The organism is Streptomyces sp. NPDC047515 (genome assembly GCF_040643055.1).
Taxonomy (GTDB): Bacteria; Actinomycetota; Actinomycetes; order Streptomycetales; family Streptomycetaceae; genus Streptomyces.
Genome location: NZ_JBEYTM010000031.1, coordinates 1 through 56,819 on the forward strand (window position 1 = coordinate 1; position 56,819 = coordinate 56,819).

Annotated in this window: 47 protein-coding genes and 1 pseudogene (1 of these 48 running past the window's edge); 22 read left to right on the plus strand and 26 right to left on the minus strand. The window is 70.7% G+C overall.

All coding sequences use genetic code 11. The annotated features are described in order from the left end of the window. Positions 1–189: 189 nt before the first annotated feature. From ABZ826_RS24020 to ABZ826_RS24035, 4 genes are all read right to left on the minus strand, one after another. Positions 190–690, minus strand: coding sequence for a nucleoside deaminase (locus tag ABZ826_RS24020; protein WP_361451818.1), 501 nt, complete (start codon positions 688–690; stop codon positions 190–192). Between the two features lie 121 nt (positions 691–811). Then, the gene (gene cynS, locus ABZ826_RS24025; RefSeq protein WP_361451821.1) at positions 812–1,282 is read right to left on the minus strand and encodes a cyanase; all 471 of its coding nucleotides are present in this window, start codon (positions 1,280–1,282) and stop codon (positions 812–814) included. 65 nt (positions 1,283–1,347) lie between these two features. Beyond that, entirely contained in the window at positions 1,348–1,947 is a 600-nt protein-coding gene (locus ABZ826_RS24030; protein ID WP_361451824.1) for a carbonic anhydrase, read from the minus strand. Between the two features lie 327 nt (positions 1,948–2,274). Next, positions 2,275–2,988, minus strand: coding sequence for a GntR family transcriptional regulator (locus ABZ826_RS24035; protein WP_361451827.1), 714 nt, complete (start codon positions 2,986–2,988; stop codon positions 2,275–2,277). 206 nt (positions 2,989–3,194) lie between these two features. On the opposite strand from ABZ826_RS24035, the gene ABZ826_RS24040 reads away from it, so the two are divergent. The 3 genes from ABZ826_RS24040 (at position 3,195) to cynR (ending at position 7,138) form a co-directional block, all read left to right on the plus strand. Continuing rightward, on the plus strand, positions 3,195–4,472 hold the full coding sequence (locus tag ABZ826_RS24040) for an amidohydrolase family protein (protein ID WP_361451830.1): 1,278 nt from the start codon (positions 3,195–3,197) through the stop codon (positions 4,470–4,472). Then, positions 4,469–5,974 (plus strand): APC family permease, encoded by a 1,506-nt coding sequence (locus ABZ826_RS24045; protein ID WP_361451833.1) that lies wholly within the window; start codon positions 4,469–4,471, stop codon positions 5,972–5,974. The genes ABZ826_RS24040 and ABZ826_RS24045 overlap by 4 nt, the downstream gene beginning before the upstream one ends. A 255-nt stretch (positions 5,975–6,229) precedes the next feature. Next, positions 6,230–7,138: a transcriptional regulator CynR gene (cynR, locus tag ABZ826_RS24050; RefSeq protein WP_361451836.1), complete on the plus strand. Its 909-nt coding sequence runs from the start codon at positions 6,230–6,232 to the stop codon at positions 7,136–7,138. A gap of 151 nt (positions 7,139–7,289) precedes the next feature. Here the strand turns inward: cynR and ABZ826_RS24055 are convergent, their stop codons facing one another. Beyond that, positions 7,290–7,895 carry a TetR/AcrR family transcriptional regulator gene (locus ABZ826_RS24055; protein ID WP_361451839.1) on the minus strand — a complete coding sequence of 202 codons (606 nt, stop codon included), beginning with the start codon at positions 7,893–7,895 and terminating at the stop codon, positions 7,290–7,292. A 167-nt stretch (positions 7,896–8,062) separates the two neighbouring features. Between ABZ826_RS24055 and ABZ826_RS24060 the strand changes: the two genes are divergently transcribed. Continuing rightward, positions 8,063–9,481 carry a cytosine permease gene (locus ABZ826_RS24060; RefSeq protein ID WP_361451842.1) on the plus strand — a complete coding sequence of 473 codons (1,419 nt, stop codon included), beginning with the start codon at positions 8,063–8,065 and terminating at the stop codon, positions 9,479–9,481. An 80-nt stretch (positions 9,482–9,561) separates the two neighbouring features. After that, on the plus strand, positions 9,562–11,205 hold the full coding sequence (locus ABZ826_RS24065; protein ID WP_361451845.1) for an amidohydrolase: 1,644 nt from the start codon (positions 9,562–9,564) through the stop codon (positions 11,203–11,205). 220 nt (positions 11,206–11,425) lie between these two features. On the opposite strand, the gene ABZ826_RS24070 is transcribed toward ABZ826_RS24065, so the two are convergent. The 6 genes and pseudogenes from ABZ826_RS24070 to ABZ826_RS24095 form a co-directional block, all read right to left on the minus strand. Then, the gene (locus ABZ826_RS24070) at positions 11,426–12,307 is read right to left on the minus strand and encodes a serine hydrolase (protein ID WP_361451848.1); all 882 of its coding nucleotides are present in this window, start codon (positions 12,305–12,307) and stop codon (positions 11,426–11,428) included. A 508-nt stretch (positions 12,308–12,815) separates the two neighbouring features. After that, positions 12,816–13,643, minus strand: coding sequence for an MOSC N-terminal beta barrel domain-containing protein (locus tag ABZ826_RS24075; protein WP_361451851.1), 828 nt, complete (start codon positions 13,641–13,643; stop codon positions 12,816–12,818). A gap of 165 nt (positions 13,644–13,808) precedes the next feature. Next, positions 13,809–13,978: pseudogene (locus ABZ826_RS24080) on the minus strand (cupin); the annotation flags it as partial. Positions 13,979–14,034: 56 nt separating this feature from the next. Continuing rightward, positions 14,035–15,624, minus strand: coding sequence for a N,N-dimethylformamidase beta subunit family domain-containing protein (locus ABZ826_RS24085; protein ID WP_361451854.1), 1,590 nt, complete (start codon positions 15,622–15,624; stop codon positions 14,035–14,037). A gap of 214 nt (positions 15,625–15,838) precedes the next feature. Beyond that, the gene (locus ABZ826_RS24090) at positions 15,839–16,276 is read right to left on the minus strand and encodes a hypothetical protein (RefSeq protein ID WP_361451857.1); all 438 of its coding nucleotides are present in this window, start codon (positions 16,274–16,276) and stop codon (positions 15,839–15,841) included. Positions 16,277–16,433: 157 nt separating this feature from the next. Next, positions 16,434–16,589, minus strand: coding sequence for a hypothetical protein (locus ABZ826_RS24095; RefSeq protein WP_361451860.1), 156 nt, complete (start codon positions 16,587–16,589; stop codon positions 16,434–16,436). A 307-nt stretch (positions 16,590–16,896) separates the two neighbouring features. Here ABZ826_RS24095 and ABZ826_RS24100 point away from each other — a divergent pair, with 307 nt between their 5' ends. Beyond that, positions 16,897–18,045 carry a PP2C family protein-serine/threonine phosphatase gene (locus tag ABZ826_RS24100; RefSeq protein ID WP_361451863.1) on the plus strand — a complete coding sequence of 383 codons (1,149 nt, stop codon included), beginning with the start codon at positions 16,897–16,899 and terminating at the stop codon, positions 18,043–18,045. Between the two features lie 121 nt (positions 18,046–18,166). On the opposite strand, the gene ABZ826_RS24105 is transcribed toward ABZ826_RS24100, so the two are convergent. Then, entirely contained in the window at positions 18,167–18,343 is a 177-nt protein-coding gene (locus ABZ826_RS24105) for a CsbD family protein (protein WP_361451866.1), read from the minus strand. A 211-nt stretch (positions 18,344–18,554) separates the two neighbouring features. Here ABZ826_RS24105 and ABZ826_RS24110 point away from each other — a divergent pair, with 211 nt between their 5' ends. After that, positions 18,555–20,072, plus strand: a complete 1,518-nt coding sequence (locus tag ABZ826_RS24110) for a glutamate synthase subunit beta (protein ID WP_361451869.1) — start codon at positions 18,555–18,557, stop codon at positions 20,070–20,072. Between the two features lie 97 nt (positions 20,073–20,169). Here the strand turns inward: ABZ826_RS24110 and ABZ826_RS24115 are convergent, their stop codons facing one another. Together ABZ826_RS24115 and ABZ826_RS24120 are read right to left on the minus strand one after the other, a co-directional pair. Further along, positions 20,170–20,430 (minus strand): hypothetical protein, encoded by a 261-nt coding sequence (locus tag ABZ826_RS24115; RefSeq protein WP_361451872.1) that lies wholly within the window; start codon positions 20,428–20,430, stop codon positions 20,170–20,172. A gap of 35 nt (positions 20,431–20,465) precedes the next feature. Further along, positions 20,466–20,990 carry a hypothetical protein gene (locus tag ABZ826_RS24120; RefSeq protein WP_361451875.1) on the minus strand — a complete coding sequence of 175 codons (525 nt, stop codon included), beginning with the start codon at positions 20,988–20,990 and terminating at the stop codon, positions 20,466–20,468. A 107-nt stretch (positions 20,991–21,097) separates the two neighbouring features. Here ABZ826_RS24120 and ABZ826_RS24125 point away from each other — a divergent pair, with 107 nt between their 5' ends. Then, positions 21,098–21,352: a hypothetical protein gene (locus ABZ826_RS24125; RefSeq protein ID WP_361451878.1), complete on the plus strand. Its 255-nt coding sequence runs from the start codon at positions 21,098–21,100 to the stop codon at positions 21,350–21,352. 149 nt (positions 21,353–21,501) lie between these two features. Here the strand turns inward: ABZ826_RS24125 and ABZ826_RS24130 are convergent, their stop codons facing one another. Both ABZ826_RS24130 and ABZ826_RS24135 read right to left on the minus strand, forming a co-directional pair. Next, complete coding sequence (locus tag ABZ826_RS24130; protein ID WP_361451881.1) at positions 21,502–21,741, minus strand: hypothetical protein; 240 nt, start codon at positions 21,739–21,741, stop codon at positions 21,502–21,504. Positions 21,742–21,875: 134 nt separating this feature from the next. After that, a complete protein-coding gene (locus ABZ826_RS24135; protein WP_361451884.1) occupies positions 21,876–24,107 on the minus strand; it encodes an alpha-N-acetylglucosaminidase in 2,232 nt (743 codons plus the stop codon). Positions 24,108–24,297: 190 nt separating this feature from the next. Here ABZ826_RS24135 and ABZ826_RS24140 point away from each other — a divergent pair, with 190 nt between their 5' ends. From ABZ826_RS24140 to ABZ826_RS24150, 3 genes are all read left to right on the plus strand, one after another. Beyond that, on the plus strand, positions 24,298–25,551 hold the full coding sequence (locus ABZ826_RS24140; protein WP_361451887.1) for an ROK family transcriptional regulator: 1,254 nt from the start codon (positions 24,298–24,300) through the stop codon (positions 25,549–25,551). A gap of 221 nt (positions 25,552–25,772) precedes the next feature. Continuing rightward, entirely contained in the window at positions 25,773–26,561 is a 789-nt protein-coding gene (locus ABZ826_RS24145; RefSeq protein WP_361451890.1) for an oxidoreductase, read from the plus strand. Between the two features lie 269 nt (positions 26,562–26,830). Further along, the gene (locus ABZ826_RS24150; RefSeq protein WP_361451893.1) at positions 26,831–27,784 is read left to right on the plus strand and encodes a hypothetical protein; all 954 of its coding nucleotides are present in this window, start codon (positions 26,831–26,833) and stop codon (positions 27,782–27,784) included. Positions 27,785–27,799: 15 nt separating this feature from the next. Here ABZ826_RS24150 and ABZ826_RS24155 read toward each other — a convergent pair whose 3' ends face one another. The 3 genes from ABZ826_RS24155 to ABZ826_RS24165 form a co-directional block, all read right to left on the minus strand. Next, on the minus strand, positions 27,800–28,333 hold the full coding sequence (locus tag ABZ826_RS24155; protein WP_361451896.1) for an Lrp/AsnC family transcriptional regulator: 534 nt from the start codon (positions 28,331–28,333) through the stop codon (positions 27,800–27,802). A gap of 80 nt (positions 28,334–28,413) precedes the next feature. Further along, positions 28,414–29,829, minus strand: coding sequence for an FAD-dependent oxidoreductase (locus ABZ826_RS24160; RefSeq protein ID WP_361451899.1), 1,416 nt, complete (start codon positions 29,827–29,829; stop codon positions 28,414–28,416). 100 nt (positions 29,830–29,929) lie between these two features. Next, on the minus strand, positions 29,930–31,378 hold the full coding sequence (locus tag ABZ826_RS24165) for an aldehyde dehydrogenase family protein (protein WP_361451902.1): 1,449 nt from the start codon (positions 31,376–31,378) through the stop codon (positions 29,930–29,932). A gap of 299 nt (positions 31,379–31,677) precedes the next feature. Here ABZ826_RS24165 and ABZ826_RS24170 point away from each other — a divergent pair, with 299 nt between their 5' ends. The 3 genes from ABZ826_RS24170 to ABZ826_RS24180 all read left to right on the plus strand — a co-directional run bounded on the left by ABZ826_RS24170 (position 31,678) and on the right by ABZ826_RS24180 (position 35,204). Further along, positions 31,678–33,075, plus strand: coding sequence for an APC family permease (locus ABZ826_RS24170; RefSeq protein WP_361451905.1), 1,398 nt, complete (start codon positions 31,678–31,680; stop codon positions 33,073–33,075). A 305-nt stretch (positions 33,076–33,380) separates the two neighbouring features. After that, positions 33,381–33,866: a nucleotide disphospho-sugar-binding domain-containing protein gene (locus ABZ826_RS24175; RefSeq protein ID WP_361451908.1), complete on the plus strand. Its 486-nt coding sequence runs from the start codon at positions 33,381–33,383 to the stop codon at positions 33,864–33,866. 132 nt (positions 33,867–33,998) lie between these two features. Next, positions 33,999–35,204, plus strand: a complete 1,206-nt coding sequence (locus ABZ826_RS24180; protein WP_361451911.1) for an aromatic acid exporter family protein — start codon at positions 33,999–34,001, stop codon at positions 35,202–35,204. Between the two features lie 16 nt (positions 35,205–35,220). Here ABZ826_RS24180 and ABZ826_RS24185 read toward each other — a convergent pair whose 3' ends face one another. Then, positions 35,221–36,354 carry a PP2C family protein-serine/threonine phosphatase gene (locus ABZ826_RS24185; protein ID WP_361451914.1) on the minus strand — a complete coding sequence of 378 codons (1,134 nt, stop codon included), beginning with the start codon at positions 36,352–36,354 and terminating at the stop codon, positions 35,221–35,223. Between the two features lie 207 nt (positions 36,355–36,561). Here ABZ826_RS24185 and ABZ826_RS24190 point away from each other — a divergent pair, with 207 nt between their 5' ends. Then, positions 36,562–37,575, plus strand: a complete 1,014-nt coding sequence (locus ABZ826_RS24190; protein ID WP_361451917.1) for an alpha/beta hydrolase — start codon at positions 36,562–36,564, stop codon at positions 37,573–37,575. Positions 37,576–37,892: 317 nt separating this feature from the next. On the opposite strand, the gene ABZ826_RS24195 is transcribed toward ABZ826_RS24190, so the two are convergent. Beyond that, a complete protein-coding gene (locus ABZ826_RS24195) occupies positions 37,893–39,746 on the minus strand; it encodes a hypothetical protein (protein ID WP_361451920.1) in 1,854 nt (617 codons plus the stop codon). A gap of 186 nt (positions 39,747–39,932) precedes the next feature. Between ABZ826_RS24195 and ABZ826_RS24200 the strand changes: the two genes are divergently transcribed. From ABZ826_RS24200 to ABZ826_RS24230, 7 genes are all read left to right on the plus strand, one after another. After that, positions 39,933–41,315, plus strand: coding sequence for an extracellular solute-binding protein (locus ABZ826_RS24200; protein ID WP_361451923.1), 1,383 nt, complete (start codon positions 39,933–39,935; stop codon positions 41,313–41,315). Between the two features lie 57 nt (positions 41,316–41,372). Next, positions 41,373–42,404, plus strand: a complete 1,032-nt coding sequence (locus ABZ826_RS24205) for a sugar ABC transporter permease (protein ID WP_361451926.1) — start codon at positions 41,373–41,375, stop codon at positions 42,402–42,404. Next, a complete protein-coding gene (locus tag ABZ826_RS24210) occupies positions 42,404–43,330 on the plus strand; it encodes a carbohydrate ABC transporter permease (protein WP_361451929.1) in 927 nt (308 codons plus the stop codon). Before ABZ826_RS24205 ends, ABZ826_RS24210 begins: the two co-directional genes overlap by 1 nt. A gap of 171 nt (positions 43,331–43,501) precedes the next feature. Beyond that, positions 43,502–46,300, plus strand: coding sequence for a hypothetical protein (locus ABZ826_RS24215; RefSeq protein WP_361451932.1), 2,799 nt, complete (start codon positions 43,502–43,504; stop codon positions 46,298–46,300). Positions 46,301–46,396: 96 nt separating this feature from the next. After that, positions 46,397–47,371, plus strand: a complete 975-nt coding sequence (locus ABZ826_RS24220; RefSeq protein ID WP_361451935.1) for an acetylxylan esterase — start codon at positions 46,397–46,399, stop codon at positions 47,369–47,371. A gap of 114 nt (positions 47,372–47,485) precedes the next feature. Beyond that, positions 47,486–48,196: a hypothetical protein gene (locus ABZ826_RS24225; protein ID WP_361451938.1), complete on the plus strand. Its 711-nt coding sequence runs from the start codon at positions 47,486–47,488 to the stop codon at positions 48,194–48,196. Continuing rightward, positions 48,193–48,834 (plus strand): hypothetical protein, encoded by a 642-nt coding sequence (locus tag ABZ826_RS24230; protein WP_361451941.1) that lies wholly within the window; start codon positions 48,193–48,195, stop codon positions 48,832–48,834. Before ABZ826_RS24225 ends, ABZ826_RS24230 begins: the two co-directional genes overlap by 4 nt. A gap of 12 nt (positions 48,835–48,846) precedes the next feature. On the opposite strand, the gene ABZ826_RS24235 is transcribed toward ABZ826_RS24230, so the two are convergent. The 5 genes from ABZ826_RS24235 to ABZ826_RS24255 all read right to left on the minus strand — a co-directional run. Beyond that, positions 48,847–50,568: a protein kinase gene (locus ABZ826_RS24235; RefSeq protein WP_361451944.1), complete on the minus strand. Its 1,722-nt coding sequence runs from the start codon at positions 50,566–50,568 to the stop codon at positions 48,847–48,849. Between the two features lie 53 nt (positions 50,569–50,621). Further along, entirely contained in the window at positions 50,622–53,633 is a 3,012-nt protein-coding gene (locus ABZ826_RS24240) for a glycoside hydrolase family 38 C-terminal domain-containing protein (protein WP_361451947.1), read from the minus strand. Positions 53,634–53,677: 44 nt separating this feature from the next. Then, positions 53,678–54,415 (minus strand): polysaccharide deacetylase family protein, encoded by a 738-nt coding sequence (locus ABZ826_RS24245; RefSeq protein WP_361451950.1) that lies wholly within the window; start codon positions 54,413–54,415, stop codon positions 53,678–53,680. Next, positions 54,412–55,515, minus strand: a complete 1,104-nt coding sequence (locus tag ABZ826_RS24250) for a Gfo/Idh/MocA family oxidoreductase (protein WP_361451953.1) — start codon at positions 55,513–55,515, stop codon at positions 54,412–54,414. Before ABZ826_RS24250 ends, ABZ826_RS24245 begins: the two co-directional genes overlap by 4 nt. 101 nt (positions 55,516–55,616) lie before the next feature. Then, positions 55,617–56,819, minus strand: partial view of an FAD-dependent oxidoreductase gene (locus ABZ826_RS24255; RefSeq protein ID WP_361451956.1) — the 3' portion only. The gene runs 432 nt beyond the window's last position; the window shows 1,203 of its 1,635 coding nt (coding positions 433–1,635); the start codon falls outside the window, past its right edge — the gene reads right to left on this strand; its stop codon occupies positions 55,617–55,619.

Genomic DNA, 56,819 nt, shown 5'->3' on the forward strand with positions numbered 1-56,819 from the left:
TGCGTGCGATTCCAAGGCGCCGGGATGTCCTCGGATGGGGTCTCCCCTGCTCGAACGAAGCTGAGAGCTCGGGGATGGAGCTACCAGGGCATTTCAGCAACGCGGGAGGGGGTCCCCCCTGGCCCTTGAGGCCTTGGGGGAGTGCGTGCCAGGGCGTGGCCGCCCGATCAGAGGCCACCCGACAGGCTCTCAGCCGGCGGTCGGCGCGCCGGAGACGCGACGCTCGCCGCCGTTCCGCTCCTGCCACAACCGGTAGACGGCCACGGCGGCGTCCTGCGGATCGTGGCGCATCGGCAGCCGGCGCTCGGTGTAGTCCTTGGCGAACTCGTCGTAGAAGGTGGCGAGTTCGAAGTACTTGCGGTCGTCCACGTAGTGCGGCTCGTAGGCGTCCCGCGTGGCGAGGAAGACGACCTCGTCGGGGGAGCAGTAGTACAGCGACCCCAGACACATCGGGCAGGGATGGGCGAGCACGTAGATGGTGGTGCCGGTCAGGTGCTCGGTGCTGAGCTTCCTGCAGGCCTCACGGATGGCGAGGATCTCCGCGTGGGCGGTGGGATCAGAGGTCTGCGCGACCCTGTTGGGGCTTTCGGCGAGGATCTCGCCGTCCTTGACGATGACGGTGGCGAAGGGGCGCCCGCCCTCTTCGACGTTCTGGCGGGCGATGTCGATGGTGCGCTGGACGAAGTCCATACAGGTCCTCCGGGGGAATTCTGCGCCTGGCGGGCAGGCGGTTTCACAGGGGAAGGGAGAGGGCGGGCCGGAGACGGCCGTGGCGTGTGCGCCGGCCCGCCGTGGCCGTGCTGAAAACTCGTCAGAAGGGCTTGGTCGGCAGGTACTTGCCGTCGAGTGTGATGACGGCACGCTCGCCGCCCTCGGGGTCTGCGATCTTCTTCACGTCCAGCTTGAAGTTGATCGCGCTGATGATGCCGTCCCCGAACTGCTCGTGGACGAGGGCCTTGAGAGTGGTGCCGTAGACCTGGAGCATCTCGTAGAAGCGGTAGATGGTCGGGTCGGTCGGAATGCCGCCGGGGATCGATCCGCGGGTCGGGATGGTCTGCAGCAGCATCACCGCGTCGGCATCCAGGTCCAGCAGCTTCGCGACGGCCTTGGCGGCTTTCTCCGGAAGGGCGTGCTGGCCGAGGACGGCGGCGGTGACGAAGGCGACCGACAGGCCCGCGGCGTCGGCGATCTGCTGCCAGGTGAGGTCCTTGCGGGTCTTGGCCTCGACCGCGGTGGCGGCGAGGAGCTGGCGGGCGGTGGGGTCGAACTGGGCGTGTGTCATGAGGGGGATTCCTTTCTGCGGCACCGGCCCCGAGGTGTGGCCGGCAAGTTCAAAGGGGTGGCGGGTCAGGCCGGGGTCAGGGCGGCGTCGACCGTCTCCGTGGCGCCGCTCGCGATGTCGAACACCCAGCCGCGCAGGGTGAGCTCCCGGGCGGCCAGCGCACGGGCCACCGAGGGATGGGTGGCCAGGTTCTGCAGCTGCGCGGCCACGTTGGCCCGCACCAGAGCGTCCACCGCGGACGTGGCCGGTACGGCGGGACCGGCAGCGGCACGGGCGCGTGCGGCGTCCGCGTGTCGCAGCCAGCCCGCGATCACCGGCGCGGCGCTGAGGTCGTGGTCCTCGGCCAGCGCGGTCATGGCTCCGCACGCGGAGTGGCCGCACACGACGATGTCGCTCACGCCGAGCACGGTGACCGCGTACTCGATGCTCGCCGCGACCCCGTCCGGGACCGAAGCATGGGCCGGGACCAGATTGCCCGCGGTACGGATGACGAACAGCTCGCCCGGTTCGCTCTGCGTGATCAGCTCGGGGATCACGCGGGCGTCGGAACAGCCGATGAACAGCGTCCCCGGCCGGTGGGTCGTGGCCAGGCGGGCGAACAGACCCGCCTTGGCGGGAAAGACGTCGCGGCGGAAACGGGCGGGGCCGTCTGTGAGGTCGTGCATGATCACTCCCTTCGGTGGTTGCCGGCCCGACGGGCTGACGTACTTCACCATGCATGACCTTTACCTATAGTGTCCAAGACTCGTTATCCATCACATCTATTGATCACGTCTATGGCCTGTTGCGTGAAGCGTCCGTCAACGGCTCGGACGCTGATCGCCCCTCGGGCCGCGCCGCGCCGCGCCGCGCTGTGGTGTGCCGGGGTGCCGGGGTGCCGGGGTGGAGCGTCCGGAGGGCCGGCCGCCGGACACGGATGAGGGGTGCGGCGGGGCGCGGTACGGGCGGTCAGGGGTACGTGCGGGCCTTCACCTACGCGGTGGGAGTCGCGGTCAGGACTGCGCCGAACCGTCCTGGTCCCCGGCGGCGCCGGAGGACAGGTAGTGCATCGCGGAGGCGCGCGTGCCCGCCACGTGTGCGCGGGCCAGTTCTTCGGCCCGCGGCGCGTCGTGGTCGCGTATCGCTGTGTAGAGCCGCTCGTGCTCGCCGCACATCGGGTTACCGTCGTCGAGAGCGGAAGTGAGGCGGAACAGGCGCCGCAGGCGTGCGTCGAGGGGGCTCATCAGGTCCTGCAGCAGAGGGTTGCCGGACGCCTCGACGATCCGCCGGTGGAAGTCGGCGTTGTGGGCGACCGCCTCGCGCAGCCGGCCCGCTTCGGAGGCCTTGCGGCTGCGGGCCAGCAGCTGCTCCATGTCGCGCAGCTGGGCATCGGTGGCGCGGCGGGCAGCCAGGCCCGCGGCCAGGCCCTCCAGCTTTTCGCGTACGTCGAAGAGGTGCTCGGCGTCGTCCGTCCCGAAATCGGCGACCACCGAGCCGCGCCGGGGCTGAACGGTGAGGAACCCCTCCGACTCCAGCCGCTGCATCGCCTCCCGCAGCGGGATCCGGGACACGCCGAGTTCCTCGGCGAGTTCCCGCTCCACCAGCCGGTGCCCGGCCGGGTACTCGCCCTCGATGATCCGCTCGCGCAGCTCGGTGTAGACCCGGTCCCGCAGGGACTGATGGGTGTCGCCGATCGAGGTGCGGCGGTCGGGGCGACGGGTGGTCATGGGTGCGGCTCCATGCGCGGCTGGGCGGACCGGGGGCAAGCCCGGATGTCTCTGATCATCGCAGACCGGGAAAACCGATTCCCGACAACCATTGCTTGGTATTCGGTATACCAGCTAACTTGTCGATACCCGCCGCCCACCAGCATCTTCCCGGCCGCAGCCGGTGGTGAGGCATGGCGTGAGACGTACGAACAGTTGGAGGAACCGTGTCGCAGCATGCCGACACCCCGTCGTCGACCCTGCCCGCGCCGAGCGTCCTCGTGGACGCCGCCCTGGCCGATGGCCGCCGGGTCGACGTCTTCCTGAGCGACGGCCGCATCGCGGCCGTCGAGGACCACCGGGCGGCACCGCCCGGGGACTCCCGCACGGGAGGTGACACCGGGGCCGTCCGTCTCGACGGGGCCCTGTTGCTGCCCGCCCTGGTCGACGGGCATGCCCACCTGGACAAGACACTGTTCGGTGCGCCCTGGCAGCCGCACCGGACCACCGCCGGCCTGCGCGAGCAGATCGCCAATGAACGGGCCCTGCGCAAGGAGATCGGCGTCCCCGTGGCCGAACGTGCCACGGCCCTGGCCGAGCGCATGGTGGCGCTCGGCACCGGCCATGTCCGCTCGCACGTCGACATCGACCCGGACGTGCGACTGGAGAGCCTGCACGAACTCCTGGGCGTGCGCGAGCGGTTCCGCGACCGGCTCGGCATTCAACTGGTGGCCTTCCCGCAGAGCGGAGTGGTGACCGAACCGGGCGTCGCGGACCTGCTCGATGCCGCGCTCGCCGAGGGAGCCGACCTGATCGGCGGGCTCGACCCGGCGGGATTCGACGGCGACGTGAAGGGCCAGCTCGACATCGTCTTCCGGCTGGCCGAGCGCCATGGTGCGGGCATCGACATCCACCTGCACGACGGTGGCGAGACCGGTACCTTCCAGCTGCGCGCCATCGCCGAGCGCACCGCCGCGCTCGGGCTGGCAGGCACCGTCGCCGTGAGTCACGCCTACGCGCTCGGCGACGTCGACGACGCCGAACTCGACCGCACCGCCGACGCGTTGGCCGCAGCCGGGGTCGCGATCATGACCAACGGGCCGCGCCACTCCATGCCTCCCGTGCTGCGCCTGCGCGAACGCGGCGTGCGCGTCTTCGCCGGCTCCGACAACATCCGTGACTCCTGGTGGCCCTACGGCACCGCCGACATGCTCGAACGCGCCACCGTCATCGGCCTGCAGGGTGGCCTGATGAGCGATGACGAACTGCGGTACGCCGCTTCGCTGGTCACCGACGAAGCCGCCGCCGCACTGGGCCTGAACGGCTACGGCCTGGCGCCGGGGTGCCGTGCCGACCTGGTCGCGGTAGCGGCGGGCGAAGTGCCCGAGGTCGTCGCGGCCCACCCGCAGCGCCTGCTGGTGCTCCACGGCGGCAGCATCGTCGGCCCCGCACCGCACGCCGCCGCCCCGTCCGGTGGCGCCCCCGACCCGCGAGGAGAGCGATGAGAGTCCCACCGCGCCCGACGGCCGCCGTGAGCACGCCCGACACGGATGCACCCGCCCCCGCCGGTCCGGACGGGGTCACCGGCACGCGCCTCGCCGCCGGCCGGATCGGCACCTTCGACCTGGTCTTCTTCGTGGTCGCGGCCGCCGCCCCGCTCACCGTTCTGGCGGGCGTGGCTCCCTTCGCCATCGGGATCGGCGGCCCAGGGGCCCCGCTCGCCTACCTGATCTCCGGAGCGCTCCTGGTGCTCTTCGCCGCCGGATTCACCGCGATGAGTCTGTACGTACGCAACGCCGGCGCCTTCTACGCGTACGTGGCCCGTGGGCTGGGCCGCACGCTCGGTGTCGGCATCGCCTACGTGGCCGTCGTCTCCTACAACCTCATCACCCCCGGAGTCGCCGCCGCCTTCGGCTACTTCGCCGCCGGAGCGATCCACGACGCCACGGGAACCGACGTTCCCTGGTGGCCGCTCTCCGCCGTCTGCGTCCTCACGGTCGGAGTGCTGGGCTGGCTCAGGGTCACACTCAGCGCCAAGGTCCTCGGTATCGCCCTGGTGCTTGAGGTGCTCTCGCTGCTCGTCATGGACGGCGGCATCCTGGGCGAGCGCGGAACCGCCGCTCTCGACCTGGGCTCCTTCAATCCCACCACGCTCGTCGGCGGCGGAATCGCGGGCATGTTCGTGCTGGTCATCGGAGCCTTCACGGGATTCGAAGCGACCGCGATCTACGCCGAGGAGGCCCGCGACCCACGCCGCACCGTACCGCGGGCCACCTTCATCGCCATCGGCTTCCTCGCACTCTTCTACGCGGCGGGTGTCTGGCTGCTCATGGGCGCCTTCGGTACGGACGAGGCCGTGACGATGGCCCGCGCCGCGGCCGGCCCCGATCTCACGTTCCGGGCAGGGGAGACGTTCGTGGGAGCGTGGCTGTCCGACACCATGCACGCGCTCATCGTCGTCAGCGCCTTCGCCGCCGCGCTCGCCTTCCACAACGCCGCCGCCCGCTACCTCTACGCGCTCGGCCGTGAAGGACTCCTGCCCCGACACCTCGGCAGGGTCTCCGCGCGGCAGGGGTCGCCGAGCGGAGCGGTGATCGCCCAGACCGTCTTCAATCTGCTGGTCGTCCTGGCAGGCGCCGCACTGGCCGCCGACCCCTACACCGTGGTCTTCCTGTGGACCAACAGCACCGCGGTCCTGGGCATCATGCTCATGCAGGCCATGGCCGCGCTCGCTGTCTGGGCCTTCTTCCGCCGGGACCGGCGCGGCATGTCCGCGGCCCGGGTGGCCTGGGCGCCGCTCGTATCGTTCGCCGGACTCGCCGTGCTGACGGTCCTGGCCGTCTTCCACTTCGATCTGCTGACCGGTGAGACGGGAATGACGAACGTCGCGCTTCTGGCGCCGCTGCCCCTGGCCCTGGTGTCCGGCCTCTGCGTCGCGCTGCGCATCCGCCGGAACGATCCTCACCGGTACGCGTCACTGACCACCACCGACGTGGAGAAGGACTGACACGCGGGACGGGGCGGCCGGGGCGGCGTTCCCACGCCGCCCCGGCGCCCGGCGACAGGGTGCTCGCGGTGGGATCGCGTGACATGCCGGGCCATCGCCTGCGCCACTCCCGCCGGGAGCCTCCCGATTAGTCGCACGGGCAAGCGGGCAGGGGGCGGCCGTAGAGGGCAGTCGGGTCGTCCCGGCAACGGCGGCGTCCATAGGTCGCGTAGTGCGATTTCGGGAGTATCGATCGACCCGAACTATAATCCGGACATGGGTCCCGAACTGCGCCACCTCCGCTACCTGATCGCGGTGGCCGAACACGGCAACTTCACGCGCGCCGCGGAAGACCTGCGTATCTCACAGCCGACGCTGTCGCAGCAGATCAAGCAGCTGGAGCGCGTCGTCGGCGTCCAGCTGCTCGACCGCAGCGGCCGCAGCGTCCGCCTGACCGACGCGGGCGAGGTCTATACGCGACACGCGCGGCGCGCACTGCGGGAGCTGGCCGCGGCCGACCGCGCGGTACTCGATGTCGCCGACCTGTCCCGCGGTCATCTGCGCCTCGCGACGACGCCGACGTTCACCGCCTATCTCATCGGTCCTCTCGCGCAGGGGCTGCACACCCGCTACCCCGGTATCACGCTGGAAGTACGGGAGATGACCCAGGACCGCATCGAGGCGAGCCTGCTGGCCGACGAACTGGACCTCGGCATCGCCTTCGCTGGATCCCATCCGCCCGGGATCGTCGCGACCGCGCTCTTCACCGAGACGCTCAGCCTGGTCGTCACCGCGCAGCGCACCGGATCGCGCGGCGAGCGGCCGTTGCCGGTGCGCGAACTCGCCGACCAGCAACTCGCCTTGCTCAGCAGCGACTTCGCCACCCGTGGCCATATCGACAGCTACTTCGCCGATCATCACGTCAGCCCGCCGATCGCCGTGGAGGCCAACAGCATCCAGGCCCTCACGGAGATCGTGCGGCGCACCGGGCTGCTGGCCACCGTTCTTCCTGACGCCATCACCGACGATCACTTCCACCTCACCCCCATTCCGGTCGACCCTCCTCTGCCCACCCGCGTCGCCACCCTGCTGCGACGGGAGAGCGGCTATGAGAGCGCCGCCGCCCGCGCGTTCACCCGGCTGGCGCACGACCTGGTGCGGGAGCGTGGCTACGCGCCGGCCTGAGGACTCGCGCCATGTCGGCGCCTCATGACGTCGCGCTCGCACTCGCGGCGGGTGGCGAGCCGGCGTTATCCAGCCGCTGAACACTGACGCCTCGCCTTGCGCAGCGCCGCACGGCGTGCGGCTCGGACTCCCCGTGCGGTTCCAGCCCGGCTCACCCCCGCTCCACCAGCCGCGCGGTCACGGACATGGCCATGCGCAGCGCACTGTCGCGGTCCGCCCCGCCCTGGCCGAGGACCACGCGGGTGCTCAACCCGTCGAGCAGGGCCAGAAGTTCCAAAGCGCGGGTCTTCGTATCCAGGTCCGCGACGAAGCGGCCCTTCCGTACGCCCTTGGCGAGGAGTGATTCGAGGTCGTCCTGCCAGCCGCGGTCGATCTCGGCCTGGGCCTGACGCAGCGGCTCGTTCGACGCCGTGCGCGCCCACAGCTCGATCCACAGCGTCCAACGCGGGTCGCGCGGTCCACGGGGAAGATACAGCTCCAGGAAGAGTTCGAGCTTGCGCTCGATGCCGACCCGCCTGGTCAGCAACGCCCGGCGTTCATCGGTGAGCGCGTTCTCGCTCCACCGCAGCGCCTCCAGGAGCAGCAGGTCCTTGCTGCCGAAGTAGTAGAGGATGTGGCCGCCGCTGGTGCCGAGCCGCCTGGCGAGCGCCGACATGGTGAGCCTGGCCAGGCCGTCCTCGGCGATGGCGGCCATCGCCTCCTCCAGCATCCGCTCCCGGGCCAGGTGCCCGTCACGCCGTCGCGCCGTCGTTGTCACGCCGCGCCTCCTCCTCCGTGTGCCCGGTGACGACCTTAGTGGCCGATCTTCGCAGAGGTCTTGACGAGGTGGCTGGAACGCATCTTGAATGCCGTTCTAACTTCTAGAACGACATTCAAAGTGAGACGCCCGGCTGCCGGGCCACGCATGGACGAGGGGCGGGGCGTATGACGCAACAGGACACGACCACGAGGGCGCCGGGTGGGACAGCGGGCGCCGCCGATCAGGTCTTCCAGGTCGAGACCCACGGCATCGACCCGATTCCCGACGAGGAGCGTCACGGCAGCGCGAAGGACCTGTTCTGGCTCTGGTTCGGGTCCAACCTCACCTTCACCTATGTCATCAACGGTGCTCTGGCCGTCGCTTTCGGCCTGTCCTTCTGGCAGGCGACCGCTGTCGTGGTCATCGGTGGCCTGTCGTTCTTCGCCATCAGCGCGGCCGGGCTGAGCGGCGTCCGCACCGGCACCGCCACCCTGGTCATCTCCCGCGCCCCCTTCGGCGTGCGCGGCAACTGGCCTGCCGGAATGCTCAATTGGGTGGTCAGCATCGGCTACACGATCCTCAACACCGTCGTCGGCACGCTCGCCCTCGAAGCGTTCTTCGCGGACACAGGAGTGGGATCCGGCCGCACCGGGCGGGCCCTCGCGCTGCTGATCACACTCGCGTTGACCTTCGTCGTCGCGCTGTGGGGCCATGCCACCGTCCAGTTCGCAGAGCGCTGGATCGCGTACGTTCTCGCCGTCGGCTTCGCCGCGCTACTGGTGTTCCTGCTGCCGGGCGCCGATACGGCCGCAGCGGCCGTCTCTCCCGGGGCGTCCGGGTGGAGCCTGGCATTCGTCGTGATGCTGGCCGGGCCGTTCAGCTACGTTCCGATGCCCGCCGACTACACGCGCTACCTCCCGAGGACGACCTCGATGCGGTCGCTCACCTGGTACGGCGCCCTCGGTGGTTTCGTGTCGTCGGCCGCCCTGGGCATCGCCGGGGTGGCCGCCGCCACACAGACGGACATGACCGACGCCGTGGCCGGCACGGAACGGCTGCTGCCCGGATGGTTCCGGACGCTCTTCCTCGCCCTCGTCCTCGGCGGCTCGGTCACCAACTCGATCGTCACCCTGTACTCGTCGAGCCTGAACCTTCAGGTGCTCGGCGTCCCCTGGAGCCGTTCCAAGGCCATCATCATCAGTGCGGGCGTCACCGCCGCGGGCTCTCTCTGCGCTCTGTTCCTCACCGACTTCACCAGCTCGCTGTTGTCCTTCCTCTCGCTGTTGATCATCGTGTTCGCGCCCTGGGGCGGGGTGTTCCTCACGGACATGCTGATGCGCCGCTGCCACTACGACGGACCCGCTCTGCACGCCGGACCGGACGGTGCCTACTGGTACCGGTCCGGCTTCCACCCCGCCGGTGCGGCCGCGCTCCTGGCCGGCATGGTCTTCGCCGCGCTCACCTGCGACTCCGAGCTCTGGACCGGCCCGCTGGTGGCGCCGCTGGGCGGCGCCGATCTGACCCTGCTCGGCTCACTCGTCTCCGGGCTCGTGTACTGGGTGCTCGCCCGACGGACCGTGGCGCCGCACACCGACCTTTCCTGAACGGCCGCTGCGCGACGCCCGCATCGGGCCCGCGCGGCACGGCCCCACCGAAACACCCGCACCAGTAGGAGTCACCTCACATGGCCATGGCCGCCCACCTCGTCCTGCGCAACGCCCGTATCCACACCGTCGACCCGGCGCTTCCCGAGGCGCAGGCGATGGCGGTGGTCGACGGCCGCATCGCCTGGCTCGGTCCCGACGAGGACGCACCGGGATGGACGGGGCCGGACACCCGGGTGATCGACGCCGGCGGGAAACTGGTCCTGCCCGGGTTCATCGACGCCCACAACCACGTCCGGCTCGGCTCGGACGACGCCTGCGTCCAGCTTTCCGGAGCCCGTACGCTCGACGAGGTCCACGCCCGCATCCGGGCCTGGCGTACGGCCCACCCCGGCGCCGAGTGGATCGAGGCGGAAGCCTTCGACTACTCGGCCATCCCGGACGGCCGGATGCCGACCGCCGCCGATCTCGACCCCGTCACGGGTGACGTCCCCGCCTTCGTGCTGAGCTACGACGTGCACACCGCCTGGGTCAACACCGCGGCCCTGCGCCGTCTCGGCATCGACCGCGACCACACCCGTCTGCCCTTCGGCGAAGCCGCCACCGACCCGGCCACGGGGGAGCCCACCGGCTTCATCACGGACTTCGCCGTCAAGGGCCTCTCCCGCGACGGCCACCGTGCCCTGCGGACGCTCGGTCTGCCGTGGGCCTCGGCTGACCGTCAGTACGGACGCCTCAGCAAGTCCCTGGACGACGCCATCGGCTTCGGCATCACCACTGTGGTCGAACCCCAGAACTCGCTGGACGACCTGGCCCTCTTCACACGCGCACGTGCCGAGGGCCGGCTCAGGTCCCGGATCGTCGCGGCCCTCTTCCACCCGCGCGGAACCTCGGACTCCGACCTCGACGACTTCGCCGCCGCCGCCCACCGGTACGCCGACGACCGGATACGGGTCGGACCGCTCAAGCTCTACATCGACGACGTCGTCGAGCCGCGTACCGCGGCCCTCCTCGAACCGTATGCGGGCTGCCGGCACCACAGCGGCGACACCTTCTACCCGCCCGAGGAGTTCGCGAGCCTGCTGACGAAGCTCGACGCCCGTGGCTTCCAGTGCTTCGTCCACGCCACCGGCGACAGGGGGATCCGTACCGTCCTCGACGCCGTCGAGCACGCCCGCGCGGTCAACGGATCGAGGGACGCCCGCCATCAGATCGTCCACGTCGAGTGCCTCGACCCCGACGACACGCCGCGCTTCGCCGAACTGGGCGTGGTCGCGTGCATGCAGCCCCGCCACAGCGCCCCGGAGGTCGCGGGACCCGGCAAGGACTGGGCGCAGAACATCGGTGCCGACCGCTGGCACAAGGCATGGCCCCTGCGCAGCCTGCACATTGCGGGGGCCGTGCTCGCGCTCTCCAGCGACTGGAACGTGGCCGAGATGGACCCGATGATCGGCATCTACACGGCCGTCACACGGCGGCCCCTCGGCGGCGGGGAGCCCTGGATGCCGGGGGAGACGATCAGCGTGGAGGCCGCGGTCCACGGTTACACGATGGGCTCGGCATACGCCAACTTCCTTGAGGGCGACCGCGGTTCGCTGACGGTCGGCAAGGCCGCCGATTTCGTGGTGCTCTCCCGCGACATCCTGCGCGCGGCGCCGGAGGACATCCCCGGCACAGTGGCGGAGACCGTCGTCGTCGCGGGCCTCGTGGAGCACAGCGGCTGACCACCGGCCACGCCGGAACAGTGCCCGGCGGGACTCCGCGGCGCCAGGAGCGGCGCCGCGCAACGCCGGGATCGAGAGCCGGACCGGACCGGCGTCCGCGGCAAAAAGCAGCGGTCCGTCGGAGGCGATCGCCGCGGCTCTGTCCCGTCCGGGGCATGACCTGTCCGCATCGCGCGGACCGGTCATGCCCCGGACGGTTCTCCGCTCAACGGTTCTCCGCTCAGCGGCTCGCCGTCGCAGCGGCTGCCGCCAGGTCGCGATGGACGAGGCGGGCCGCCCCCTCGACCGTGGCGACGCCGTAGTCCATGGTGCGGTTGCCGGTCGAGAGGATGACCATGCCGTAGTCGTGACCGCCGCCGGTGAAGGCGCCCACGCTGTTCACCCGCCATCCGCCGGTGTCGCGCGGAAGCCAGCCGTTCTTGACGTGCACGGTCGCCGTGGCGGGCGATCCGGCAGGCACCCCCCATCTCTGACCTGCGACGACGTGATTCATCAGCCCGAGCGCGTAGCTGCGCGAGGAGGGCGCGAGCACTGCGTTCTCCGTCGTCGTCAGCAGCTGCATCAGCCGGAGCTGGTCGCCCGCGGTGATCTGGGTGAGGCCCCAGCTCCGCCCCGTACCGGGAACGGTGTGGTCCATGTGGGCCAGCGCGAGGAACTTCGTGAAGCCGGCGGAACCGATCTGCTCCCAGAGGGCGGAGGTCGCGTCGTTGTCCGACGTGGTGATCATGGCGGTGGTCAGTTCCACCTCACGCGAAGTCAGCTTCCGCTGTTCCTCCTCGGCCTGCCGCAGCAGTGCGCCGAGCACCGATACCTTGACCACGCTGGCGGAGTCGAAATGTGTGTCGGCCTTGAGTCCGCAGGTGGTTGCGCTGGCCCGGTCGTACAGGGCCAGCGACGATGTGCCCTGCCGCCCGTCCAGGGCACCGGCGATGTCGTGGGACAGCTGGGCGGCCAGGCCGGGCTTCTTCGAGGTGCAGACGACCTTCGAACCACCCGCCGAGGCGCTGACGGTGTCGGCCGAGGCCGGGGTTGCCATGGTGCACACGGTGAGCAGCGAGGTCGCGGCGAGGGCAGTGGCCAGACCGCGCCGCGAGCCGGTCATTACGCGTGATCCATACATGAGGGCTGTGTCCTGTCTCGCCGTGTGTCTTGGGTCGTGTCGCCGGACCCGCGGTCGGCTGCGAGCCGGGCCACTGAGGTGTCTGGTCACCATCGCTCAGTGACATGGGCTGCAGCGGGTCGCCCGCTCAGGCAACTGTTCGGGCCGCGGAGAACCATCGATGAGCGGGAGACGGGGCTCGGTCAAACCGGGTCGAATCCCAATTCGTAGGACACGGTGACCATACGGGGCCCGGAGATGAGAGCCCGTGATTTTCAGGGCGAAATGCCCGATATGTAGGTTTTGTCGAAGTGTGATGTTCGCCAAGTCTGTCCTGGCGCGTATTGCGTGATCCGTTGCTGCGCGTGTCCACTCCTGAGCGGGAGCAAGCTCCGGGGTGCGGGGACGACTCGTGCGGGCGGCCGAAGAGGGGCGGGTGGCTCGTGTGCCGTGTCAATGAGCCGGGGCGGCGCCTGCTCATCTCCCTGCGTCCGTAGGTGAGACGTTCCGCCTACAGCTCCGGCTCGCCCCATGAGCCGACGATCGCTCGGTCGCCCACGGACAGTTTTCCGGGCCGAAGCACGGCGAACTTCGTACCGAAGGCGACTCCTCCTTCGGCCGCCCGCCGGTAACCGGCGAGCGTGCGGAGCGGCTCGGGGCCCGCCTTTGCGCCAACGGTCTGGTCGACGACCGTGACGACGCAGCGGATGGCCGGTTTGGCGTAGCCCAACTCCGCGTCGCCCATGGTGATGTGGCGTGCCCGATCCTCGACGTGGGGCTCGTCCCAGCCTTCGATGACGATGTTCGGGCGAAAACGGTCCATGGGCGGCGGCGCGCTGCCTCGTTCGGCCATCCGTTCGTTGAGCAGGTCCAGAGAGGACCGGGAGAGGAGGTGTATGGCACAGCTGTCGGCGTAGCCGGAGGTGCCGGGCGTCCGGCCATCGGTTACCCGGTCGTGCTCCGGCGGCACACGCACCAGCCGGGCCGGCGCACCGAGGAACTCCGACAGCCATCCGGCGGCCTCGTCGCCCTGGTCGATGCCCTTGTGCGGGGTCCCGAACAACTCCACGTCCCGGCGCGCGCCGGAGATGTCGACATCGATGATCAGCCGGCCCAGGCCGGGGCCGCGCAAGGTGAGGCGCCCGCCGTCAGCGCTGATCTCCGGGCGGATCAGAGCCAGTTGAGGATGGCGGCGTTGACTGCGGAACACGCCGTCTGCGCCGGTGACCATGAAACTCCGGTCGTGGGCAAGCCCCGCGGGCGTCAGCGTCGCATCGTCCACCGAGATGCCGGCGCACCCCTTGATGGGGTAGTACGACAGTGCGGCGATCCTGGCCACGCTTCCCCCTCCGTCGTTTTCGGGGCTGCTGACGGCCCTCTGGCCCGACAGCATGCCGCGATCACGAGCCTACTCGTCCCACGGTCCGCGCCGCCGGGCGGATCCGACGGTCCGGCCCGGCCTCGAGTCGGACCGCAGCTCCTCCAAATGCGTTTCCGTCTCCTTGAGTTGGTACAGCTCGGGCAGGGAGACCTTGATCGGGTCTTGCGTGGTCCGTGCGATCACGACGACCACGGGCTCGTTCGGATCGGGGTTCCCTCGCGATGCGGGACGAACGGGGGGACAAGCAGGAAGTCGCCGGGATCCGCGGTGACCCGTACCTCTTGCGTGCCGTGGTGGAACACCGCACCCGTGGCCGCGGGAGTTCACCGAGCGGGCGGCACGAATGCCATCAGCGTGATGCGGACGCGTACACGTCTCGCACATTGTCCCTGGGCTTCGGCCTGGTCCGGCCGCACGGGCCCGCGGCGAAGGCGTGCAGCAGATTCTCCGTGGCACGGGTGACGAGAGCCCCCGTACGGGCATCCATGCCGTGGTTGCGCCCGTTCTCCTGGGTCCCCGCCATCAGGGCCTCGACCCATCTCATCGTTCCCGAGGCGAAGACCCCCGCTCCGCTCGGGACGGTGTAGTAGGCGGAGTCGGCGTGGCTGTGCGTGCCGTTGCAGACGAGAGGGGAATGGGCGATCACTTCGAGCGGCGCCGGGGTGGGCATGTCCGGTACGACCCGGTCGTACTCCACCCCGACCAGGTGGTCGAAGGAGTCGCCCCGCTTCACGCCGGTTCTCTCGAAGATCCAGTGGTCGCTGCCGTGGACGACATACGGGGCGTCCACGGGGTAGCCCTCGTAGAGGACACCGGTCAGGGAGGACTCGGGGGAGGCTCCGGGAGGCCGACGGAAGTCGTTGGTCGGCATGTCCGGGTGGCGGGCGAGGTACGGATCATCGCGGTAGTCGGTCTTGTAGCAGACGACGGTGCGGTCGGCTCCGGAGGCGTCCGGCTCCAGCCTGATCCGGCGGAAACAGGCGTTGGCGCCGAGGAAGGCCACATTGGTGCCCGCGTCACGGGCCCGGGTGACATGGGCCCGCTGCTGCGGCGTCCAGTACTCGTCGTGCCCCAGCGAGAGAGCCGCGGCGGCGCCCTGGAGAATGCCGGGGTCGCGGTGCACGTCCGTTCCCGTGGTGTAGGCGAGCGGGATGCCCAGCCTCTCCGCCAGGACCACCACCGCCCGTTCGTAGACCATGAACTTCTCCGCGCCGTTGCCGTCATAGGGGCGGTCGAAACCGACAGCGAGCGACCGCGTGCCGTAGGCACCGTTCTCGCCCTGGTAAAGGCTGTAGCCGCCCCACACGTTGTACGCCTGCCATGTCGCCACGGCGTGCATCAGCACGGTTCTGCCCGCCGCGCTCGCGGAGCGGACGATCAGTGGCACATAGCGCTGGTGGCCGTTGTCCGCGTCCAGCCGAAGCAGGTACGCACCCTCCGGCCAGCCGTCGGCGCGGACCCGGAGCGAACGCCGCCAGTCCGCCTGTACGGTGCGGGTGGCCGGGAGGATGCGGGGGCGGGCCTGGACGGACCCGGTGGCGCGGTGCGAGCGCCAGACCAGCCGTGCCTGGGCCCCGTCGTACCAGCCGACGCGGTAGGCCGAGACCCGGAATGCGGGGGCGGTGGTGGAGACGTACAGGCCGAACTCCTCACCCGGCAACACGCTCACCTTGTCCGTATAGCCCTCGACGGCTCCGGGCGGCCCCACCGAACGGACACGCCAGTCCGAATTGCCCGCCCGGGTCCTCTCCGCGTTCTCGGCGGCGCGGGTCGCGCCGGGCGGGGCGGACCCGGTGCCGGTCCCCCCGCTCGCGGAGGAGTGGCAGCCGGCCACCGCCATGCCGCCCGCCATCGCTCCGCCCGCCGCCGCGGCAGCGAGGAAGTGCCTGCGGTCCAGGCGGCCGGGGAGCCCGGAGCTCTGCGCCTCGCCATGCTTCATATCGCCCGCCAACCCGTTCCGCAGTGCCGTCACGGGCCATCGTCACCCGCCATCCGCCCGGCGACGAGCCGGGACGAGCCGAATCGGGGACGGGGCGCGCCGTCCGGGCCCCTCCGGCGTTCTCGCCGCCCAGTCGGCCGGACCCCGCGGACGTCCTGCCCCACCCTGCGGGCCTGCGGCGTCCGCACCTCCCGTGATGTGCGCGGGTCCCCGGTCAGTGCCGGGGACCGTTCCTGTCGCCTCGACGGATCCAGTGCGCCCGCCGCTGGTAGCGGGCGACCGGCGGGGTGACCGGGGGAGCGGGCGGTGGCGCGGACGCGTCGAGGGGCGCGGCCGCACCGGCCGGGGCGGGGGTGTCGCCGGGCGGGCGGAGCCCCTCCGCCGAATACCGCGTCGTCGCGATGCTCTCCACGAGTTGTGCTTCGGTGAAGTTCTCCGAGCCGGGCACATGGGGTACGAAGCCGATGAGCACACCGTCGCTGACGATCTCCGCGTCGAGCCCCGAGGCCCCGTCGACGTCCCACAGAGCCTCGATTCCCTCGTCGAGGACGACGCGGATCCCGAACTCGTAGACACCCGCCTCCACGAGGTGGGCCATCACATTACGGGCACGGAGCGCCGACACCAGACGGTCGGCACGTTCCGAATCCATACCGGGGGCACCTCCTTCACACTCGGAGAGAGGCAGCGCCCCTTCCTGGGGCGCTGCCTCCCTCACCCGGTTCAGCAGCGGGAGAGCGAAACAGGGGGCGTGCGGACCCTTGCCGGTCGGCCCCCGCAGGCCCGCTGTCGAACGGGCGCCACCTCTGTCAGCCCTCGACGTCCTCCGCCAGGCGCTCGCCCTCCGCCTGTGACGGCTGGGTACGCATCGTGGCGGGATGCCGCTCCTCGGACGGATCCACGTCCTCTTCGAGCCTCTCGCCCTCGGCCTGGGACGGAGTCGGGTACATGTCGTTCTCGCTCATGACCGCCTCCACGGTGGGATCGTTTGCCCACAAACCGAGCCTAACGCCTCGTTCGGTGGGAGGCTCGGGCTGTGCGCACCGTTCATTCCGTGAGCGCGCGGACGCATCTGGTGACACCCTCCCGGTGCGCGGTCCCGGTGCCGGGATGCCGGCAGCCCGCAAGACCGGGTCGGCCCTGTTGCCCGTCCGGGCCACGTCGGCGGGAACGCCCGCGCACGGCACGGTGCCCCGCCGAAAAGGGGCTCAGCGGCCCCGACCGCAGTCGGCCGACTCGTGCGCCGCCCAGGGGCGGTGCACTGTGGAAGACGTGGGCCTCAGTGAACGGTTTACCGATCTGCGAGAACCATGGCGGCCCAGCCATGCGCTGCTGACGATTCCCGTCGTGCTCATCGTCGTGATCACCGTGGTGGACATCCTCGCGCCGCAGGACATCCATCTGGGACCGCTGCTGGTCATCGCTCCGGCGATCACCGCCTCGTTCGCCGGCGCGCTCCCGACCGGAATCATCGGCCTCCTGGCCGTGGCGGCCCAGGCGTACATCGGCCAGCACTCCGGCACGCTGTCCTCCCGGAACGTACAGGTGCAGATCGTCGCCATCGCCCTGCTTTCGACGCTGACCGTGTTCTTCGCCCTGGTACGCGAGCGGCGCGGCCGGCAGCTGGCGCGCGTGCGGTCGGTGGCCGAAGCCGCGCAGCACGTCCTGCTGTGGCCGCTCCCGGACCGGATCGGCCCCCTGCGGGTCGCCTCGCTGTACCTGGCCGCGGAGGACGAGGCCCTGATCGGCGGAGACCTGTACGCGGCCACCCGTGTCGAAGGCGGAACGCGGGTGATGATCGGGGACGTGCGGGGCAAAGGCCTGGCCGCCATCGGAGAAGCCGCCCTCCTGCTCGGCGCCTTCCGCGAGGCCGCCCACCAGCACACCGGTCTGCCCGAACTCGCCGCCGCTCTCGAACAGAGCGTCACGCGCTACCAGGCCGACTTCGACTCCGAGGACGAGCCGGGGGAACCCTTCGTCACCGCTCTGCTCCTGGAGATCCCCGACGAGAACCACATCAGCCGCATGACGAGCTGCGGGCATCCCGCGCCCCTGGTGCTCGGCCCGGGGCACTCCGTCACCGTGCCGAGTCTTCATCCCGCGCCCCCGCTGGGGGTCGGCAGCATGGGCTCGACGTCCTACACCCTCGACGCGTTCCCCTTCGAGGCCGGTGACACCCTCCTCCTCTACACCGACGGGGTCATCGAGGCACGTGACCGGGGCGGGGAGTTCTACCCGTTCGCGGAACGGGCCGCCCGATGGACGGAGAGCTCCCCGGAGACGCTCCTGAACCATCTGCGACGCGACCTCCTCGCCCACGTCGGTGGGCGGCTGGGCGACGACGCCGCTGTCATCGCGATCCACCGCGCGGCCGTCTCCGACGTGCTTCACCATCGTGGCAGGATCGACCACTCCCTCTGACGGCTCGTGGTGCCCGCCCCGGCCATGCACCGTGCCCCTCGGGACCGAGCACGACGATGCCGGGCACGGCCGAGCCCCCGCCGCTCGGACAGGGGCTCGGGGTCACGGTTGCTCGCCGCTGCTAGTCGGGGGGCTCCAGGGGCGCGGTGCGATCACGGGCATCGCCCGTCTGCTTCTTGATCTCACCCTTCGCCTGGTCAAGTTTGCCTTCGGCCTCCTTGCGGCGGTCGCCGGCCATCTTGCCCATGGCTTCCTTGGCTTTGCCCTTGATCTTGTCCTTGCCGCTTCCATGAGCCATGAGGACTCCTCGGATAGACGACTCTCCCTTTCCAAACTAGGACACCTCGGGCAATGCCGCCTCGTGTGAGAGACGGCGAGAGAGGACGCGGGACGGAACGACCCCGGTCGCCGCCGGTCTGTGCGGGGACGGCGTGAACCCCGCCGGGCCCGTCCGCAGGCGTACTCTGGCCCTACGCCTGTGCACCGCGAGTGAGCGACGGAGGCGGCCCATGACCGACCCCTATGGCTTCCTCAAGACCCCCCGACGTCCCGTTCCGGCACGCCCCGTCCAGGAACGGCTGAGCGACTGGAACGAGGTCTACGCGGGGCAGGCGCGGCTGCCGCTCGTTTCCGCGCAGGCGGGGCGGTGCATGGACTGCGGCATACCGTTCTGCCACAGCGGCTGTCCGCTGGGAAACCTCATCCCCGAGTGGAACGCGTACGCGCGGAAGGGCGACTGGTGGGCGGCGGCCGAGCGGCTGCACGCGACGAACAACTTCCCGGAATTCACCGGGCGGCTGTGTCCCGCACCGTGCGAGGACGCCTGTGTACTGACCATCAACGCCGACCCGGTGACGATCAAGAATGTCGAACAGGCGATCGCCGACCAGATCTGGGAACGCGGATACGCGCCGCCGCAGCCGCCCGAGCGGCTCAGCGGGAAGTCCGTCGCCGTCATCGGCTCCGGACCCGCGGGGCTGGCGGCGGCGCAACAACTCACCCGCGTCGGCCACGCCGTCGTCGTCTACGAGCGTGCCGACCGTATCGGCGGACTGCTGCGTTACGGCATTCCCGCGTTCAAGATGGAGAAGCGCCACCTGGACCGCCGAATCGAGCAGATGCGGGCGGAGGGCACCGAGTTCCGTGCGGGAGTGGACGTCGGCGGCGACATCGACGCGGCGGAACTCGCCGGGCGACACGACGCGGTCGTGATCGCCGTCGGAGCCACGGGACAGCGGGAGCTGGCCGTCCCGGGCCGTGAGCTCCACGGCATCCATCAGGCCATGGACTACTTGACCCTGGCCAACCGGGTCACGGAGGGCGACTGCGATGTGCCGCTCGTCACCGCCGAGGGCCGGCACGTGGTGATCATCGGCGGCGGCGACACCGGTTCGGACTGTCTGGGCACGGTGCTGCGGCAGGGCGCGGCCTCCGCCGTGCAGTTGGACATCAATCCCGAGCCCGGTGAAACGCGACGGAACACCGAGCCCTGGCCCGTGTATCCGAAGGTCTATCGGATATCCCATGCTCATGAAGAGGCCCGTGGGGGAGCAGGCACGGATCCGAGAGTCTTCTCGTCCGCCACCCTCAGCTTCGAAGGGGACCGGTCCGGTCATGTGCGCGCGCTGCGACTGGCCGAGGTGGAGCCCGAGGGCAGAAGGCCGCGGCTGGAGACGGAACGCGTCATACCGGCGGATCTGGTCCTGCTCGCCCTGGGCTTCTTCGGTCCCGAACGGGGCACCGGTCTGACGCGCCAGCTCGGGCTCATGCTGGACGACCGGGGGAACTTCGCCCGTGACAGCGCCTTCGCGGCCGAAACGGCTGGTGCGGCCGGACCGGGCGAGCGGATGGCCCGAGCCGGGACGGGCGGGGTGTTCATCGCCGGTGACGCGGGCCGCGGGCAGTCCCTGGTGGTGTGGGCCATCGCGGAGGGACGGTCCGTCGCGGCGGCCACGGACCGCTGTCTGAGCGGCTCCACGGTGCTCCCGGCACCGATCGCCCCACATGACCGGCCGATGATCGCCTGAGTGCTCCGGTGCACCCTCGCCGGTGTGCGCTCATCCCGTCGGCAGGGAGCGGTGACGGGCGCACCGTTGCCCGTGTGCGGATCCCCCGTCGGCCGGCTCAGCGGTCTTCGTCACCCCGTGGGATGCGCGGCAGAGGGATCCAGTCACGGGATTCCCGCTGCACCACTTCCCGGCAGTGCGCGCGCAGCCGCCGGGGCCACCGGTCCTGCCATCGCTGCCGGCTGAAGTAGTGCGACGCCACCAGGCCGACCGCGGAGAGCATGGACGTCGCCAGCGTCGCCGCCAGCACGCCGATGACGCTCTCCGGGCCTTGCTCCGGCCCGGTGCCGGCCTCGCCGAAGACGCTGCGCGCCAGCAACAGGCAGGTGCTGAGCGTGACCCAGCCTGCCGCGATCAGCCCTGCGGCCAGCGGTGCGCGCCGGGCGCGGTTGTCGTGCCGCGTGCGGTGCGGCGGCAGGTGGCCGGACAGCCGCTCCGCATGAGCCGTACAGGCCGCTTTGAAAGCGGGTGAGCGGTCAGCGCCCGCACCGTCACCGGGTGCCCGGTGGACCACGAATCGAAGGTGAACTGCCCGGCATCCAGGGCCAATGGATGCATCGGAGGCCGCTCGCCCGCCTGGTCCGTCGTGGCGGACGGAACGAGCCGTGCGTCCTCATCGAGTCGTACCAGCCCTGCCGCGATCAGCGACCTCAAGGCCGTCTCGGCCGCTTCGCGTTCCCGCCCCCAGGGCGCCGACCTCCGGTATCCGGGCCCGATCAGCCATGCCGCGTGATACACATCCAGCTCGCCCGACGCGATGAGACGCTCCGTCGCCCGCACACCGTCGCGGTGACTCCACAGGGCCAGGGCGCCGATGCCCAGGTTCAGAACCACCACGAGCCCGCTCGTGCCCAGGGCGAGCGACGCCACAGCATTCATGGGGACAGGTGTAGACCACGTCCTCGGCCATGGCCAGAGCGCGTCACCAAGTCGGGTGCGTATACGACCGATTCCGCACCTCACCCACGTCACTTCGCACCGCCCCGATGCCGATCGACCTCTGGAGCCCGTGGTTCGGCCGGGCGTTCGTCGCACTCCCCGGTCGGCCGGGGACCGGACGTGCGCGCGAGTTGCCCATCGTCGACGACGTGGCTGCCCGGATCGCCGATGGCGTCTGCGCGGAACTGTCCGGCGGCGAGGACCCGGCGCGCCGGCTGCACGCCGCCGTCGGGGGCGTTCGTGACGAGTACGCCGGCAACAGCCCATTGCTGTGGGCGTCGCACCAGCACATCGGTCCCTGACCGGACGGTTCCCCTCGCACCACGCGCGGCGGACCGGCCTCCGGCCGAGGCCCGCCGCGCAGGACGTGGGGCCCGGCCGTGACCGGACACTGCCGACGCACGCGTGTCCGTGACCGGCCGGGTCCTTCATGTCCCCGGACCGGGGACCGTCAGGGGCTGGCCCCGTCGAAGCCGTAGCGCAGCGGCTGCTCCTTGGCCCGGGGGTCGAGCCGATAGACGTACAGGGCTTCCACGCGCATGCCTTCGGGTGGCGCCTCGACCTCGCACGGCCAGGTGACCTGAACCACCGGTGGCCGGCTGGTGACCCACATGCGCAGCCCGTGTGCGGGGCCGCCGTCGAGCATCGCGATCTGCTGTTTGGCCTGAGTGTCGGAGGTATCGGCATCCATGTTTACACTTTAATGGTTGCGCAATACCTGAATAGTCGTGAGCTGTGTCACGCCGGCCGGCGACGGCCCCGGCGGGCGCGCCGGGATCCGGACCGGTGGTCCCGAACGGCGCCGAGGTCACGGGCACCGGTCGGTCAACGGACGGCAGTCGGCGCCAAGGATGCCCCCAGGGCTGCGCGCACGGAGCCGGCCAGGGCCACCGGGTCGCCGGTGGGTTTCACCGGGTAGCTCTTGCGTTCCAGGTTCCAGGCGTTGTCCCGTGCGAACCAGTCGATCGCGGCCGGGGGCCGACCGGTGGTCAGGGCCGTGTCGAGGGAGTCGAGGTAGAGCGTCCAGCGCTTGGCGTAGAAGTCGGAGACCAGTCCCGACCATTCGCGGTTCGCGTAGTCGCGCAGCCCGCCGGACTCGCTGCCGGAACGATGGCCCCAGGTGGTGAGGATCGAGCGGGCGTCGAACTCGGCGGTGGCCCGCTCGGCATCAGTGCTGCCCCAGGACCTGGCGTCCTTGAGCCAGGGGCCCAGCATGAACCGCCGGTCGGAGGCCAGCAGCCGGTCCAGCAGGGCGAGGTCCCGCTTCCACTCCGTGGCCCGCTGTCGGTACAGGGCAAGGTCCTTCTCCTCGTACGCGGACCTGATCTGCGGCAGCATCGTACGGCTGCGATTGGCCAGGGCCTGCCGGGCCACATCCACGACATCGAACCGGTACGCATCCGACTTCCGTAGTTCGGGGGCGACTTGGAGCAGCTCCGCGAGTGCCCGCTGCACCGTCGACGCGTCGTACCGCATGGACGACGGGCTCCAGCTGGCGGCGGAGCCGGCGGTCAGTGCGGGGCGCGCGGTGAACAGGCTGTCCTGGGACTCGCTCCAGGTGCCGGACGGGGTGCTGTAGGGGCCGGCCCGCAGCAGTTCCCATGCCTTGGCGGCATGCCGATCGGCGCCACCGTAACGGCGCTCCGCGTAGTCGGCGAACCAGGCCGCGTGGTCGGACGGGGTGCTCTGCCAGGCGAGCTCGGTGAACAGTTCGTACGCGGCGGGGTTGCCGCCGGTGCCCTCCGGCAGGTAGGCGATTCCCCGGAGCGCGCTGCCCGGCTTGGTGCGCCATTCGTTGAACCGGGCAGTCCAGACCGCGGAGTTGGCCCCGATCGTGGTGTGACCCCCGAAGTTGGGGATGGTTCCGAAGGCGTACGGCGTGCCGTGCCAGGCGGCCTCCCGGTCGAGGCCGTTGTAGCGGTCGGCCAGTCCGTCGACGATGAACAGCCTGTTCCTGTCGACCGCGTCGATGAGCTGGGTGGAGGGATTGCTCTGCCAGCCGAGCAGAACCCAGGTTGCTCCCGCGTGCGCGGTCTGCAGAGCGTTCATGACGGCCCGAGCCGCCTCCGCGATGGGCACATCGCCAGGCCTGCCGCCTTCGTGCAGCAGATCCATCTTGTACATGGTGGAGTCGCCGAACAGCTTCCGCTGGTGACGGTAGAAGGCCTCGGCGACCTTCGGGAACATCTTGCCGCGCGGGTCCAGCCAGTCCGGCCGTTCGAAACCGACCCAGTCGCCCTGCGGGACCACGGGGCCCGTCGGATTGCGATCCGTGAATCCGGGCGGGACCGTGCCGTAGTAGCCGGGCAGGACCGGGGTCATGCCGAGCAGGCGCAGCCGGTCGGCGATCCTGCGGCCGAGCGTGGCACGCCGGTCCAGCAGCTTCTCGGTGACCGGGCCACCGAAGCCGGACATGTTCTGCATCAGCCACCACGGCTGGTGCGCCGGACCGGGAATCCAGGACGCGAGGTCCTTCTTCGCGTAACCGAACTCCTGGAACGTGTCGTAGTACACGGCGTCCGCACCCATCTGCACGAACACCTCGTTGACGCCGTGCAGGGCCAGGACGTCGATCTGCCTCTCGTACGAGGCCCAGTCCCGGTACGCGCCGGAGTAGCCGTCGTCCGTGTCGTTGAGGGCGAACCGGTGCGGCACCGAGGCGTCCCGGCGGACCGTGCCGACGGGTGCGGGGAGTCGCTTCGCAAGCCTCGACGTGCTGTCACCCGGCCAGCCGATGTCGACCTTCGCCGTGTACTTCAGATACCAGTCGACCCCGCTGAGCAGCACGGCGGGGCTGGTTCCCCGAACCCGCACATGGCCCGTGGTCCCGGAGACGGCGAAGTAGTCACCGGAGGCGGGACGGCTCACCGGAACGAGGTCGAACTGCCCGGCGTGCCGGGGGAGGAGACGGCGCAGGGCCGCCTCGGCCGGCCCGGCGGCGAAGGCGGGTCCGCTGCGGGCAACCGCCTCCGCGGGAGCGGCGGGAGCACTCGGCACCGCGGCCAGCACCGTGAGGGCGGTCGCGCAGGCGACGATCCAGGATCTGAGGCTTCTCAAGGCCGACCTCGTCCGACGAAGGGATGCGGGGGCTTGCCGAGCGCATGGAGCGAACGCGCATCAGACTTACTAACGGAGCATTCGTTAATATGGACAGAGCGTGCCGTGACCGTCAAGAGCGCCGACAGCCCGCGCCCTCGAAGTGTTGGGTACAGTGCCGACAGTGCGGTCCGGCAAGGGAGTTGACGACATGTCAGTCGAAGGAACGGCGGCCACCGGTCCGCACGTCCTGCGCCGGATGAACGTCGCCGCGGTCCTGACCGCACTGCGGGAGGGCGACGCCCCCACCGCCCGCGTCACGGACCTCGCCGCGCTCACCGGACTGTCGCGGCCCGCGGTGACCAGGGCCCTGAGCGAACTGAGGGACTGCGGACTGGTGGAGTTCACCACGGCCACCGGACCGCAGCAGCTCGGCCGCCCCGCCCAGTACGCCAGGTTCCGCGCCGAGTCGGGACACGTCGCCGGGGTCGACATCGGCCCGCACAAGGTGCTGGTGATGATCGCGGACCTGGCGGGCCAGGTACTGGCCACGCATCGCGTGGCTGTGGACAGGGGGACGGCCGGGCCGCGCCTGTTCGCCACGGTCCGGGCCGCGCTGACAGCGGCGGCGGCCGAGGCGGGCGTGCCGCTGTCGAACCTCTGGGCGGTGAGTGCGGGCACCCCGGGGATCGTCGACCCGGAACGTGGCGAGGTGCTGCTCGCTCCCAGCATTCCCGACTGGGCCGGGCTGCCCGCCGTCTCGCTGCTGCGCGAGTGGCTGCGCTGTCCGGTCTCCATCGAGAACGACGTCAACCTCGCGGTGCTTGCCGAGCGTTGGCGGGGCGCCGCGGCCCCCTCGGTGACCGGTGGGGGCGACGCTGCCGGTATGCGCGCCGACTGCCTGGTCTTCGTCCAGTGGGGAAGGCGCATCGGCACCGGCATCGTCATCAACGGCCGCCCCTACCGGGGGAATTCGGCCGCCGCCGGTGAGCTGGGATTCATCGACCTGCAGGAGGGCTCCGGCACAACCCCCGGACCGCTTCCGGCCGATGGCATGGGGCCGTTCGAACGGCTCGTCGGCGCCGAGGCCATTCACCGGCTGGCCCTGGAGGCCGGTGCTCCCGTCGGCGACGCCCACGACATCGCGCCGCTCTTCGCGGCGGCCGAGGCGGGGGACCGGACCGCCGTCGACGTGGTGGAACAGGTGGCCGCCCGGTTCGCCCGCGGTCTCGCCGTGCTCCTGCTCGTCCTCGATCCGGGCCGGGTGGTCGTCGGGGGCGGTGTCTCGCGTGCGGGGGACACCCTGCTCGACCCGGTGCGCAGGCACCTGCGATCCCGCACCCTGGTGCCGGTGGAACTGACTACGTCGGTGCTCGGTGAACGGGCCGTCGCGCTGGGGGCGGTGCGTCACGCCCTGGACGTCGCCGAAGAACGCGTGACAACGACCCACCGAGGAGTCATGTAGCGACGGGGCGGGGGCGGTGCGCGGCGGACGGCGAGGGGCGCCGGGCGAAGGGACGGAGGCGTACCGACAGCCGCTGTCACCCGGACGGTCGGCCCGCGTCACCCCGTTGCTCTCCGGGCCGTGCCACCACCGCCGGCCCCGGTGACGCTGGGTCCGGCGCCTTCCCTCCGGTGGGGCGCCCCAATCCCTCGTCGGTGCCGTTCGTTTGCTGGGAGAGCGTGATGGATCTGCGTCTGACAGGCAAGGCGGCCGTGGTCACCGGCGCCGGCCGGGGCATCGGCCTGGCGGTGACCCGGGCGCTCGCCGACGAAGGCGCGCGAGTGGTCGCGGCCTCCCGTACCCTCACCGAACCGCTGTCGGAGCTGACGGCGCGCGAGGACGTCCACTTCGTGCGGGCGGACCTCACCCGGCCCGACGGCGCCGAGGAACCGGTGGCGGAAGCGGTCGCCCGGTACGGCGGCCTGGACATCCTCGTCAACAATGTCGGGGCCGTGCGTCCGAGAGCGGGCGGTTTCCTGTCCGTCGGCGACGACGAATGGACGTGGGCGCTGACGGTCAACCTCCTCACCGCGGTGCGCACCACACGCGCCGCACTGCCCCACCTGATCGCAAGCGGTTCGGGCTCGATCGTGACGGTCGGGTCGGTCTCCGCCTTCCTGCCCGACCCCTCGGTCATCGACTACGGAGCGAGCAAGGCGGCCCTGAGCAACTTCTCCAAGGCCCTGTCCAAGGAGGTCGGCCCGCACGGGGTACGCGTGAACACCGTCAGCCCCGGGCCCGTCGCCACCGACCTCTGGCTGGGCGAGGGAGGCATCGCGCAGACCGTCGCGGCGGCCGACGGCAGCGCCCCGGACGATATCGCCGAGGGCTTCGCGTCCCGGTCGGTGACCGGGCGGTTCAGCCTGCCGGAAGAAGTCGCCGATCTGGTACTGCTGCTGGCGAGCGGCCGGTCGGGCAACGTCACCGGATCGGACTACGTCATCGACGGAGGACTCGTCACGACGCTGTGACGGGCAACGGCCTGTGACGGGCAACGGCCTGTGACGGGCAACGACCTGAGACGGGCAATGGCCTGTGACGGGAAACGACCTGTGACGGGAAACGACCTGTGACAGGAGGGGACCGGCGCGGGAGAGGGGCCTGCTGTCGGGAGACCCACGCGCCCCGCTCCGGTGAGCTTCCCGCCGGCCGCGGCGCGCCACGGGCGTCGACAACCATCGGAAGCTGTCCGGGTCCGCGTCCGCGTGGCGGAGGACCCCGAACGGGAACGGGGCATCGCATGCCACCATCACTCGGCCGCCGCGCCCTGTTGCTCGGCACCGGCGGGCTGCTCGCGGGGCCCATGGGCTGCTCGGCGACGTCCCGGACGGCCGCCGGCCCGTCCACGTCCGTACCCCCGTCCCCGCTACCGCCTTTGCCGACGACCACGGGCTGGCGTCCCGACCGCGGCGACGTGGAGCCCGACGTGAAGCTGCGTGCCGTGCGGGTGGTGGAGGCGATCGGCGCCTGGCCCGCCGGGCAGGGCGGCGCGGCCGCGGCGAAGAGACGGATGGCCACGCTGGGGGCGGAGCCGTCACTGGTCGACCGGGCGGGTGCGTTGCGCCCCGACGCGGACCGGGCCGCGCTCCAGGTGATCGACGCGCAGTACGGCGGGATTCTGGCGGACTCGGCCAGTGTGCTGGTGGTGTGCCGTCAATGGACGCCCGGCCACGCGGGTGGCACGACCGTCGACGTACGGCTGAGCCGGGCCCGGCCCCACTGGGAGGTCACCGATCTTCACCCGGCCCGCCCCGGCGCCGCCGCAGCCGCGCTGCCCGCGGAGGCGAAGCGGGTGCTGGCCGAACCGCGGATCGGTCTGCCGCCCGCGGCCGAGGCGGACATCCGCAGCGGGCACGTCCACCTGAGCGTGCTGCGGGCCCTGCTGAGCCTGGTCGGCACGTACCGGATGGACCTCAGCGTGATCCGCTCCGGGCACCCGCTGTACGTGTTCGGCACCGACCGGCCCAGTGATCATCCACTGGGCCGGGCCTTCGACGTCGCGCGGATCGACGGGCACATGGTCGTCGATCCGGCCACGTCGCGCCGGTTGATCGAGTCGTTCATGCGGGACGCGGCGGCGGCCGGCTCGTACAACGTCGGCGGGCCGCTCCGGCCCTCCGGCGGCGCGACGGCGAATCAGTTCTTCACCGACGCCACCCATCACGACCATGTCCACGTGGGATTCACGGCCTGACGACCGTTTCGCCGCTCAGGGGCGCTGGTCGAGACCCGCGCCCAGCGGTGGCTGCGGGGCGTCGAGCAGCGAGCTGTCCACCTCGCCGACGCCCCAGCCGTACGCCAGCTTGTGCACTTCCAGTACGAAGAAGGAGTCGGTCGAGACCATTCCGTCGATCTGATGCAGTCTGCGGTTCATCAGATCGGTGAAGTGGTCGGTGTCCCGGCAGATCACCTCCGCCATCACGTCGTAGGTACCCGCCGTCATGATCACGTAGGAGGTCTCGGGCAACTCCCTCAGCCGTCGGCAGACCTCCTGGGCGCTGCCCGGCCTCACCCGGATGCCGACCATGGCGAACCGGTCGAAGCCGATGGTCAGCGGGTTGGCGATGCCGACGATCTGGAGGGTGCCGTTCTCCTCCATACGCTGGACGCGGTAGCGCACGGAGGAGGCGGGGATGTCGAGTTCCTCCGCGATCTGGCTGTACGGGCGGCGGCCGTCCGCTTGGAGTGCGGCGATGATCTGGCGGTCGGTGTCGTCCAGGGGGCTGCCACCCAGCGTGCTCATGCAGTTGCTCCGGCTCTCATGTACGGCCCATCACGGCGTGCGGGCCCGGTTCTTCGGTCGTACGGCCTATCCTGCCCGGCTCAGGAATCGAAACCGAGGCCGAGTCGGTCCAGGGTGCGCAGCCACAGATTGCGATGGCCGTGCGTGTCCTCGCGGGCCATGGACCAGCGGGTGGCCTCGACACCCAGATACCGGACCGGCTCCGGCGGGAAGGGCACCGGGGGACGGCGGATCATCGTCGGCCGGAGCCGGTCCGTGCGCCGCCCCGAGAGCAGGTCCAGCATGACCTCGGCGCCGTACCGGGTGGCGCCGACGCCGAGTCCGGTGAAGCCGAGTGCGTAGGAGATCCGGCCGTGTGCCGCGGTGCCGGCGAACATGCAGAAGCGGGTGGTTGAGTCGATGACACCGCCCCAGGAGTGCGAGAAGCGGACACCGGCGAGGGCGGGAAAGGCCTCGGCGAACTGGGCGGCGAGGGTGTCGAAGGTGGCGGGTCGCTGGGTGAGCCGTTCGTCGACCCGGTTGCCGTAGTGGTAGATGGCGTCGTAGCCGCCGAAGAGGATGCGGTTGTCGTCGGTCTTGCGGAGATAGTGGAACTGGTTGCCCGCGTCGGTGATTCCGTGGTCACCGGTCCAGCCGATGGCGGCGAGCTGCTCGTCGCTCAGGGGCTCGGTGGTCAGGGCGTAGTCGTAGACCGGAATCATGCTGAGCGAAAGGCGCTTGAGCAGGGGCCGGTAGACGTTGGTGGCGAGAGCGACCTGCCGGGCCCCGACCGCCGCGTACGGAGTGGCGAGGCGCACCCGCCCGGCGTGACGGGTGGTCAGCGCGGTGACCTCGGTGTGCTCGGCGATGCGGACTCCGAGGTCCAGGCAGGCGGCACGCAGGCCCCAGACGAGCCGGGCGGGGTCCAGGAGCGCGTAGTCGGGGGACCAGAGGCCGGCGGTCCAGCCGGGGGAGTCGACGTACGCCCGCAGTTCCTCTCGGTCGAGCAGCCTGGTCCGCTCGCCGTACCGGTGGGCGAGCGCGTGGGCGCTGTTGAGCCCTTCGGCCTGCCAGGGCGTGGCGGCGACGGTGACCTTGCCGCCGCGTACGAATCCGCAGTCGATGCCATGGGTGTCCAGGTCGCGCCGGAAGGCGTCGAAGTTCTCCATGCCCAGGCGGTGCAGCAGCCGGGCCTCGGCGGGCCAGCGGTCGGCGCCGTTGGCGAGGCCGTGGGTGAGGCTGGGTGAGCAGAAGCCGCCGTTGCGACCGCTGGCCGCGTGGCCGCAGGTGTTCTGTTCGAGGACGAGGACGTCCCGTTCCGGCTCGGCGCGTTTGGCGAGCAGCGCGGTCCACAGGCCGGTGTAGCCGCCGCCGACGACGGCGAGATCGCAGGTGGTGTCGGCGGTCAGCCGGGGCAGGGGCGTGGGGTGCTCGGGCCGGTCCAGCCAGTAGGGGGCGGCGTTCGTGTCACGCAGACGGCTGCGGTGGTCGGAGGGGCGCGGGGCGGCGGTGGTCATGTGGCGGGTACCTCGTTGCCGGCGTGGTGGGGCAGCGCGGGCCGGGGCCCCGAAGCTGGTCGGGGCCCCGGTCGGCGGTGGGTGGGAGCGGGCGGGGCGGTCAGAGACTGATGACGCCGGTGCGGGTGTCGGTCATGTCCATGAGCGTCCATTTGCCGCCGATGCGGCCCCAGCCGGTGGACCGGCTGCCGGCGCCACCGAACGGCATGTTGATGTCCCACCAGTTGTTGCTCTCGTTCACGACGACCTGGCCGACGGCCATTTCCTCGATGAAACGGAACGCGGAGGTCATGCTCCGGGTGAAGACGGCGCCCTGGAGGCCCAGTTTGTCGTCGTTGGCGATGCGGAGCAGATCGTCCTCGTCCTGTCCGGTGATGATCGGGACGACCGGTCCGAAGGACTCCTCACGGGACAGCAGACTGTCCTCGGGAACCCCGTCCACCACGGTGAATTCGTAGTAGAGGTCGGTGGGGTGGCCCGAGGCGCGCTTGCCGCCGAGCAGGACGCGTGCGCCCCGCTCGCGGGCATCGGCCATGTGGCGGTCCATCTTGGCCGCGACACCCTCGTTGTTGAGGGGGCCGAGAACGGTCTTGGGGTCGAACGGGTCGCCGAGGGTGATGCGCTGGGCCTCGCGCAGGACGGCCTCGACGAACTCGTCGTGGATGTCGGCGTGCACGATGACGCGTTCGGTGGCGCAGCAGACCTGTCCGGCACACGGGTAGGCGCCGTCGACGGCGGCCTTCGCGGCGGCCTCGACATCGGCGTCGGCGAGGACGACGAGCGGGCCGTTGCCCGAGCACTCCATGATGGAGCGCTTGAGCCCGGCGGCGGACTGGATCTTCGCCCCGGTCGCGGAGGAGCCGATGAAGCCGATCGCGTGAATGCCCTCGTGACGTACCAGCGCCTCGCCGGTGTCGCCCTCACCGGGCACGATGTTGACGAGGCCGTCGGGCAGCCCGGCGGCGACGAAGGCATCCATCGCCCTGAGGACGGTCAGCGGGGTGTTGGCCGGCGGCTTGACGACATGGGCGTTGCCGGTGGCGAGACCGGGGGCGACGAACTCCGCGAGCATCAGCAGCGGGAAGTTCCACGGCGTGATGATGCCCCAGGTGCCCACCGGGCGCTGGAAGGTGAACATCCGCTTGGTGTTGTCGGTGGAGGGCAGCGTCTCGCCGTGCAGCCGTACGGCGTCCTCGGCGTGCAGATGGAAGAGCTTGGCCGCCTCCTCGACGTCGGCGACGGACTCGGCGAGCGGCTTGCCCTGTTCCAGGGACTGGAGACGGGCGAGTTCGTCCACGCGCCTGCCGAGCTCCGTACCGATGCGGTGACAGAGCTCGGCGCGGGTCCATACATTGGTCGCGGCCCAGGCCGGCTGGGCCTCGTTCGCGGCACGCACCGCGGCGTCGACGTCGGCGGCCGTGGGCAGGGGGAAGCTGCCCACGAGTTCGCCCGTCGCGGGGCTGATGACCTCATGGGTCTTCCCGGAGGTGCCGTTGGTGAAGGCGCCGTCGATGAAGAGCTGGTGCCGGTCGGCGGTCGAGGTGGTCATGCGTTGGCCTCTCTGTCCTGTCCTGACCGGGAAAGGGCGCGCCGGCTCGGAGCCGCGCCGTCCCGGGTCCGGTGCGAAGCGATGACTGGAGACTCGCCGAGCAATCAGGAACTGTCAAGACTGCTGAATCAGCAATCAAGCAATCGGATCATTGCTGATTCATGAGTATTGACAGGAGTTTTTCGCTTCCCTTATAACCAGGCCACATCGGCACTCCTGCCTGCTCCCACCCTGAGGGGAACGCCATGTCATCCCAGCCACAGACTCCAGCCCCGCCCTCGTCAAACCCTTCGCACTCGATGGGTACGGCGGCCCCCGTACTGCCGAAGAAGATGAGCTGGTTCGACGGATTCGCGATGTCGCTGACCATGCCGGCGGCGCTGATCGCCTCCCTCGGCGCCTCCATCGGCGGTCTCGGTGCCTGGGGTGCCATCGCCCTGTGGGCCGCCTCGATGGTGCTGGCCACGGCGACCAACTGGATCTACACCGAACTGGCCGCGATGTTCCCCGACTCCTCCGGCGGGATCGCGCACTACGCGACCGAGGGCTGGAAGAAGCGGGCGCCCGTGGTGGGCCCGATCGCGAGCATCGGCTACTGGTTCCCCTGGACCACGGCCCTCGCGGTCTACTCCGGGCTCATCGGCTCCTTCGTCCGGGCCCAGTGGTTCCCCGGCCAGGACTGGAGCGTGGAGTTCGGACCACTGAAGGTGGACTTCCCCATCGCCGTGGGCCTGCTCGTCATGCTGCTGTTGTTCGGCGCCGCGATGATCGGCCTGCACGTCGCCATGTGGGTCGTCTACGTCACCGGCGGTGCGCTGCTGATACCTCTCGCCGTCTTCATCGTCCTGCCGTTGTTCTCCGGTGACTGGAGCGCACAGGGTCTGCACTGGAACCTGCACGGTGCGGCGGGACTGCGCGAGGCCCTGGTATGGCTGTACGTCATGGCGTGGACCTCGTTCGGAGTGGAGGTGTGCGCGACCTTCGCCCCGGAGTACAAGGACACGGTGCGCGACACCACCCGGGCCCTGCGTGCCGGGGTGCTGTTCTCCCTGGGGGTCTTCATCCTGCTGCCGCTGACCCTGTCGGGATACGTCGGCGAGAAGGCCATCGGCGAGGAGCCCACCACCTTCTTCGTCGGCGCCTTCCAGGACCTGGTGGGCGGCGCCTCCGACCTCATGGTGGTCTTCCTGATCGCCTCGTTGCTGCTCATCATGATCACCGGCCTCGCCGACGGCTCCCGGGTGCTGTACGAGATGGGCAAGGCGGGACTCACCATCAAGCAGGTGGGGGTGCTGAACCGGCGCGGTGTGCCGGCTCGCGCCCTGCTGGTGGCGCTGGTGCTGAACGTCTTCGTACTGACGGTGCTTCAGACCCCGCTGGCCATCATCGTCACGGGCAACCTGGGGTACATTCTCACCCATGTGCTGGCGGTCTCCGGCTTCGCACTGCTGCGCAGGGACCGGCCCGACGCCGTGCGGCCCATCCGGCTGCCCCGGTTCTTCGTCCCGCTGGCCTGGGCGCTCGCCGGCTTCCTCACCGTGGTTCTGGTGGTGGGCGCGACCGGATTCTCCATCACCGGCTACGGCGGCTACACCGAACTGGGCGTGGCGCTCGCCGTCCTGGTGGCGGCGGTGCTGCTGTGGCTGTACCGGATCAAGGTGCAGGACCGGCGGCCCACCGACGACCGGCCGGCCTGACGCGGGCGGCGTCCGCACCGCGTCAAGGTGCCGGAAAACAGGCGGAAAGTGGTCCCCGGAAACAGGCGGAAAGTGGTCCTGCGGGCAAGAGGTGGCCCTCCCTAGGCTCGGGCTCATGCGTGTACTTTTCGCCTCGACCGGCGGATCGGGTCACTTCCATCCGATCGTCCCCTTCATCGACGCGCGCACGGCTCGGGGCGACGACGTCCTCGTCGTCGCCCCACCGCGGCTCGAAGCGTCACTGGCGGCCAGGGAACAGCCGTACCGCATCGGCGGGGAGCCGTCGCGACGAACTGACGCGGGTGATGAAGCGCGTGCTGGAGCTGCCCGCGGACGACGGCGTTTCCCTACGGGTACTGCTCACCGCGGGCCACGGCGCCGATCTGCCGGGTATCGGACAGCTTCCGCCCCACGTCCATGTGGAGGCATGGGTGCCGCAGGCCGATGTTCTCGCCGGCGCCTCGCTCGTGGTCTGCCACGGCGGGTCGGGCACGGTCTTCGGGGCGCTGGCGGCAGGTGTCCCGCTGGTCTGCGTCCCCCTCTTCGCCGACCAGCCGGTGAACGCCCTGCTGGTAGCCGAAGCGGGTGCGGGACTCGCGGTGACCCCGACCGGTGGTCCGGCGGACGATTCGGCGGTGCTCGGCCCCGACGACGTCTCCCGCATCCGGTCGGCCGCCCGACTGTTGCTCAAGGAACCGTCGTACCGTGCGCGCGCCGGCCGACTCGCCGACGAGATGCGGGCCACCACCACATGCCGGGAACTGATCAGCACTCTCGACCCGTGCTCCTGAGCCGCGACCGCTTCGGCCACTCGAACGGCACGCGTGCGAAGGATGCCCGTCCGAACCGGCCGGGCACGTCCGTACGGTGGGGTTCGGTGAGCCGGGGCGCTGCGACGGCGTACCGGCGGGCATGGGAAAGAGATGCCAGGAGTATCCGCACCCGTGATCAAGCTAGTCCGGCGTACCACCGAGCCGGTCGGAGCGCAGACCCTGCGCTCCACGGCAGCAGCCGTCATCGCCTACGTCGTGGCGGTGTGGACCCTTCCGCATCCGGCGCCGCTCACGGCGCCGCTCACCGCGCTCCTCGTCGTACAGGTCACTCTCTACGCCACCCTCACCACGGGGATCCGCAGGGTGAACTCCGTCGTCGTCGGCGTGCTCATCGCCACTGCGTTCAGCTCCCTGGTCGGCCTCAGCTGGTGGAGCCTCGGACTGACGATCTTCGCTTCGCTGATCATCGGGCGGCTGGTGCGCGTCGACGAGTTCGTACCCGAGGTGGCGATCAGCGCGATGCTCGTACTGGGCGTGTCCCAGGTCGCCTCCACCGCGTGGGACCGTGTGCTGGAGACCCTGATCGGCGCCGGAGTGGGACTGCTGTTCAACCTGCTGTTCGCGCCGCCTGTGTGGGCACAGTCGGCGGGCGCCTCCATCGACAGCCTGGCCACGGCGATGGGGCGGATGTTCCGCGCGATGGGAGAGGACGTGGCCGGGCACATCTCCGTCCAGCGGGCGGCCGACCGGCTCCATGAGGCCCGCCGGCTGGACCACGACATCGTGGAGGTCGACGCCTCGCTGCGGCAGGCCGAGGAGGGGCTCACCCTCAATCCGCGCGTCAGGCAGGGACTGCTCTACCGGGTCGTGCTCCGAACCGGTCTGGACACCCTGGAGATCTGTGCCGTGGTGCTGCGGGTGTTGTCACGCACGCTGACCGACCTGGCCAAGGCCCGTACCGACGAGACGCTGTTCCCCGCCGACGTGGCCGAATCCCTCAGGGAACTGTTCGGACAGATGGCCGACGCCATCGAGAGCTTCTCGGAGTTGATCACCACTCCGGTCGCGGAGAACGCGGAGGAGGCCGAGGACCGGCTGGCCCGCGCACTCGCCGTCAGCCGCGCGACCCGGGACCGGGTGGCGGACCTGCTCCTCGAAGACGTCCAGGAACACCCCAGGCAGTGGCAGTTGCACGGGGCCCTGCTCGCCGAGGTCGACCGGATTCTGGACGAGCTCGACATCGACAAGCGCACGGAACGCCTCGGCAAGGAGCTCGACCGGCGCTCCGCGCAGGTGCACGACCGTCATCCCTGGCTGCACGCCGTGTCGCGACGGCTGCGAGGCACCCGGAACTGAGACGGCGCAGGCGGCACTATCCGGAGGCCGGAAGCCGTTCGATGGCGACCATGGCCGCGTCGTCGCCCAGACGACCCCCGGCGTGGCGGACCAGGTCGGCGCAGAGCGACTCCAGCAGCGGGCCCGGCCCGCTGCCGCAGTGCGACGCGGCCCGTTCCGGGAGCGGGTAGAAGAACCCTGACCGGTCCCGGGACTCGATGACGCCGTCGGTGTACAGAAGCAGGGTGTCGCCGACGTCGAAGGTGAACGTCTGTGCCATGTGTTCGGTGACCAGCAAATGCGCCAGCCCGAGCGGCGGGGCGGGTACCCGCACATCGAGCGGGATCACCTCTCCGGCACGCAGCAGGAGCGGCGGTGGATGACCGCAGCTGACCAGGCTCAGTTCGGCTGCGGCATCGGGGATGTCGAGAACGGCCGCGGTGACGAAGGACTCCGCGAGCTCATGGTCCCCGTCCCCGTCCCCGTCCGTGGCAACGGCGTACTGCTGGTCCGGCGCGATGCTCGCCTCCAGACGCGCCACCAGGTCGGGCAGGTGCGACTCCTGGCGGGAAAGGGCGTGGAACGCCCCCAGGACACTGGCCGCTTCGCCGATGGCGGCCAGTCCCTTGCCGCGGACATCACCGATGATCAGGCGGGTTCCGTCGGCAGTGCGGGCGGCGGCGTAGAGGTCGCCCCCGATCTGGGCCTCCGCCTCCGCGGCCAGATAGACCGAGGCGATGCGCAGGGGGCCGCTCCGTGCGGGCAGCGGTCGCAGCACCACTTGCTGCGCGGCCTCGGCCACCGACCGCAGCTGGGACACCGCCTGTTCGTTCCGCTCCCTCAGCCGGGCGAAGAAGGTGACGAAGACCGAGATGAGAACGAGTGCGACGATCTGGTAGGTGTGGTTGAGGTCGTTGATGCTGCTGCGCATGACGGCCACCCCGGACTGGGCCAGCACGGCGACCGCACCGACGAAGGCGGTCATGCGCGGCCCGCTGAACGAGGCGGTCACCGCGGGAGCCGCCACCAGGAACGGGCCGAGATGCACGTCCGGTGGCGCGACGACATCGACCATCGTGACAATGGCGATCAGCGCGAACGGCATCGCGACGAGAGCGTTCCTGCGCCTTGGGGTCTTCCGGAACAACTGCAGGAACGGCTGGGAACCCATGCTTCCGGGATACCGCACCCGGTTCGCCGCCGCGCCCCGTAACAGCGGATCGGCGCGGCTCGGCAACATCCCCTCGTCACTCTGCGTCGTCCGGGGCTCACCCGGACGGTCGGCCGCTTTCACCCGTCTGCTTCTCGTGTCGCGCCGTTCCGGCCGGGTCCGGAAACGCTGGGCCCACCAACCGCTCCTCGACGAAGAGAGAACAGCATGACCGTCTCGGCCTTCCTCGCCCCGCGGACACGGATACCCGGACGTCGCGCGCGGGTCGTCGCCGCCACACTCACCGCGGCGGCGCTCGCCACGGCCCCCGCGGCCCCTGCGGCCGTCGCGGCCGACGGCGGCGCCGACGCGGCCGGCACCAAGCCCACGGTGGTGCTGGTGCACGGTGCGTTCGCCGACGCCTCCAGCTGGAACGGCGTGACGGAACGACTGCAACGCGCGGGCTACGACGTCATGGCCCCGGCCAATCCACTGCGCGGGCTCGCCCATGACTCCGCGTACATAGCCAGTGTGCTGAAGAGCATCAGGGGCCCGATCGTGCTGGCCGGGCACTCCTATGGAGGCGCGGTGATCAGCGACGCCGCAGCGGGGAACCCGCAGGTGAAGTCGCTGGTGTTCGTCTCCGCGCTCATGCCGGACAAGGGGGAGAGGCTGGCGGATCTTTCGGCGAAGTTCGCGGGAAGCGAGCTGAACGCGGCGCTGAAGCCGGTGCCGTTCCCGGACGCCGAGGGTGGGGAAGGGGCCGACCTGTACATCCGGCCCGACAAGTTCCACGAGGTCTTCGCGGCGGACGTGCCGTCGGGCACCACCGCTGTCATGGCCGCTGCTCAACGCCCCATCAACGGGGCCGCGTTCATGGAGAAGGCGGCGGGGGCCGCCTGGAGGACCATCCCGTCCTGGGCGCTGGTCGCCACCCATGACAAGGCCATCGCCCCGGACCTCGAACGCTACGAGGCCAAGCGGGCCAAGTCCCGCACCGTCGAGGTCGACTCCTCGCACGTCGCGATGGTGTCGCGCCCCGACGCCGTCGCCGATCTCGTCCGGAAGGCCGCCGGAGACAACACACCCGCCGCGTCCACCATGGCCTCGACGGGCACCAGCACGCTGGCCCTGGTCTGCCTCGGCGGACTCGCGGGCGTGACCGTCCTGGCCGGCGCGAGCCTCGTGACGGCCGTCCGCAGGCGTCGGGCCGCCGGCAGCGGGCCCGACGCAGCCCTCTGAGACCCATCGGTGAGGGCCCGGGAGCGGGCCGGTCCCCGGGATCGGCCCGCTCCGCTCACGTCCCACGCCGCGGCGGGGGCCCAGCTGTCACAGCGTCGGTGTGCGACTGAGCGGTCATTCGCGCTCCCCCGTCATGCGGATCCCGGGTCCGGACGGACTCCAACGCACCTGTCACCCGGTCGCGTTCGCCCACCGGGGCGCTGCACGACAGTACGTGTGGCCGCCCGGAAGAGGAGTCGGCGCGTGCGCACCGACTCCTCCGGCTCCTGCCGACGAGCCCCGCCCCGGCCTCGGACCGACGCGGCAGCCCCGGATGTCTACGGAACCAGCCGGGACTCCGACAGACGGGGCGAGGGCGGCGCCGCGCCGTCCAGCGTCGCGGAGTACAGCGTGGCGTGCTCCTCGCGGGACACCGCCGACCGGCCGCCGCTCAGCGTGAGCCGGCGCCCCTGTGGCGTCGTCCAGCGGACCTCGGCGCAGTTGCCGACGCTGTCCACCTCGGGGTTCGGCACCTGCTCCCGGGCCCGCCCCGTGGCGGACGGCACGAGGGAGAGGGACCCCGCCGCGAAGGTGTCGCCCAGCGTCGCCCAGTCCAGCTCCGCCGGGCTCGCGCTCTCGAAGAGGACGACCTCGATCCGCATCCCGTCGGCGCGCGGGACCAGCCGGACCGTCGGCCCACGGCCGCCGAAGCTGCCCCCGGCCAGCCTGAAGGCCAGCCGTGCCGTCCCCAGATCGAGATCGACAGCGCCGTCGACCGCGGACGTCTCAGGCACCGGCGGTGCGCCGATCAGGTCGACCACCAGCCGCAGTGAGCGCGCCCGGAACCGGTCACCCGGCCGGATCACGTCGAGGTGGTGGTGCCGGTCGCCCGCCGGGCAGGCGAAGCCCGTCAGCCAGGCGACGTGCGGGCCGCTCTGCACGGTGGAGATCACCCCCGAGGCGAAGTCGAAGTCCTCCGCCCCGTCGTCCTTCAGCAGATGGACGTGCAGGTGCCCCGCGGTGCCGTCGGGCCGTACCCAGTGGCCGAACAGCGGGCGCCGCTGCAGCCAGGTGTCCTGGTGGTTCACGCTGCCCAGCGTGGTGACCGCGTCCAGCCACGTGGTTCCCGTCTCCGGCGACGGGTTTTGGGCGAAGAGCTCCCGGTGCTCACGCTCACCGTCCGGCTCCAGCAGCCGCGGCAGGGCCCAGTCGGGCACGCGGTAGTCCACGCAGGAGTCCACGCCGACCGACAGCTCCCCGCGGACGGGGTGGACGTCCGGGGTGCCCAGCACCCCGCGCACCGCCTTCACCAGGAACGGCGGCACGCCCAGATCATTGCTGTAGCAGCGGGCCATCGGACCGGAGAGCTGACGGGTCGGCGGATGCCAGCGGGCCAGGAAGTGCAGCCAGAGCCGGTCGTGCAGGCGGTCGTTGAGGACCAGCACCTCCTCGTCCCGCACATGCTCCCTGATCAGGGTCAGGGTCTGGAGGACGACGCCCCAGTAGGACGGGCTGTTGAACTCGGTGAAGCTGCCGGTGCTGTCGATCGCCTCGCACAGCCGCACCATGCGGTCCTTGCCGTACGCGAACAGCTTCCCGTCGTCGAGGAGTCCGCCGGCTGCGAGCGTGACGAACGTGCCCATCACGGCGACGTTGGTGTACGACATGGGGACGTTCCTGCGGACGATCGACGCCGCCGCGTGCCGTACCGACTCCCGGATCTCACGCAGCACCGCGGGGGGCAGGTGGTCCCCGTGCCGGGCGTGCACCAGCAGCAACTGGATCCCGAGGAAGTCCGCCCAGTTCCAGTCGGCCGGGTCCATCTCGGCCGCGGTTTCCACGGCGTAGTAGCCCCAGATGCCGTAGGTGGCGCTCTCCACCGACCGGTCCTGGAGCTCCGCGATCCGCAGGATCACGTCGTGCGCGCGTTCGGCGTCGCCCGCACCGCCCCGTTCCAGCAGGAGCAGCGCGTACTGCAGGGAGTTGCGGGTGGGGTGGGCGAGACCGCCCTTGATGTGTGTGTGGATGGGGTTGTACGGGGCCTCGACCCGCAGCAGGTTCGCCTCGGGGTCCCAGCAGCGGTCGCCTTCGGAAAGGGCCGCTCGCAGCAGGGTGCGGTCGTACTCGGCGGCCGACCAGGGTGCACGGGAAGTCCTCCAGCTCGCGACCGTCGGACCGACGATCTTCGACAATGCTTGGGAAACGCTTTCCAGAGGCTAGGCCGACGTCACCGCCCCGGCAAGGGGTTCTCGGTGAAGTCAGGGGCCGGAAATCCGCTCCTCACCCCATTGACGCGGCGATATCGGGCGGTGCAAGGTGACCCCGGCTGGAAAACGCTTTCCAGTCGGTTTCCGGTCTGCCCCTGAATGGAGTCCCCGATGAGACCCTCCCTGCGCATCGCCCTGACGGGCGTCACCGCGGGTGCGCTCGTCTGCGTGCTTGCCTCGTGTTCCGGTTCCGGCAGTGACAACGCCGCCGACGGTACGGTGACCATCACGGTCTCCGGGCGCCCGCCGGCCACCAGCGCGGCCGCGCTCAAGATCTTCAACGCGCGGGTGGCGGAGTTCGAGAAGGCCAATCCCAAGATCAGGATCAAGACGAACGAGTACCAGTACGACCAGCAGAGCTTCCAGACCAAGGTGGGCGGCGGCAGCCTGGAGACGGTCGTCCGGGTGCCGCTGACCGAGATGTCGAGCCTGATCAAGCGCAAGCAGATCGCCGATCTCACCGTGGACTTCAAGGGGCTGAAGCACAGCGAGGACTTCAATCAGGTGGTGCTCGGCGCCGCGAAGGGCCTGGACGGCAAGATCTATGGCATACCCACCGAGGAGTATGCGCTCGGACTGGTCTACAGCCGGGATCTCTTCGAGAAGGCCGGACTCGACCCCGACAAGCCGCCGACGACCTGGCCCGAGGTCCGTGCCGCGGCCAAGGCGATCTCCGAGAAGACCGATGCCACCGGCTACGCCCAGATGACCAAGGAGAACGCCGGCGGCTGGATGCTCACCGCCATGGCCTACTCCTTCGGCGACCACATGCAGGAGGCGTCCGGCGGCAAGTGGGCCAACACCTTCGACCGGTCCGGCAGCGGCGCCGAGAAGTCCCTGAAGGCGCTCAAGGAGATGCGCTGGACGGATCAGTCGATGGGCAAGAACCAGCTGCGCAACATGACCGACATGGAGAAGGACTTCTCCGCCGGAAAGATCGGCATGACGATCGCCGGGCCCAGCATCATCAGCCACTACATCCTGCAGTACAAGGGCGACCCGGAGACCATCGGGCTCTCCGCCATGCCCACGGACGGCAGCAGCAAGCGGACCCTGGCCGGCGGCGCCGTCGCCGTGATCAGCCCCAGGGCCACCCCGCAACAGCGTGAGGCCGCGGCGAAGTTCATCGACTTCTACTACCTCGCTCCCAAGTACGACGTCGCGCTCGGCGAGAAGGATGCGGCGTCCATGAAGAAGGACGGCGCCGTCATCGGTGCGCCGACCGTCCCGTTCTACAAGCCGGCCATCGCCGACCCGGTCCGGGCCGCGATCGACAAGCAGGCCAACGTGCCGGTCGCGCACTTCGCCCCGTACACCAAGGCGCTCGACGAGTACGAGCTGGCCATCGAGCCGCCCGTCGAGGCGCAGAACGTCTACAAGGCCCTCGACAGCGCCGTGCAGGCCGTACTGACGCGCGAGAACGCCGATCCGGCCGAGCAGCTGAAGAAGGCCGCCGCACAGGTCAAGTCCCAGGTGGAGCGGGCGCAGAACTGAGACGTGCCCGGCACGTCAGGCACTGAGCACAGCACGAGGAGAGGCGACGAGACGTCGATGAGCAGGTCACAGGCGCCTGTGGCGCCCGCCAGGAACCGCACCCGGAAGAACCGGACGAAGCAACGGCCGTCCGCCGACCCCTCCGCGCCTCGGCCACAAAGCTCGGACGGGCCGCCGCCGGACACCTCCCCGCGTCGTGGCGGCCCGGCAGAACGCCTCGTCCGCTGGGTCAGGCAAGGAGGTGTCACCACCGTCCTGTTCGGCCTCCCGATGGTGCTGTGCTTCGCCTACTTCTCCTGGTGGCCGATCGTCCAGAGCGTCCGGCTCAGCTTCGAGCAGACCAATCTGGTCGGCCCCGCGGAATGGGTGGGCCTGGACAACTTCCGGCATGTGCTGGAGGACCCCCTGCTGTGGACGGCGGTCGAGAACACCGCGCTGTTCGCGTTGCTCGCGCTGGTGATCGGCTTCCCCGTGCCGCTCTTTCTCGCGGTGCTCATCGCCGAACTGCGGCGTGGCGGCACGCTGTTCCGGATCCTCGCCTACCTGCCGGTGGCGATCCCCCCGGTCGTCTCCGTCCTGCTCTGGAAGGTGTTCTACGACCCGGACGCCGGTCTGTTCAACCAGCTGCTGGCCCATGTGGGCCTCGGCCCGTACCCGTGGCTCCAGTCCACCGACACCGCAATGCTCTCGATCGTCCTGGAAGCCACCTGGGCGGGCTTCGGCTCCACGGTGATCATCTATCTGGCGGCGCTCGGCTCCGTACCGGCCGAACTGTACGAGGCCGCCGAGATCGACGCCGCGGGCATCTGGCGCCGGGTCTGGCACATCACCCTGCCGTCGCTGCGCGGGGTCGTCCTGATCATGCTGCTGCTCCAGATCATCGGCACCCTGCAGGTCTTCACCGAACCCTTCGTGATGACGGACGGCGGCCCGGAGGACTCCACTCTCACCGTCCTGATGCTGATCTACAACTACGCCTTCCAGAACGGCGACTTCGGAGCCGCGACCGCGCTCAGTGTGATGCTGGCTCTCGTGCTCGGCGCGCTCTCGGCGATCTATCTGCGGGCGACGAGGAGCTGGAGCAACTGATGGCCGTACAGACCCCCCTTCGCACCCGCCGCAGGAACCGTCCCGAGGAGAGCGGACGCGGACTCCTGTCCAACGCCGACCGGCGGCGGACCTCCGTACGCGTCTCGCTCCGCTCCGTGCAGGCCCTCTCGCTCCTGCTGCTGCTCGCCTTCGGAGCCGCGCCTCTCTACTGGACGTTCAAGGGCGCCGTCTCACCGACCCAGGAACTGCTGCGCGATCCGCTGGCGCTCTGGCCCGGCCACGCGCAATGGGACAATCTCTCCCGCGCCTGGAACGAACTGCAGGTCGGCCACTACCTGTGGAACACCGTGGTCCTGGTCACCGGCTCCGTCGTCGCGCACCTCCTGGTCGCCACCACCGGCGGATACGTGCTGTCCGTGCTGCGCCCCAAGTGGGCGGCGCCCGTACGGTGGATGGTGCTCGCCACCCTCTTCATCCCCGGCTCCATCTCCCTGGTGGCCCTCTACCTCACCGTGATCGATCTGCCGGGCCTCGGCATCTCCCTCGCCAACAGCCCGTGGGGCGTCTGGCTGCCGCACACCGCCGGCGCCTTCACCGTACTGATCGTGATGAAGTTCTTCGACGGCATCCCACGTGAACTCTTCGAGGCAGCCAAGGTCGACGGTGCGGGCCCGTTCATCATCTTTCGCCGGATCGTGCTGCCCATGTCGCGTCCGATCCTCGCGGTGGTGACCCTGCTGACGGTCGTGAACTCCTGGAAGGACTTTCTCTGGCCCCTGATCGTCATCCCGGACACCGAGAAGCAGCCCATCTCCGCCGCACTGCCACGCCTCGCGGAAATGGCGGAACAGTCGCTGCTCATCGCCGGGATGCTGCTCGCCATCCTGCCCCCGCTCGTGCTGTTCCTGATCTTCCAGCGGCAGATCGTACGCGGCGGGGGAGGCTTCACCGGCCTCAAGGGATGAGTTCGACCCGGGCATACGCGCGGACCCGGTCCGCGCCGGCCGACGGCGGCAGCGGTGCGCGCCGACGGCACACGGGCCGGTGTGCTCCGCCGGGGTACAGCCGACGGAGCACACCACCACCCGGGACCACCCAAGGACGCACCGCGCCGATCCGATCGAGAGGACGCCTCGATGGAACAGAACGGCATGATCCGGCCAGGGCCCCTGGCACCGGCCAGAATAAGGGGCCGCTCCACGCGGCCCGTCGCATGGGGCGGCGCCGCCGCCCTGCTCGGCTGCCTGCTGGTGGCGGCGCCCCTGTCCGGCACGGCCCCGGCCGCCCACGCGGCCGCGGGCACCCTCACCGTCACCTCGCCCGACCTGATCTTCGTCAAGGGCCAGGCGAAGATCACCCTCACCTCCGACCAGGCCTCGGTGGCCTGGCAGGCCGTGGACGACCAGGGCCTGACGGTCGCGTCGGGCACCGCACCGGTCTCGGGCGGCACGGCCACCGTCGACGTCACCCAGCTCGGCAGCGGCTACTACACACTCACCGTGACGGCGGGCGCCACCACCCGTACCGCCAATTTCGGCGTGCTGAGCGCGCTGGCCGGCCACGAACAGAAGGACCCGCGTTTCGGCACCGGCATCCACTACGGGTGGAACGACGGCGACGACCAGAAGCTGCTGCGCTCCGTCAAGCTGATGGGGATGCACGGGATACGTTCCGACATCAACTGGAGCGCCATCGAGAAGACCGCCGGCGAGTACACCTGGAGCAACTACTCCACCGACCAGCACATCCCGTACGCCAAGACGCAGGGGCTGACCGCCCTGCCGATCTCCGGCTACCGGAACCCCCTCTACGACAGCAATCGGACACCGGCATCCGACGCGGCGCTGGAGGCGTACGGGAAGTACACCGCCGCCGTCGTGGAGAAGTACCAGCAGTCCACGAAGGAGGTCGAGATCTACAACGAGTACAACTCGACCGGCTTCAACAACGGCACCTGCGGCATCACCGCCGACTGCTACCTCAAGCTGCTCAAGGCGAGCTTCGGCAAGGTGCACGCCAAGGTGCCGGACGCCACCGTCGTGGGCGGCGGCCTGGCCGGTCTCCAGACCGACTGGCTCAAGCGGCTGTACGCGATCGGCGGCCTGGACCACATGGACGCGCTCAGCGTCCACGAGTACGGCTATCCGAGGCCGCCCGAGGAAGCCCTGGCGAAGCTGCCGCAGGTACGCGCCGATCTGGACGCGGCGGGCGGCAAGGACTTCCCGCTGTGGATCACGGAGAACGGATACCCCACCCACAGCGACGGGGTCACCCCGGCCGTGCAGGCGGAGTACCTGCCGCGTGCCCAGATCTTCTCGTTCGCCTCGGGTGTCAACCGCTACTACTGGTACGACCTCACCAACGACGGCACCGACGCCACCGACAAGGAACACAACTTCGGTGGATTCAAGCGCCCCACCGCCGACGTCCTGGCATGGCAGCCCAAGCCGTCCGTCGTCACCGAGGGCGTCCTGATCCGCCAGATCGCGGGCCGCGCCTACGCCGGCCGTGACGACGCCGGTTCCGATGCCGTGCGCTCGTACCGCTTCGGCACCGGCACCGACACCGTCCGTACGCTCTACACCACGGCCGCGACCCCGGGGACCGTGGAGCTCTCGGCCACCGGACCGGTCACCGTCACCGACCAGTCGGGCCGTGCGAAGACCTACACCCCGGCCGGTGGCAAGGTGCAGCTCGGTGTCGACGGACAGGTGCTGTACGTCAAGGGCGCGGTGAGCGCCGTCAAGGCCGTGACCGCGCCCGTCTTCTCCCTCGCACTGCCGGAGCGCTCGAACACGGAGGAGACCGTCGGCGCGGTGCTCCAGGTGGACCGCACCAAAGGGCACACACCGATGCCGCCGCGCGTCGACTTCCGGATCGCCGGGACCGAGTACCGGTTGATCGCGCGGCCCGGCAAGGTCACCCGCAAGACCGTGGAACTGCCCACCTCGTCCCTGACCGGGGCTCGTTCGGTCAGTGGCACGGTCGGAGCGGGACCGCTCACCCTCGCCCGTCTTACGTCCGACACCGAGGTGGTGCCACCCACCGAGGTCACCTTCGACCCGGTGGTGAAGAACGCCGCACCGTTCACCGCAGCGCTGAGGATCACTGTCACCAACAACCGCGCCCGCTCGGCGCTCGACCTCACCAAGCTGGACTGGCAGGTGAACGAGGGCACCGCCTACCTGGACCGGGGCAGCATCGACGGACCGATCGAGGTCGGCACCGAGTCCAGCACCTCGTACACCGTGGACGCGCGCAACATCAAGCCGTGGAACCGCTACTGGACGGCCGCGTACGTCAACACCCCCGACGGCACCAGGACCCCTGCGGGCAGCTGGAACGGCTGGGGAGCGGTCCAGCCCGCCGGGACCGACACCACCACACCCATCGACGTGGCGGCTCAGGGCTCCCTGCACTACACGGGCGGCTACCAGGGCGCGGCCGACCTCTCCGGCACCATCCGGCCGCAGTACACCGACGCCGGACTCGTACTGAAGGGCGAGATCACCGACAACGTCCTGGCCCAACCCGCCACCACCGCCGAGAACATGTGGCAGGGCGACAGCATCCAGTTCGCCGTCACGCCTCAACTGCCCGGCCGCAGCCGGCAGTACGTCGAGGTCGGCGCCTCGCTGGTGGGCGGCAAGCCGCAGGTCTACACCTGGCGGCCGCCGTCCGGTCAGTCCGCCGGCCCGACCCCGGGTGCCACCGCAAGGATCAGCCGTGACGGCACCACCACCCACTACTCGGTGACCGTACCGTGGGCCTCGCTCGGCCTCGCCGGCAAGCCGACCGCGTCCATCGGACTCGGCGTCGTCGTCAACGACTTCGACGACGACGGCCGGGGGCGCGGCTGGTCCGAGTGGGGTTCGGCCATCGCCAATAACTCCAAGAGCGCCACCGGCCTGCGGGCCGTCCAACTGACCGACTGATCTCCGATGAACGGGCGGGGCCGGGTGCACCTGACAGCACCCCCCCGCCGCTCCATGCGAGACCATGGCCCGGCACATCACGAGGAGAACAACATCATGGCCCTGTTCGACCTGCCGCTCCACGAACTGCGCGACTACCGGCCGCGGATCGACGAACCGCACGACTTCGACGCCTTCTGGTCGAAGACCCTGGCCGAGACCCGGGCCCACGACCCCGCCGTCTCCTTCGAACCCGTCGAGACGGGACTGACCGGCCTGCGCACCTGGGACACCACGTTCGCCGGCTTCGGCGGCCATCCGGTCAAGGGCTGGTTCAGCGCCCCCGCGCACGCCGATGGCCCGCTTCCGCTCGTCGTCCAGTTCCACGGCTACAACGGAGGCCGCAGCCTCCCGCACTGCTGGGGCCTGTGGCCACTGGCGGGCTTCGCCCACTTCATCATGGACGTGCGCGGTCAGGGCAGCGGCGGCAACGTCGGTGACACACCCGACCCGGTCGGCTCCGGCCCCTCCCACGCCGGTTTCATGACCCGGGGCATCGAGGACCCGGAGAACTACTACTACCGCCGGGTCTTCGCCGATGCCGTGCGCGCCGTGGCAGCGGCCCGCTCCCATCCGCTCGCCGATCCCACCCGCACGGTCGCTCTCGGCGGCAGCCAGGGCGGTGGCATCACCCTCGCGGTCGGTGCACTCGTCCCCGACGTGGCGGCCATCGCCACCGACGTACCGTTCCTCTGCCACTTCGGGCGGGCCGTCACCCTCACCGACGCCGACCCGTACGCGGAGATAGCCCGCTACCTCAAGATGCACCGAGGCAAGGAGGGGACCGTCTTTCGCACCCTGTCGTACTTCGACGGGGTGTCGTTCGCCGCGAGGGGCCGAGCCCCCGCGCTGTTCTCCGTCGCCCTGCAGGACCAGACCTGTCCGCCGTCCACGGTCTTCGCCGCCCACAACGCGTACGGCGGTGAGAAGAGGATCGAGGTCTACCCGTTCAACGGACACGAAGGCGGCGCCATGTTCCAGGAGGCCGCTCAACTCCGTTGGGTGCCGAAGACCCTGGGAAAGGCCGGCTGAGCCCCTGTCGCGGTCCGGCGGGTGCTGTGGATCACGGACAGACGGTGAACAGCACGTATATCGTCCCTCGGGGCACGTCATGGCCCTGCGACACGGCAAGGACGAGGGCGGACAGTGCGGCAGAGAGCCTACGGGCAGGTGATGCGGGCCGTCGCCTGCGCGCTGATGGTGTGGCAGGTCTGGATGATGTGGTACATCGCCAGTCACGAGGCCGTCTCCGTGCAATGGACCTGCGACATGACCGGCGGCTGCGCCAGCGACCAGTTCGCGTCGGCGGCCCCGATCGTCGGAATGGGTTCGGCCGTCGTCCTGGGTCTGCTCTCCGCCCGTTTCCTGCACCGTGCCACACCCGGGGCGATGGTTGTGCTCTGTGCCGTCGCCGCGATCGCCGGCTGGCACGACGCGCTGGCGGAGGGCCTGGTCGAGCACGGCACCACCACCTCCTTCCACATCTTCTTCCCGTTCGGTGAGTTCTCCGTCTCCGCATGGCTCACCTTCCTGTGGTCCGTCGCGGGAGTGGGCTGCCTCGCCGCATGGTGGGGCGCGGCCGTAAGCCTGCGGCGAACCGCGGGACTGCGCAGGCTCTCCCGTCGCTGCACCACGGCCGACGCGGTGCTGGAGGGCTGGCGGGCGGTGGGCCGCAAGTACGGCGAGGTCACCGTGGTCTTCGACGACACGACCGGGGTGCGCCACGAAGTCCCGGCCGTCGTGGAACGCGTCGCCCTCAGGCGGGATGTCCTCGCCCTGTACGACGCCGACCGACCCGACGACCCGGCCCACACCAGGGTCGTCATTCCCCGACGCAAGGTGCTGCGCCTCACATGACCACGCCGACATCCCTCGTTTCTTCCCTGCGCAGGTTCTTCACCCTGCTCAGCCTGGTGTCCGCGCTCGTCACCGGGCTCGCCCTCGCCGCGGTGGTCCAGGGAGCCGTGGACGGCCCCCGCTGGCTGCTGATGACCGGCCTTCCCGTGACGGCCCTGGCCCTGACGGCGTTCGGCAAGGTGGCCGAGGACTCGAAGTCGGGCGTCGCCGTCCCCGGGCTGCGCTCCGGCGGCCCGCGCGCCTTCGCGCCCGCCGTGGTCAACGGGGTGAAGGCCGTGAACAAGGAGAACGGCCGGCCGGCCGCCGACGGGCAGGCGGTGGACTCCGTGTTCGCCTTCGACCTGACGGTGGTGCCGGACGATCTGCCTCCGTACCGGGTCGAGGTCCGTCACCCCCTCGACCTGCAGGGGCTGCTGCACAAGTCCAGGGCGGTCGTCGAGTACGACCCCGAGCAGCCCTGGCGGGTCGTCATCCCCAACAACCCGCCGCGCGAGTGGCTGGCCCGCGCGCACGGCCTCACCCCGCCGGTGCTCGCGGTGAAGCGTCGCGCGGGCGGTCCCCCGGCCGGGTTCAGGACGCTGGTGGTGGGCGTGGCGATCGCGGCCGTGCTGCTGGTGCTGATGCGGCAGGTCGGCTGACCGCCGCCCGGGTCAGCCGCCGCGCGGATACTCCTTGAGCACCTTGCCGTCGATGTCGGCCCTCAGATAGGCGCCGCCGTACTCGTCGGAGACATAGACGCTGAGGGTCGGCTGGTAGTCGTCGAACGGGGAGGCCGGATCGATGTCCACGTAGTGGCTGGTGGGCTTGGTGACGCCGAGAACCTTGTCCGCCCGGCGCATCAACGCCGGAAGGGCGTCCCAGTCGAACTTTTCGAGGTCCACCGCCTTGCCGCCCGGCGGGAGCGTGCCGCCCGCGCGTTCCCGGGCGGCCTTCCCGTCGCGGTACGTGTAGACGTCGTACAGGCTCTTGTCGCCCGCGACCGGGGCCTCGGCGCTGGCGTGCACATCGAACAGCGAGAACGAGGTGATCCGGCTGCCCCCCATCACCGGCTTGAGCGCGGCGATGACCGACCGGGCCCCGGCGGGCGTCAGCAGGTTCTTCGGCTTCGTCTCCGGCTGCTTCGGCGCCGTCTCCTTCGTCCCGTCGTCCCCGGCAGCCGAGGGGCCGCGGGAGACCCGGTCCGGGGCGGACGGGGTGCTGCCGGAAGCACGCGTGTCCGGGCCGGGCAGCAGGGTCCACACCAGGACGCCGGTCAGGGCGGTCCCGGCGAGAGCGATGGTGACCGTGGTGGCACGGCCCCGCCGGACCCGGCGGCGGATCTCGCGCGTGCCCAGCGTCGCGGGCTCGGGACGCATGGGCGTGCCGAGCGGCCGGCCCCCCGCATGGGACGGCGTCGCCGGGCGCCGGACCGGGGCGGTGGGCAGGACCGTGGTCGGGCCGGCCGGTACCGCGTCCCGCAGCGTGGGCGGCTCCTGGCGCGGCGGTACGGCATCCTGCGCGACTTCGGGGCCCTGCCGGGGCGCTGCCGCGACCGGCGCACTCACCGCCGCCAGCATCCGCTCCAGCTCCTCGGGGCCGGGTCTCGCCGCCGTGTTCCGGGTCAGCAGCGCGGTCAGCACGGGAGCCAGTGGGCCGGCCTGCCGGGGCGGCGGGATCTTCGCGTCGAGCACGGCCGCCAACGTCGCCAGCGTGGTCGCCCGGCGCAGCGGATGCACGCCCTCCACGGCCACGTACAGCATCATGCCGAGCGACCACAGGTCCGACGACGGGTCGCCCTCCTCACCGCGAATGCGTTCCGGCGCCATGTAGTCGGGGGAACCGATGATGGAGCCGGTCGCCGTCAGGCTGGTCGACTCACGGATCGCGGCGATACCGAAGTCAGTGAGGACCGGGCTGCCGTCGGTCCGCAGCAGTACGTTGGCGGGCTTGACGTCACGGTGGAGGATGCCGGCGGCATGGGCGGCACGCAGCGCGGACAGCACCCCGCGTCCGAGTTCGGCGGCCTCGACAGGGTCGAGCGTCCCCTCGGCCAGACGCTCCGCGAGCGAGGCACCGGGCACCAGCTCCATCACGATCCACGGGTACGCGTGCTCGCCGCCGTCCACGATGTGGTGGACCGTGACGACACCCGGGTGGTCGAGCCGGGCCAGCGCGCGGGCCTCCCGCAGCACCCGCTCCCGCAGCAGCCGAGCCGACTCCGGATCGTTCTCGGCGAGAGCAGGGTCCGGGGGCCGCACTTCTTTGAGCGCCACATCGCGGTGCAGAGCCAGGTCATGGGCCCGCCACACCATGCCCATGCCCCCGCTGCCGAGCCTGTTCACCAGCTCGAAACGGTCGTCGATCACTCGGCGCACAGGCCCCCCAGCGTTCATGGAAAAGAGGGTACGGGGCGGGACCGCAGCGGTGCGCACCCACCCCGAACCCCTCACACGTCGTCGTTCGGCGTGAGCCGCAGCGTCACGATCTGGAACGGCCGCAGCCGCAGCCGTACCGCATCGCCCGCCACCTCCGCGGACTCCTCGGCGAGCGGACGCTCCAGCAGATCCGTGACGCTCGCCCCGGCCAGTGGGAAGCCCGTGGTCAGACGCGCCGAAGCCCGTCCGCCGAGGGCCTCGTGGAGCCGGACCACCACATCCCCGCTGCCGTCGTCCGCGAGCTTCACCGCCGTCACGACCACCGCGTCGTCGTCGACCGCGACCAGCGGGGCCACCGAGGCACTCCCCGGCACACGGCGCTCCGGAAGGCTGAACTGCCAGCCCTCACGTACCGCGTCACCGATCGTCGCCCCCGGCAGCAGCGCGTACCGCAGCCGGTGCACCCCCTGATCCGTCGCCGGGTCGGGATAACGCGGTGCCCGCAGCAGCGACAGCCGCACCGTCGTCGTGGTGGAGCCGTCCTCGCGGACCGTACGGGTCACATCGTGCCCGTACGTCGAGTCGTTGATCAGCGCCGCGCCCCAGCCGGGCTCACCGACGTGCAGGAAGCGATGGGCGCAGATCTCGAACTTCGCCGCCTCCCAACTGGTGTTGGTGTGCGTCGGGCGTCGGACGTGCCCGAACTGGGTCTCCGCCGTGGAGTGATCGGCGCGCACATCGATCGGGAAAGCCGCCTTCAGGAACTTCTCCCGCTCGTGCCAGTCGACCTCGGTGTCGATGTCCAGACGCCGGGCCCCGGGCCGCAGTGTCAGCAACTGGGTGACGCGGGACGAGCCGAAGGTACGCACCACCTCCACCCCGTCGCCGCTGCGGCGCACCACGTCCGCCTCGGTCAGATCGGTCACCGTGTTGCGGTAGAAGGCATCGACGTCCCAGGCGTCCCAGCGGTTGGGCAGATCCGGATGGAGCTGGAGCAGATTCGCCGCACAACCCGGGGCGACCGTCTCGCGTCCGGCCACCAGATCGACGACCGAGACGACCAGACCCCGCGCGTCCACCGTCACCCGGAGCAGTCCGTTGTCCAGCCGGAAACCACCCTCGTACGACTCGGCCTCCACCGCCCGCTCCCGCTGCCCGGACACGGGTGCCGCCCCTCCCGCGACGACCCCGGCGCGGCCGTGCGGAGCGGAGTTGAAGACAACCGTGCCAGCGCCGTCGGGAGCGCCCGCCAGAGCCTGCTGCGCCCCCTCGATCACCGCTTCGAGCTCCTCGGCGATCCGGGCGTACGTCGCCTCCGCCTCGCGGTGCACCCAGGCGATGGACGAACCCGGCAGGATGTCGTGGAACTGATGCAACAGCACGCTCTTCCAGACCCGCTCCAGCTCCTCGTACGGATAAGGGAATCCCGTCCGCACCGCTGCCGTGGCCGCCCAGAGCTCCGCCTCCCGCAGCAGATGCTCGCTGCGCCGGTTGCCCTGCTTGGTCCGCGCCTGCGAGGTGTACGTACCCCGGTGCAGCTCCAGATACAGCTCGCCCAGCCACACCGGCGGCCGGTCGTACTCGGCCTCGGCGGCGGCGAAGAAGTCCGCGGGCCTCTCGATCGTCACCCGGGGCGAGCCCTCCAGATCCGCGAGCCGCCCGGCGCGCGCCAGCATCTCGCGCGTGGGGCCACCGCCCCCGTCCCCCCAGCCGAACGGCACCAGCGAGCGTGTCGCGTGCCCCTTGTCGCGGAAGTTCCGCTCGGCGTGCGCGAGTTCCGCGCCGGACAGCTCCGCCACATAGGTGTCCACCGGCGGGAAGTGCGTGAACACCCGGGTGCCGTCCAGCCCCTCCCACAGGAAGGAGTGGTGCGGGAACGGATTGGTCGTGTTCCACGAGATCTTCTGGGTGAGGAACCAGCGCGAACCGGAGAGTGCCACCAACTGCGGCAGCGCCGCCGAGTAGCCGAACGAGTCCGGCAGCCACACCTCCTCGGTCTCGGTCCCGAACTCCTCCAGGAAGAACCGCTTGCCGTACACGAACTGCCGGGCCAGTGCCTCCGATCCCGGCATGTTGGTGTCCGACTCCACCCACATCCCGCCCACCGGCACGAACTGCCCGGCGGCGGCCTTCTCCTTGACCCGTGCATACAGCGCCGGCTGGTGCTCCCGCAGCCACTCCAGCTGCTGCGCCTGCGACATCGCGAAGACGAACTCCGGATGGTCGTCCATCAGCGCCACCACGTTGGAGGTGGTGCGGGCGACCTTGCGGACCGTCTCCCGCAGCGGCCACAACCACGCGGAGTCGATGTGCGCGTGCCCCACCGCCGACAGACGGTGGGCGGAGGCGTGTGCGGGGGAGGAGAGCACGGGCAGCAGCCGCTCCCGGGCGGCGCTCGCGCTCGCGCCCACGGCGTCCGGGTCCAGCGCGTCCAGACAGCGTTCCACCGCGCGCAGGATCTCCCAGCGGCGGGCCGAACCGAGCGGCAGCTCTCGCATCAGCTGGTCGAGCACCTCCAGATCCTGGACCAGTTCCCAGACCCGCCGGTCGAATACCGCGACGTCCATCCGCTCGACGCGGTACAACGGCTCGCCGCCCGCGGTCTCCCGGTCGCCGAGCGCGCCGACGCCGTCCAGGATCTCCGGATTGGCCGCCGCCTCCAGGTAGTACGTGAACTCCTCGCCACCCGCGACCGGTTCACCGATCCTCAGCCACGTGTTGCGCGGATTGAGCGCCTTGACCACGCTGCCGTCCGGCCGGTGGGCCAGCGCCTCCGCGGAGAACCCCGGCCGGTCGCGGGCGAACCCGAGGTCGATCACCGCTTCGACGGTCTCACCGGCCCACTCGGCCGGGACGTGGCCGGTCACCCGGAACCAGCTGGTGCCCCAGGCCGGTCCCCAGTCGTCGCCGAGCGCGGCGGGCTCGTAGGCGGCGGCCACCGCCTCGGCGAACGGCACCGGTTCACCTGGGGCGTGCCAGACCTCGAACTCCAGGGGCGCCGAACGGGGATGGACGGCGGGGCGGATGCGCTCGCGCAGGGCGCGGTCGAGCCGTTCCTCGGTCAGCGTGCGGTCGTCATGCATGAGTGCGGTCCCCTCTGAATGAATGTGTGCGACGGGGTGGCGGTTCACGGGAGTTCGTCGAAGCCCACGCAGGGCAGTGACATCCCGTCGGCCAGGGCCAGGAGTTTCTCCAGCCTGGACGGGGTCACATGGTTGGCCTCGTGCGCCTCGGCGACGCAGTGGGCGTAGAGCGTGGTGACGCCGCCGTCGGCGGCGGTCCTGCACAGCGCCGCCTCCACGCCGGCGAGATCGTCCCCGTACGCGACGGTCCCGCGCCCGGAGTCCACCGAGCACCCCAGCAGGACCCGCCGGGCGGGGACGTCGGCGGCCGGGACACGCAGCTCGTCCGCGAGGCACGGATCGGCGCGGCGGTCGGCGGACACACCGCCGCGCAGCCGCTCGAAGAGCGTGAGGAGCAGCCGGTCGGTGCGCTCGTCGCGAGCACTGCACGGGTAGGCGAAGCACCAGGCGGGAAAGCCGAGTCGGCGCAACGCATCCAGCGCGGGCACCACCTCCCGGTCGAGATAGGCGCCCGCGCCGTGCGCGGCGATGAACTCGGGCGCCCGCTCGTGCCGCAAACCGTGGCAGCCGACGGTGTGGCCGTCGTCCGCGAGGCGGCGCAACAACCGCAGATCATCCCGGTCGAGCCGGTCGGGCTCACAGACGAAGAAGGTGACACGGGCGCCGTAGCGCGTGAACAGCGGTGCGGCGGCGGCCCATTCGCGTATGTGCCGGTCGTCGAAGGTGAGCAGCAGCGCGCGGTCGACGTGGTGGTCCTGGTCGTGGTCCCCGTGCTCGGTCACCGTCCCGGCTCCTCGGGTGCCCAGCCGGGCACGGAGCCGTGCAGAGCCTGGTAGAAGGGGTCGCCCGGCACGATCTCACCGGTCAGGACGGGGCGGCCGGTGAGCGCCGCCTTGTACATCGCGGTGATCAGTTCCAGGGAGCGGCGGCCGTCCCCGGCACTCGCCCTGGGCCGCCGGCCCGCCCGCATGTCGGCCAGGAGCGAACGGAGTTGGGCAGCGTGCGAGCTGGGGACGTCCTCGGCGGGGGAAATCCAGCCGGCCACCCGGCCCGGCTCGACGCCCGGCGCGGGGGTGTACGTCCAGTCGCCGTTCTCGTACCCGTACAGATGGTTCAGCTCGATCGTGGCGTCCCGCAGGTCGATGCGCAGATGGCTCGACTGACGAGGTGAAAGGGCGCTGTTGACCACGGTGGCGAGGGCGCCCGAGGCGAAGCGCACGGTGGCGGTGGTGACGTCGTCGGTCTCGACGTCGCGGGCCAGCCTGCCTGCCATGGCCCGGATCTCCGCCCAGTCCCCGAGCAGTTCCAGCAGCAGATCGATCTGATGGATGCCGAGCCCCATAGCGGGGCCCGCGCCCTCCGTCGCCCACTTTCCGCGCCAGGGCACCGCGTAGTACGCGTCGTCGCGGTACCAGGTGGTCTGGCAGTGGGCGACCAGCGGCGTCCCCAGCTCGCCGGAGGCGATGAGGGCCCTGGCGTGCTCGGCGCCCGACCCGAACCGGTGCTGGAAGACGATCGGGGCGTACGGGCCGTCCTCGCCCTCGGCGGTGGTCATGGCGTCGTACTCGGCGAGGCTGAGCGCGGGCGGCTTCTCGCACCACACCCAGGCACCGGCCCGCAAAGCGGCGACGACCTGCTCCCGGTGGGCAACGGGCGGCGACGCGACGACGACGAGATCGGGACGGACCTCGCTCAGCGAGGTGGTGAGATCGGTGGAGTGGTGGGGGAGCGCGAAGTCGGCGGCGAAGGAGCGGGCCGTGGCGGGATCGGCGTCGACGGCGCCGACCACGCGGAAGTCCGAGGGGAGTTCGAGGAACGCGGGCATGTGGACCGCGCGGGCGATGTTGCCTGTGCCGACGAGCAGTACACGGTAAGGAGACACAGTCACAGGGGGCCGTCCAGGCTGAGGGCGTGAGCCACCGGATTGGTAAGCGTTTTCCAGGAGTCCGTACGCTGCCCTTCCCGAAAGGAGGGCAGCTGGTTTCAGAGAGTGGCGTAGAGCGCCCCGGCGCTGGTCACAGGTCCGGTGCGGAGCCCGTCCGGCCAGTCGAGGGCGAGGCCGAGCGAGTCGCTCAGCCGGTTCTGGAAGGAAGCGAGTCGGCGTTCGGCCCCGCGGACCGCGCGCGGCGGCAGCCGGTGCTCCAGGCAGTAGGACACCAGTGCCCCGACGGCCTCGCCGATGCTCCACTGACCCGCGTGCCCGCCGAGCGCGGGTGCGCTGAGATGCGTGGCGCCGATGTTCCGTCCGGCCGGCAGGAGGTTCTCCACCCGCTCGGGCAGCAGCGAGCCGAGCGGCAGCTGGAAGGGCAGACACTCCAGATCGAGGCCCGCGCCGCCACCGGTCCCCGGATACAGCGTGATCCGGGAACGAAGGGTGCCCACACTGTCCGTGAAGGTCTCGGCGCCCGGCGCCCCGGCCCGTGCCGCGGCGGTCAGATGATGTTCCAGGAGGGTGAACTCGGCCCGGATCCGGCGGGATTCGCGTACATGCGGCGTCTTGGCGAACCCGTCGGGAGTGCCGGTGGCGTCGGGTCTCAGGCGCAGCTCGGGGTAGCCGTGGCCGCCGTCGTGCCGGGGGGCCCGCGTCTGCATCCAGTACAGGAACGACAACGCCTGCTCGCGTGCCTCCCGCTCGGCCAGGGCCCGCACCTCGTTCCCCGGCCCGGCGAGAGGCAGCCGCGTGTAGGCCGTCTGCTCCCAGTCGACCAGGGTGATGTCGCTGTCGAAGGTACCGGGCAGGTACCGGCTCCGGGCGAACGCCCGCGACTGGTGCCAGCGGTCATTGGGCGGCGCGGCCCAGGGCGGGACCTCGTCCGGATCGTGCAGGAACAGCGGTACGGAGCGGGTCGGGGAGCCGCCCGGTTCCGCGGTGTCCCAGGAGAAGGCGTCGGACCACCGGGCGTAGCCGGCCGGCCGGTCGACGGTGTGGTCCTCGCCGGGGCGGTGGTCCAGGGCATAGGCCCAGGAGACCGGCTGCTGGTCCAGCGGATCGGCGACGTCCGAGGCGTGCGGTTCGCCGGTCTCCTCGCGGGACTCGGCGCCGGTCACGTGTTCGACGCCCGCGAGGTCGAGCAGCTCGCCCAGATCCGTCGCGTCGACGACATACGGGGCGCTGACCGTCAGCAGCTCCCCGTCCGCGGCCTCCAGCGTGACCGCGGTCACCCGGTCCCCGTCCGTCTCGGCCGC

What these genes read in the sequence shown, in the direction of transcription:
- ABZ826_RS24020 (WP_361451818.1), bottom strand. Translation starts at nt 690, where the DNA reads ATGGACTTCGTCCAGCGCACCATCGACATCGCCCGCCAGAACGTCGAA.
- cynS (WP_361451821.1), bottom strand. Translation starts at nt 1,282, where the DNA reads ATGACACACGCCCAGTTCGACCCCACCGCCCGCCAGCTCCTCGCCGCC.
- ABZ826_RS24030 (WP_361451824.1), bottom strand. Translation starts at nt 1,947, where the DNA reads ATGCACGACCTCACAGACGGCCCCGCCCGTTTCCGCCGCGACGTCTTT.
- ABZ826_RS24035 (WP_361451827.1), bottom strand. Translation starts at nt 2,988, where the DNA reads ATGACCACCCGTCGCCCCGACCGCCGCACCTCGATCGGCGACACCCAT.
- ABZ826_RS24045 (WP_361451833.1), top strand. Translation starts at nt 4,469, where the DNA reads ATGAGAGTCCCACCGCGCCCGACGGCCGCCGTGAGCACGCCCGACACG.
- cynR (WP_361451836.1), top strand. Translation starts at nt 6,230, where the DNA reads ATGGGTCCCGAACTGCGCCACCTCCGCTACCTGATCGCGGTGGCCGAA.
- ABZ826_RS24060 (WP_361451842.1), top strand. Translation starts at nt 8,063, where the DNA reads ATGACGCAACAGGACACGACCACGAGGGCGCCGGGTGGGACAGCGGGC.
- ABZ826_RS24065 (WP_361451845.1), top strand. Translation starts at nt 9,562, where the DNA reads ATGGCCATGGCCGCCCACCTCGTCCTGCGCAACGCCCGTATCCACACC.
- ABZ826_RS24070 (WP_361451848.1), bottom strand. Translation starts at nt 12,307, where the DNA reads ATGACCGGCTCGCGGCGCGGTCTGGCCACTGCCCTCGCCGCGACCTCG.
- ABZ826_RS24085 (WP_361451854.1), bottom strand. Translation starts at nt 15,624, where the DNA reads ATGAAGCATGGCGAGGCGCAGAGCTCCGGGCTCCCCGGCCGCCTGGAC.
- ABZ826_RS24090 (WP_361451857.1), bottom strand. Translation starts at nt 16,276, where the DNA reads ATGGATTCGGAACGTGCCGACCGTCTGGTGTCGGCGCTCCGTGCCCGT.
- ABZ826_RS24095 (WP_361451860.1), bottom strand. Translation starts at nt 16,589, where the DNA reads ATGAGCGAGAACGACATGTACCCGACTCCGTCCCAGGCCGAGGGCGAG.
- ABZ826_RS24105 (WP_361451866.1), bottom strand. Translation starts at nt 18,343, where the DNA reads ATGGCTCATGGAAGCGGCAAGGACAAGATCAAGGGCAAAGCCAAGGAA.
- ABZ826_RS24110 (WP_361451869.1), top strand. Translation starts at nt 18,555, where the DNA reads ATGACCGACCCCTATGGCTTCCTCAAGACCCCCCGACGTCCCGTTCCG.
- ABZ826_RS24120 (WP_361451875.1), bottom strand. Translation starts at nt 20,990, where the DNA reads ATGAATGCTGTGGCGTCGCTCGCCCTGGGCACGAGCGGGCTCGTGGTG.
- ABZ826_RS24125 (WP_361451878.1), top strand. Translation starts at nt 21,098, where the DNA reads ATGCCGATCGACCTCTGGAGCCCGTGGTTCGGCCGGGCGTTCGTCGCA.
- ABZ826_RS24130 (WP_361451881.1), bottom strand. Translation starts at nt 21,741, where the DNA reads ATGGATGCCGATACCTCCGACACTCAGGCCAAACAGCAGATCGCGATG.
- ABZ826_RS24140 (WP_361451887.1), top strand. Translation starts at nt 24,298, where the DNA reads ATGTCAGTCGAAGGAACGGCGGCCACCGGTCCGCACGTCCTGCGCCGG.
- ABZ826_RS24145 (WP_361451890.1), top strand. Translation starts at nt 25,773, where the DNA reads ATGGATCTGCGTCTGACAGGCAAGGCGGCCGTGGTCACCGGCGCCGGC.
- ABZ826_RS24150 (WP_361451893.1), top strand. Translation starts at nt 26,831, where the DNA reads ATGCCACCATCACTCGGCCGCCGCGCCCTGTTGCTCGGCACCGGCGGG.
- ABZ826_RS24155 (WP_361451896.1), bottom strand. Translation starts at nt 28,333, where the DNA reads ATGAGCACGCTGGGTGGCAGCCCCCTGGACGACACCGACCGCCAGATC.
- ABZ826_RS24160 (WP_361451899.1), bottom strand. Translation starts at nt 29,829, where the DNA reads ATGACCACCGCCGCCCCGCGCCCCTCCGACCACCGCAGCCGTCTGCGT.
- ABZ826_RS24165 (WP_361451902.1), bottom strand. Translation starts at nt 31,378, where the DNA reads ATGACCACCTCGACCGCCGACCGGCACCAGCTCTTCATCGACGGCGCC.
- ABZ826_RS24170 (WP_361451905.1), top strand. Translation starts at nt 31,678, where the DNA reads ATGGGTACGGCGGCCCCCGTACTGCCGAAGAAGATGAGCTGGTTCGAC.
- ABZ826_RS24175 (WP_361451908.1), top strand. Translation starts at nt 33,381, where the DNA reads ATGAAGCGCGTGCTGGAGCTGCCCGCGGACGACGGCGTTTCCCTACGG.
- ABZ826_RS24180 (WP_361451911.1), top strand. Translation starts at nt 33,999, where the DNA reads ATGCCAGGAGTATCCGCACCCGTGATCAAGCTAGTCCGGCGTACCACC.
- ABZ826_RS24185 (WP_361451914.1), bottom strand. Translation starts at nt 36,354, where the DNA reads ATGGGTTCCCAGCCGTTCCTGCAGTTGTTCCGGAAGACCCCAAGGCGC.
- ABZ826_RS24190 (WP_361451917.1), top strand. Translation starts at nt 36,562, where the DNA reads ATGACCGTCTCGGCCTTCCTCGCCCCGCGGACACGGATACCCGGACGT.
- ABZ826_RS24200 (WP_361451923.1), top strand. Translation starts at nt 39,933, where the DNA reads ATGAGACCCTCCCTGCGCATCGCCCTGACGGGCGTCACCGCGGGTGCG.
- ABZ826_RS24205 (WP_361451926.1), top strand. Translation starts at nt 41,373, where the DNA reads ATGAGCAGGTCACAGGCGCCTGTGGCGCCCGCCAGGAACCGCACCCGG.
- ABZ826_RS24210 (WP_361451929.1), top strand. Translation starts at nt 42,404, where the DNA reads ATGGCCGTACAGACCCCCCTTCGCACCCGCCGCAGGAACCGTCCCGAG.
- ABZ826_RS24215 (WP_361451932.1), top strand. Translation starts at nt 43,502, where the DNA reads ATGGAACAGAACGGCATGATCCGGCCAGGGCCCCTGGCACCGGCCAGA.
- ABZ826_RS24220 (WP_361451935.1), top strand. Translation starts at nt 46,397, where the DNA reads ATGGCCCTGTTCGACCTGCCGCTCCACGAACTGCGCGACTACCGGCCG.
- ABZ826_RS24230 (WP_361451941.1), top strand. Translation starts at nt 48,193, where the DNA reads ATGACCACGCCGACATCCCTCGTTTCTTCCCTGCGCAGGTTCTTCACC.
- ABZ826_RS24235 (WP_361451944.1), bottom strand. Translation starts at nt 50,568, where the DNA reads ATGAACGCTGGGGGGCCTGTGCGCCGAGTGATCGACGACCGTTTCGAG.
- ABZ826_RS24240 (WP_361451947.1), bottom strand. Translation starts at nt 53,633, where the DNA reads ATGCATGACGACCGCACGCTGACCGAGGAACGGCTCGACCGCGCCCTG.